Source organism: Paenibacillus thalictri, assembly GCF_004307995.1.
Classification (GTDB): Bacteria; Bacillota; Bacilli; order Paenibacillales; family NBRC-103111; genus Paenibacillus_AF; species Paenibacillus_AF thalictri.
In genome coordinates this window covers 173,015-230,685 of record NZ_SIRE01000017.1, presented here as the reverse complement: position 1 = coordinate 230,685, position 57,671 = coordinate 173,015, and the positions used below count along the sequence as shown (strand labels likewise).

Genomic DNA, 57,671 nt, shown 5'->3' with positions numbered 1-57,671 from the left:
TCAAGGCTTTTGAAACAGCTGCAGCAGGCAATAGTGTGGAATCCGCTAAAGAAGCTCTCATTGCTGCAAGCAAAAAGCTTGATAAAGCAGTAACGAAAGGATTAATCCATAAAAATGCCGCCAGCCGCAAAAAGTCCCGTTTAGCGAAAAGACTGAACGAACTGAGCGCAAAGGCTTAATCGTACTTACTGCAAAAAAAACCATGAGCTCCGGCGAGCATCATGGTTTTTGCCTTATATCGGGGCGGTTAGCCCGCCAGTTTCAACATAAATAACTCAAGCCCCATCACTTTATCAATCCGTCCGCTTTTCATCTGAAAATCGAGATCGGCCAGCTCCCCCAGTATGCCCGCCAGCTTCTTGATGTCGTATTTGGCCGCTTGACCGGCGGCAATTTTGACGGCATAAGGATGAACCCCGATTTGCGAACCAATCTGCTGCTGCGAATAACCCTGCTGCGTCAAATCTTTGACCTGGTACATGATCCGGAATTGACGGGCAATCAACATAAGCAGCTTGATCGGTTCCTCTTTCATTTTGATCAGCTCGTGAAGTATCGTAAATGCGCGGTCCAGCTTCAGCTGTACAATATCCTCGATTAAAATAAACACGTTTTGCTCGGTTGTACGTGTCACCAGCTGTTCTACATGCGCGGCGGTCAAAGTACCGCCTCTGCCGACGTATAACGCGCATTTTTCAAGCTCTTGGGAAAGCGCCTGCAGGTGTGTACCCGCATACAAAATAAATTGCTCCGCCGCCCCCCGTTCGAATGTAAATCCAAGCCGCTCCGCTTGTTTGGCCACCCATGACGTCAGCTCGTCCGCAGAAGGCGCGGCGCAGGCCACCAGGCAATTTGCGTCCTTCAGCGCTTTAACCAGCTTTTTGCGCTCATCCAGCTTGTCCGCATTGACGGTAAACACAATGACCGAATAGTCTACCGGCGACGCGATGTATTCCAGCAGCCGTTCCGTCCGGTGCTCGATCTTGCCGTTATCCTTCGCTCCGGTGAAAAAGACGGCGTTGGATGCGATGACCAGCTTGTGAGGCACCATAAAGGGCAGCGTTTCCGCTTCCTCCAGCACAAGCTCAAGCGGCGTTTCGGCCAGATCGTATTTGGTGACGGCAAACGTGCGCTGGTCGGGCTCGACCAGACGGTCTGTCAAACGGCGTATAAAGTCGTCGGTTAAATAACTTTCCGGGCCGTAACACACATATACCGGGTTGATTTTTCCTTTGCTCAGCTCTTTTACAGCCGATTTGTAATCCATAAACCTCACCTTTCCGCCTTACCTTGCTCATTCCATCTTAAAACAACAAAGGGATTACGTCAAAACCGTTGTCGGTTTGGCATAATCCCTTTGCCCCAAATCGCATCATCTATAATGAACACCCGGTGGAAGGCTCTAGAAACCTTCCTCCGAGCGGTTGTGCGATTGTGTTTAATCCATCTCTTTGCTATCAATATACGCAATGCCGGCAAAAATGTGCTACGGAGAAGTTGTTTTTTCTGCTTCCGCACGGGTTTTCATATTCACTGTGTAGGTTTTGACGCTGCCCGCCGCAGCGACCTGATAAGTAAAGGTAACTTCGTCCGTCCACCCGACAAGCGTCACTTGATCGCTTTCGCTCCACTGCTTTTTCGAAGTGAAAAGCAGTTTCCCGTCGCTGCCCGCGATGACGATGCGGCGATCCTCCACTTTGGCCAGCATCGATCCGTCCTTGCTGGCCATAACAGCTTGATTAGGCGCAGCGGCAATCCCCATCGGAGCGGCTGCTTGCGAATCGCCGATTCCCTTGGCCTTCGGGACGGCGGCAAAGCTATGCGCTTCCGCACCCGCTTGATCCTGCACGGAATCCGCGCTCATCTGCTGAGCGACTTTATCGGACGCAGCCGGCGCTTCGGAAGCCGAAGCGGCAGGCGTTTCCTGAGGCGGAGCCGCCGGTGCGCCAGCCGGTGAAGGTTCGACGGACGGCGCGGCGCCTCCTCCCGATCCTGCGGCGTAAGGCGAGGCTTCCGCGATTTTTGGCGCTTCCGCCTCTTTAAATGCAGCGGGCGGCGAAGCAACCGGGCCGCTTGCACGCTCGCCGATCGCCGGAGGTGCAGCCTGCTGCGCAGCATTGTTCTGGACGGGCGAAGCGGCATTGTTAGATGCGTTCGCAGCCGGGCCGGCTTTCATGTCCTTCTTAGGCTCTGCGGCTGAAGCGGGAGGCGCGCTTGCCGGCGCTTTATCGGCCGCTTTCATGTCCGAGTCTGCTCCTGCGGCCGGGGCGGCTTGCGGTTCAGCGGCTCGTTTGGCGTTTGCCCCGTCATCGCTGCGCATTTTTTGCTCCGCTGCCGCAGAAGATGCCGAGCCGGCTGCCGACCCTGCGGCGGTTGAACTTTTCTGATGATTGGCCGTAGGAAGCATTTCATCTGCATTAAAACGCGTGCTCTGCGGATTGTTGAATATAAACAGCCCAAGGGCTAATCCGGCCGCCACGACACCGCCGATCCAGCCAAGCGATATGCGGTCGCGCAAGCGGCGCGGTTTCGCTTCGCGGCGGCCGATGCTTAATTCCTCGCTTGAAGCTGGAGCCGGAACGGCGGCTCCCCGCTCCGAGCGTTCGAGATCCAGCTCGGCAAGGCGCGGGATAATCGCATCCACAAGGCTAAAAGACGGAGTAACTTTCGGCAAATTTTCCAATTCGGATGAAAGGTGTTTCAGCCGGGCGAACAATTCGGCGCATTCCTCGCACTGCTGAATATGGCTCATCAGCGCTAGGTGCTCACCTTCTTCGAGATCCTTATCCAGGTATCTCTGCATTAGCTCCATCACCTCTTGACAGTTCATCCCCGAACACTACCTTTCTGGTAATCCTGAAGTAACGTTTGCAGCTGCTGCCTTGCCCGAAACAAATACGATTTGACCGTATTCAGAGGCAAGTCCAGCGATTCCGCGATTTCATTGTATGAGAAGTCCTGTAAATATCGAAGCACCACTACCGTTCGGTGATGCTCCGGCAGCTTATCAATCGCCTCTCTTATATCTTGGGCAATATACGTCGATATAACCTCGTCTTCCACACTATTATCTGAAACAAACGTCATGTCGTGTTGTTCAATCGAAACGGTAGGCTTCGAACGACGAAATTTATCAATACACAAGTTGGTTACGATACGTTGGACCCATGTTTTGAATAATGCCTTCTCTTCATATGAATTGATTTTTGTATAAATGCGGATGAGCGCTTCCTGAGCGGCATCCATTGCATCCTGTTCATTTCCGAGAAGATAATAAGCCGTACGGTACACATGGGTTTCAATTTCTCGCAATAGGGTAATTAGAGCGTCGCGATCGCCCGCTTGGGCAGCCTTGATCAATTCCGGTGCTACCACTGGGATCCCCCTCTCTTGCAACCTTATTAACGACGATACTTTCTCAAATGTTGCAAAAAATAATTGATAATAGCAGAAAAGCAGTTTTTCATAAACGGCCGGCAACACCAGCCTTGTACCAGAATATCAAATTTTCATGTCCAGGTATACACCTCCGCCATCGGATACATCTGGTTTTATTGACAGGTCCGTCTATGTTTTGAGTTAATTCGACAAACATTATTGTACGGTCTTCTAATGTAACGCTTGACTATTTGAAGTACAATGGGGTACATATACATCGCTTATTTACATGGAGGTCTTTCTATGAATCCAGGCCAACTGGACCGTTTGTATTGGATTGATGCACTTAGCCGTATTGCTCAACCGGTACTGTATCATTTAGCTAATAGACAATTAAAAAAACAGATGCCGGTTGAATCGGCCGGCACGGACCGCGAGCAATTCACCCATCTGGAAGCGCTCGGAAGACTGCTTTGCGGTATGGCGCCATGGCTGGAGCACGGCAGCCGCGCAGCGGAAGAAGGACGGCTGCGCGAGCGTTATGCGCTGCTGGCGCGTCAAGCGATCGATGCGGCGACAGATCCTGAATCCCCCGATTTTTTCAACTTTTCGGAAGGCTTGCAGCCGCTGGTCGACGCAGCGTTTTTATCCCATGCCTTATTGCGCGCGCCGACCGAATTGTGGGACAAGCTGGATAGCAGAGTCAAAAACAATGTCATTGCTGCCCTGAAATCAACAAGAACACGCAAGCCCGGCTTTAGCAACTGGCTGTTGTTCGCAGCTATGACGGAAGCGGCTTTATACAAAGCCGGTGCCGACTTCGATCCGATGCGGGTCGATTATGCGATCCGCCAGCACGAGCAATGGTACAAAGGGGACGGCATTTACGGCGACGGACCGGACTATCATGCCGATTATTACAACAGCTTTGTGATCCAGCCAATGCTGGTTGATGTCGTTGAAGTGTTCGGCGACTTGGAGCCTGCTTGGGGTGAGCTGCGGGACAGCATTATCGCCCGCGCCAGCAGATTTGCCGCTCAGCTGGAGAGAATGATTTCGCCGGAGGGCACTTTCCCTCCGCTTGGCCGTTCGCTTGCCTACCGCTTCGGAGCTTTCCAGTTGTTGTCCCAGATGGCGCTGCAGCACAGGCTCGACAAGCAGCTGGTTCCGGCTCAAGTGCGGTGCGCGCTGACCGCGGTCATCCGCAAAGTGATTGAGGCGCCTGACACCTTTGATGCCGACGGCTGGCTGCGTATCGGCTTTTACGGCCACCAACCGGAAATCGGCGAGCATTACATTTCGACTGGCAGCTTGTATTTGTGCGCGGCTGTATTTTTACCGCTCGGTCTTGGCGCGGACGATCCGTTCTGGCAAGGCGAAGCCCCATGGACGCAAGTCAAAGCCTGGAGCGGCAAACCTTTTCCAATTGACAAAGCCTTATACCACTAAAAACATTCAAAGACCTGCAGCTTCGCTTTTCAGCCGCAGGTCTTTTTTCAACGACACAAGTCATTATAGGTATGAACTATCAAACTCATTCATCTTATATATTTCCGAATTGATTTGCTTTATTTTACAATTAAAGCAGATCATATGTGAGCAATAAGAGGAGGAACGTAATATGCACGCATCGGTTAAAATGCAGTTTGACGCTATTGCCAACGACTATGACAGGCAAAGAAAACAGCTCATTCCATGCTTTGACGAATTCTACGGGATGGCGGTATCGCTAGTGGAATGCGAGCCTTCATCCAAGGTGCTTGATTTGGGATCGGGAACGGGATTGTTTGCAGGGCTTGTGATGCAAAAATATCCAGATATTCACTTGACGCTGATGGATTTAAGCGATAGTATGCTAGACGGAGCCCGCGCGCGGTTCTCCCGCACGGACAGGGTTCAATATATCGTTGGCGATTATTCGGAGTATGCGTTTTCCGGCCAATACGACGCCGTCATATCGTCTTTATCGATCCACCACCTGACTCATCCGGACAAGCAGCGGTTGTTCCACACCGTATACAGGCTGCTGCGGAGCGGCGGCATCTTCGTTAATGCCGACCAGGTACAGGGCCATACGCCCGCGGCCGACGCCTATTATCGAAAGCAGTGGCTGGAAGCGATTCATCGCAGCGGCCTGACGCAAGAAGCGATCGACTCGTCGATAGAAAGAAGAAAACTCGACATCAACGCCACATTGTCGGATCAGATCGGCTGGCTGGAAGCGGCCGGGTTCACCGACGTGGACTGTATGTACAAGTATTTGGATTTCGCCGTGTTTTACGGGAAGAAAGCGTAAGATCCCGTGCCCAGCCATATACAGCAGCGCCTTCCATGAGCCAAGCGCATCATAGAAAGCCGCCTATCAGGTGAGCCATACATAACTCACATAATAAGCGGCTAGCTGGAAAACCATATAATTGCCCAAGTCTCGCGCAACAACCGCTACACATCACTAGTCAATTGGAGCTTATACGAATGATCTTTGCATCAAACAGCAATAAATTCAAATATAAGCCGAATCCGCCGCAAGTGCTCGCACTCGGCTTTGTCGCTATGATCCTGATCGGCTCCGTGCTTTTGTCGTTGTCTGCCGCGTTTACGGGCGGCGAAAGCCTGCGGTATCTCGACGCCTTGTTTATGGCCGCTTCGGCCGTATGTGTAACGGGCCTTTCCGTTATTAATCCGGGAACTCATCTCTCGACGTTCGGCCAGATCGTCCTGATTGTGCTTGTGCAAATCGGCGGCCTCGGGTTTATGAGCATGACCACCTTCGCCGCGCTTGTTTTGCGCAAGCGCATTTCTTTCAGCGAACGTCTGATTTTGCAGGAAGCGATCAATTACAGTTCGAATGACGGACTGATCCGGCTGATCCGCAAAGTCATTTTATATGCACTGGCTATCGAAGCGGCCGGCGCCTTCATGCTTGCGCTTTATTTGATGAATGAAATGCCGCTCGGACAAGCCGTTTATTTCGGGGTGTTCCACAGCATCTCCATCTTCAACAACGCCGGCTTCGACCTTTTCGGGGTATTTCCGGGCAGGGCGAGCAGCCTGATTCCTTATGTGGATGATCCTTTTGTTAATATCGTCTCCATCCTGCTTATTTTTTTCGGCGGTATCGGATTCACCGTCATTTCCGAGCTGCTGACCTATCCGCAAACGAAAAAGCTGAGCTTGAACAGCAAGGTGGTGCTGTACGTCTCCGGCCTGCTGATTGTAGTCGGCACCGTGGTTATATTCATTATGGAATTTACGAATCCGCTCACTTTGCAGCCGCTCTCGCCTACAGGCAAAATATTCGGAGCGCTGTTTCAATCCGTTTCTTCCCGTTCGGCCGGAGTGAATACGCTTGATCCGAGCACGCTCCGTCAATCGACGCAATTTTTCATTATTTTGCTGATGTTTATCGGCGCAGCCCCGGGCTCCACCGGAGGCGGCATTAAAGTAACCACCTTTGCCGTACTGGTAGGCGCGATGGTCGCTATGCTCCGGGGCAGACAAGATATCGTGATGTTCCGTTCCCGGATCCCGGAGAAAACGGTTTATCATGCCGTTACGTTTACCATCATCGCTTTTGTCGTTGTCGTTGGCGCCGCTATGGCGTTGTCCATCACGGAACGCGCTCCGTTTCTGACGATTTTGTTCGAAGCGACGTCGGCGTTCGGAACAACCGGCATGTCTTTGGGGATTACCCCCAATCTCACCCCCGTCGGCAAAATACTGCTCATATTCCTCATGTTTCTCGGGCGGCTTGGTCCCGTGACCTTTGCATTTGCCCTAAACGGAAGAAAAGATAAGCAGCCTTACCGTTATCCCGAAGGCAAAATCACTCTTGGTTAGCACGCTCCAGCTTATTTTTTAAAATCTGCGCCTGCGCATCGGTAGGTAGGCGCTCCCCATACCGGGCATGTTCGTACCATTCGACCAGCTCACTGTCTCCGCCGGTCTGATGGCCGGCGGTATGTCTGCGCGGATTATCCAGCTCGTTTCCGGTTTCCTGCGGGGTTAAAAACGGTTTGTACGCATAACCCCGCGCAATATGGCGCTGCAGCCAACGTTTGTATAAAAAACGCACCCGTTCCCCGTTATCCTCCAGGTCTTCCCAGCGGATTTTTTTCCGCGCCAAAGCCGTACGCCAATTTTTCAATCGCTCGGCAAACTTGCCGCCCAGCCCGTTCCAGTCGACCAGCGATTCCACATTGTCTTCGTACCCTTCGCGGGACTCCAACTTCTCCCCCATACGTAAGGCGGCAATACACCATAAGTAAATGCGTTTAACTAATGGCGGCAGCTTGCGCAGCAGTTTGTACAATCCATAAACAATCAGCAGCACGGCCGCCGCTTCCGCCAGCACTATAGCAGCTTGTTCCAGCCATACAAGCCATGCCGCAGGCTGGGCGGGAACGCCTTGATCCATTGGCGGCTTGGGCTGCGCAGCGCCTTCCGGTGTCTGCTTGGTATCGGGAAGCAAGCTGAGCAGCCATAAGATCGCCGCGATGACGGCATCTCTGAGCTGCAAGAAAACATCGCGCAGCTCGCGGAACAAAGCAACGACGGCGATGACGATAAGCAGCAGCCCGATCATCATGCGGTTTTGCCACAAGACGGACGAAGCGACGGAAGGGGCTTTTTTCCCCGACAATGTCTCTTGACGGATATGAGCCTGGTTGGCGATAAACAAAGCCACCGCCAGCGCAATCACCCCGCATCCAGTCAGCACAGGAACGTAAGGCTGAAACGATTCCACAAAACGCACCATTACCGAGACGATAAAATAGATCAGAATCCCGATTGCATTTAACCCTACGGGAAAACTCGCCTCCCACGACATGTCAGCCGAGCGGATACCGCGGAAAGCGGCAAGAAGTGCAAACGGCCCCGTGACGTACCAAGCCAGCCCCAGAAAATAAAAAATCAGGGTATGGACAGCCGCAGTTGCCGCGGCAAGCAGCAATAGCGCATACAGCTTGCGCAGGTTGATCGCGCTCTGAGCGGCATACCCTACGACATAAGCGACCGGCAGCAGAACAAGCCATAGCCAGCGCAAGGAGCCGTCCAGCAAATAGACCGCAGCAAGCAGGAACGGCGGCAGGAACAGCAGCAGTTCCACCGCGCCCCGCAGCAGCGCTTTGGCCAAACTCCGTGAAGTCATATATTCGCTCATGCGCTTTCACCCGCCTCCGCTGATGCTGCTTCCGGGACAGCCGCTGCGTCTTGCCTCTTGCGCAGCGGAATCACCGTGACCGAATTGCCGATTTGACGCAGCCGCTCCATCGGCGGTTTCATCTTGTCGCTGACGTAAGCCGAGACGATGAGAATGTCCAGGTTGGACGCATGCCGCGCCGCCTCTTCCTCCAGAAACGTGTCAAACGGAATGCTGCGGGCAACGACCAGACGGGCCAACGTATCAAGCAAATAAGTCGTATGCGCTTCCCCTCTTTGCGGTTCGATGCGCACCGGCTCTTTTGGGGCATCGACGGTGTAGGCATTGGTGCCAAAGCCGGTTTCAAGTCCCTGCGCAACGGCATATTGGATAAGCGCGGCGGCATAAGCAATACCTTCTTCAATCAGCTCTTCGTCGTTGACCTGATCCCACATCAGCGCATGATCCTCCGAGTTAACATAGATCATAACGCGATGATCGGCGGTAAAATCACGCTGATGAACCTGCAGCCGTCCGGTTCTGGCCGTCGCCTTCCAATTGATCCCGTTCAGCGGATCGCCGAACCGGTAATCCCGCGTTCCCGCAGTTACAAAAGGATCGTCGACAATCCAGCGCCTTACCGTAAAATCGCCCTGCCAACTGTGCGATGGCAACTCGATATCTTCCAATGGGATGGGACGCGGATATACAAGCAGCTCCGTATCCAACGTCAGCCTTGTTGAGGCGGTAAACAGGCCCAGCGGGTCCCCGCAGGTCAGCGTCGCCGAACTCAGCCGGTAGCAGCCCCGTTTCTCGCAAACCACCTTATGCCGCCTTGTAATTTGCGTATAAGGCATCAGCGAGAAAAAGCTTTTATGATATTGAAAATAAGTGCCGTCCACAACCTCCAGTTGAAACGGGCTGTAAAATCTCAGCCCGGCGTGAATCAGCGATTCCAAGCGAAGCCATGGTACCGGCAGCGGTTTGCGGTTGGACAGCCGTTCGACCATCTCCGCTTCTTCCCCGACATAACAAGCCCTGACGTTAAAATATCTTTCGTATTCAAGCCGCTTCTGCCCGAACATGCGGAACATGCGGCCCTGCAGAAAAACAATCACTCCAGCGATAAAAATAAACCAATGAATGCTCATGACAACACATCCTTAACGGAGCAGCAGGTCGTTTTCGGCCGGCACCGGTATTTCCCGCAAAACTTGCTCGATCACCGTTTCAGCCGCATCGCTGCGCGCCCGGAAAGAGCTTTTGAGAATCAGCCGGTGGGCAAGCACCGGTTTGGCCATCGCCTTAATATCATCGGGCAGCACATAATCCCGGCCTTCCAAGATGGCGCGAACCTGCACCGCCTTCAGCAGCGCCTGACTGCCGCGCGGGCTGACGCCGGCTGCGACGTCGCCGTGGCTGCGCGTTTTTTCCACGATGCGCAGCAAATAAGCCAGCATATCGTCGTGCACCTTGACCTGGGCAAAGCTGTTTTGCGCCGCGACGATGTCGCTAACCTCGGCCACCGGCCCGATATGGTCGAGCGGACTGCCCGCGATAAATCGTTTTAATATGCCAAGACCTTCCTCCGTTGTTGGATATCCCATGTTCACCTTAAATAAAAACCGGTCCAACTGCGCTTCCGGCAGCGGGAATGTGCCTTGATTTTCCACCGGATTTTGCGTAGCGATCACCATAAAAGGACGCTCAAGCACCCTTGTTTCTCCATCAATCGAAACCTGCCGCTCCTCCATGCACTCCAGCAAACTCGACTGCGTGCGCGGGGTCGCGCGGTTAATTTCGTCTGCCAGCAAAATATTCGTAAATAGCGGTCCCGGCCTGAATTCAAATTCGCCTTGCTTTTGATTGTAAAAATTAATTCCGCTGACATCGGACGGCAGCAGGTCGGGTGTAAACTGGATGCGCTTAAAGCCGCAGTTCAGCGATTTTGCCAGCGATTTAGCGAGCAGCGTTTTGCCTGTACCCGGCACATCTTCCAGCAGCACATGCCCCGATGCAATGAGCGCAATAAGCAGCTTGTCGATGACATCTTCTTTCCCGACGACGACTTGATTGACCTGGCTTCTGATCGTCAGAGCCAGCTCCCTGATTTGTTCAAGCTGCATGAAAGCATCTCCTTTATACGATATGCCCTAACATTACCATAGATGGGGAAGCGCTCTCAATACTTTGGCGGGCATTGCCGAGATAACGTCGGATTATCACCCGTTATTCGAATCCCTCGCTCACATGGAAAACTTATCAATATCGGCCTGAGTGATGTCAATCTCCCAGTTATTATATCTGGCTATTTTAGTAAACATCTTTACTTCTTCACTTCCGTCCACAGTATAGGAGAGCGCAGCAGGAACTTGAATCCGAACGATATACTTTCCAGGGGTAATAGGCTCTCCGCTTGGGTCTCGTAAATTCCATTCAGGCAAATATGCTTTAAACCATGATTTAGCCTGAATCCTGCCCTCCAGCGCAGGAATTTTGTAATGAAACATTATCTCTTCTTGATCTCCATCGACTTTTACGATTTGATACTCCATGTTTAAAGGCTCAATCCATATATCATGAGAGCTATCATTTTTAAAATCCACCCCGTGATGTGCCAGACTTTTTCTATCATTGCTGAAATCTGGCGGTCCAAAAATAACACCCGCAAAGTCAGATAGCACTCCGGGTCCATTGACAAACTCGGAACTTAACGGCTCCCAGCCGTCTACCACTTTAACTTGGTACGATTCAACGTTACCTTTCAAGTCGATCGGAGCCGCAAACGGCATCACATCGCCCTCGTTTTTCCGACCGAGCATTTCGGTAAATATATAACCTGTTGAACCGACAATATGATTACTCGAATCTAAAGCATCAATTTGCACGGATTTCCCAGTCATTTTTTTGTTGATTCTCATCAAACCCGTCAAATTGCTGCGGCCCGGGTACGAAGGTTCCTCGCTGATTTGGAATTGTCCTACAGTAACGTATCCTTCGGGATCGGGCATATGGAACAAAGTTGTTACATCCGCCGTGTAAATATCGATTTGATGGGTTCCCGGCACGTTGGAAGCTTCCTGAAAATTCACTCTGGCCCCGATGGACTCGGCAAATAACCGTAGAGGGACGTACGCTTGGTTGTTGTGATTGATGACAGGACTTTTACTGACGTCAACATTATTGGTTAATTCACCCAGATGGAATATCACCTTGCTTGGAAAAAGAAACGCTTCAATGTTACTTGCGGCAAACGTTACCGAACACGCCGACAATCCGATCCCAATAAGAAGTCCTGTTAAAAAATTGAATTTTTTCATACCAACATTCCTTCCATCCGTTATACAACTTATACTCGATGGAACAGGAATGGTTTTCTTATTATGTAAAAATAATTGTTACAGTAAAAACGGCAGACCGGGACATTGCTTTAAAGTCCTGGTCCGCCGTTTACTCTATTTAGCACGGGTATTACCCTATGTTTCGATTTGAAACTGCAATACACTTTTAATACGTCTTCACCGTCATCTGATCCAGGCTTTTGAACTCGTAGCCTTGCTTGCGGGCCTCGTCGATCATTCTTGGGAGCGCTTCGGCGTTGTCTTGCGACACCGAATGCAGCAAAATGACCGCGCCGGGGTGCATCTGACCCATCACCTGCTGGTAAGCGTAATCCGCCCCTTTCTGCTTATTGGTTTCCCAGTCTCTATAAGCGATCGACCAGAACACGCTTGTGTAGCCAAGCTTACGGCTTTCGGCCAGCACCCTGTTGCTGAATACGCCGCGCGGCGGGCGCAAATAATGCATCTCCTGCTGCCCGGTAATCCGGGTCACTTCCGATTTCACCTTATCGAGTTCTTCCTTCAGCCGCCCGTTAGTCACTTGGCTCATGTCCGGATGACTCCATGAATGGTTGCCGATCAGATGCCCTTCGTTAACCATTCGCTGCATCAGATCCGGTTTGTCCTTAATATATTGGCCGGTCACGAAAAAAATCGCCGGAACCTGCTTTTCTTTTAAAATATCAAGTATTTTCGCGGTAAAGCCGTTTTCGTATCCGTTGTCGAACGTAAGGTACAGCTCTTTTTTCGCCGTATCTCCCAGAAAGATCGCTTCGTTTTTTTTCATAATTTCTTTGAATCCTTCTTGGTCGATCGACGGGAGCTGGCCGTTTTTGCTTTTTTTAAAACCGTAATTGTATGGGGTATCCGCATGGGCCGGCGCGTACTGAGCGGGCAGCAGCATGACCGCAGCGGTTAAGGCTGCCGTTATGGCGAAACGTCTCATGGTGTCAATGTCTCCTTTGCAGATGGAAATTCCTTATTCTGTTGCCAGAAATAATATTCCACGCCGCCTGCCGGTTTATGTACCGGATGGCGTCTTACTGCAATTGGAATTCCCATGGCCCGCGTACGACGGTATGCGTCTCCTGCACGTAAAACTTGTACTCGCGCGCGCCTGCAGGCACCTCCAGCACCATAAACTCCATTGCTCCCGTCTCTTCATTCAGCTTAAAGCTGCAGCCCGACAACTCCGGGTATTTCGTATAGTCGGGAATCATATAGAGCGGCGACTCCGCCGCGCCGGCATCGTAATGCATATCAAAATCGATGCGTATCGAATCGCGTTGTCCGGTCTGCGCATTGGCCGGCATTCGCTCGACTTTCAGCAAATCAATGGGAAAACCTTCTACAAACACCGTTTTGTTCAACACAAGTTCTCCTGCCGCCGGAATCGGCACGGTAAACAGCGTCTGCTGATCCGGGAATTCCGGCTTCCGGATGGCGGCGATTTCGGGAACTTCCAACGTGTAACCCAGCGATGCGTCTGCCGCGGTCTTGCGGTAATACAATTCGTTTTTATTCGGAAAAACGGCGTCTTGCTCCATCTTGACCGTTTCGCCTCCTGCCGACTTCAATTCCGGTTTCTTAATGATGTCATATGAGGCCAGGCCGTACGATTCGATTCGCAGCTTTTTTGGCGTTTGCGGTACCAGCGTCAGCTTGGTTTGACCGTCGGCTGCCGGCTTGGTGACAGCGGTCAGACTGATGCCGTGATGCGTGTCCGTGACCCCGAAATCCTCAATTCGTTCCGCTTGTTCCGCTCGTTCCAGATGAAGCGTTACTTTTACATCCTCCATCTCAAAATACAATTCCATAGAACCCGCAGCCTCGACTTTGCCCTGGTAATAGAACAGACCGGTCCATTCTCCTCCCGAACCGCTGGTCATCGCCGATTTCAGCATATATTGTTGACCCTGGCCATTGCTTAACACAAACGATTTAATCCAGGGTATACCGTTGCCTACCAGCGTCGCGCTGGCCCATTTGTCGCTTATCGAAAAACCCCGGATTTCCAGCTGTCCGCCGCCGATCTTCTTCACAATCGGATTGGGCAGCACGTACTGCACCATTTGCTCCTGCGTGTTTTGAACCGCAGCAAAACCGGGCAAAAACTGAATCGCTTTGCGGATTTGCGCCCTCACCTCAGGTGAACCTGAGCCAAGGGAAACAACGATGATCACAACCGTTAATGCCGCCGCCAAAATGCCATATCTTTTGCCGCGGCCGGAAAGCCGGCTCCACCGCCGCCGTCTGCTCGTCAATGCCTCATGTACAGTTGGCGCATCCATCACGGGCACATGCGCAGCTGCCGTCCTTGAGGCGGCTGTGCTAGCGCTGTCTGCCCCAAGGAGGCCGCTTGTCTCCCTCCGCTGCGGAACGTCGTCGCTTTGCGTGTCAGCGTGACTCCCCACTGATGTGCCTGCAGCGTTCCCCTGCGTCTCCTTTGTGTGCTCTCCGTAGGAATCTTCCTCCGGCATTTCCCCACGCACCGCCATATCGCCCAACGCTAATCCCAGCTTCGCAAACGTGCTTCTGCGTATACGTTCGGCGGTTTCCGGGGCAACGGGTTCCTCTTCGGTAAGCTCCACCGATTCCAGCACTTCCAAAACACGTGAACGGTCAAGCCGGTCCATAATTGCATATAGGGTCTCTTCCTTGTCCTTATTCATATAAACCCTCCCGCAAGTTAGTATGCAGCCGCCGTTTAACTGCCATTCTGGCCCGTCTAAGCCGGTTTTCCACCGCCTTGCTCGTTAAGCCGAGCGCTCTGGCGATACTCTCCGACGATTCGTACAAAACATACTTTTTATAAAAAATGCTGCGGTCCACACTGCTAAGCGTATCCACGATACGCAATATTTCTTCGGCCTCGACCTTCAGCATCGCCTCATATTCGGTATTTCCGCGATCTTTCAGATCTGCACCGACTTCACTCGTTTCCGCACGTCCCGCCAGCTTTCGCCGATAATCCAGCGCCTTATATTTAGCCAATATAAGCAGCCAAGTTCTAAGCGATGCCCGCCCGGCATCATATTCATCCGCACGATGCCACGCCGCGACAAACACGTCGCTCACACATTCCTCGATATCCTCTTTACGGCCGCAAATATGCAAAATGCGGCGCACAAGCTGGTATATGCTTGAGGTGTAAGCTTCCATCAGCATTTCCAGCGCAACGGGATCTTTGTTCTGCAGCCGCTGCGCCAAACGCTCCTCCGATACATCCATTCCAGCACCTCGCCGCCGTTGTTTGACTATCGTCCATTGTATACTGATTACTACGTCCGCGCAGCGAAAAATCCCTCACACCAAATACGAAAAACCTGGCCGATGGCCAGGTCCCTTCTGTGCGGTGAGCTACTTTGGTGCGTTTGTTGGGGATGAGCAGGGGATTCCGCGACACATCCGGCCTCATCGGCGGCCGGCGCTCCAAATATGCATTAATGTGTCCAACGTCTGCATCAAATCTTTGGCCTGCGTATCTCCGGAGTAAGGCTGCATAAGAAGCGTTCCCGCCTCCTGGCTTCTGATAAACATCATCAACAGCTCCCATTTTCCTCTCACTCCCGATTGCAGCGCCGGAAGATGGCGGGCAAGTTCATGTGTAGCCGGGTAGCGGTTCAAGATTTCTTGATACAACCTGACGATAAAAGCTTCCCCGTCCATTTGGAGCATGTCTCTGATCACTTCCAGCGCCGTGCCCCCTGAACCATCCTCCCCCAGAGGATGGGCTGCGATTTCGCCGGAGACCGTCAGTTTCCTGCATTCGGCGCTTTCAAGAAAACTGTAAAACAGCCGGATCTTGTTGTCGTTATACGCCGAATGCAAATGAATCCTCACTTCGGCAAAAGCCGGAATCCGGTTTAAAATCTGCAAATAGAGCTGCAAAATCAGCGGAATTCCTTCCAGTCGAAGCACGCTTTGGAATTTATGAATCAGTTTCACCGTTCTCCCCCTTTTCGGACAGCATGGTCTGGATGCATTCTCCGTATTGTCCGGCCATCGCATCCCAGCTGAGCTGACCGTTCACCAATGCAAAGGCATGTTCTCCCAACCGATAACGTAAATCCGGATCGCCGATGAGGCGGCTTATTTGACGTTCAAATTGGTCGACCGGACATACGACAGCATGGACGCCATCTTCGATGGGGTATCCTCTTGCCCCAAATGGTGTCGTCACCGTAGGTATTTTTTTGCCGAAATAGTCCAGCAGCTTGACATTAGCCCCTGATCCTTTGAGGACCGGATTCAAGGCCACGTCGGCTACTCTCATGATTGCATTTTTGGTTGCTTCGTCCAATGAATGGAACAAATGAACGTTACTTGCCGTCGGCATCTGGAGCTCTCCGCAAGCCGAACCGATCACCGCAAAAAACAGATGCGGCAAACGGGGGGCTAGCTGCGTATTGATGTAGCGAAGCGCCTCCACATTCGGCGGATGACCGCTGCCGAGAAACAAGGCAACCGGCGCTCCCCCGAACGCTTCCTTCAGCTTTTTCCTTTCGGCTTCTGAAACTTTCACCGTCTCTGCCGTCTCATTCCCGTTATAGATAACAGCCGACTTTTTGTTTGGCTGCGACATCCCCAAAAGCGCCATACGGTCATCATCCGATACCGTGACGATCAATTTGCTTTTGCTGCAAACACTTCTCTCCAAAGCACCTACGTATTCGGTGAGCCGTGTATGGAGGGGATGACCGGCCAGCAGCATCCGCTTCAGTTCGCTTTCGCAGTTGAGGCTGTCATACACAAGCGGTTTCCCTTCCAATCCTTGCACCAGCCAATACATATAAGGATGGGACAACACGACCGCGTCGGCGGAGGCGTAGAACATACGTACGAGCTGCTTGAACAATGTGTTTCTCGGTGCCATATACGAATTTACGATATCCGATGTTCCGGCAGGTACGTATGTGCTTAATACATACTGCTCGGAAAGATGCTCCTGCGTTTTCGGTATGGTGATCTGTACAAAATCAGGAGCAATTTGTTCCCTGATTAAGGTATCGCCCGCACTGAAACAGAGCAGCACAAGTCGATAAGTCCGCGCCAAACGTTTGCCCAGCTGGAATATCCGTTCCGCCCCGCCGGCCGTCGGATTGGAAACCGGAAAATCGTTTAGCACAAGCAAGGTCCGGTTCTCATGACGCTTTTGGCGTGTAAGCAGCCCGGTTATGACTTGTACGGCGGTTTCGGCAAACGGACCGGTTTCGTCGTCACCCGGCGATAACACCAGGTCCGACTTGGAGATCAGCGTTTCTTCCAGTTTTTGCAGATAGTCGGCAAAGTTTCCGGTTTCAGGGCGATGCCCCTGCAGACGAAACCGTTCCGTTCGGAGGCCATCTCTCCAATACACCCTCGGCTTGTCATCCAGTCCGAAAAAAAGATCGTACCCTAATATGCCGGGATGATCGTACATAATGATGTCGCTTTGTTCATACAAATCGTTAAAATAACGCTGAAACTGCGAAGGGTAATGCGCGGCCAGAGCCCATACAAGCTCCGGGTGGTCGATGCCCGCTTTCGCTCTCAGTTCGGCGGCGATCCGCCAATGAATCGCTTCGCCCGGCACACGTATTTCCCTGTAAGTATCCGAAAATGCAGCGTACTGCACCTCTTGTCCCGAAGTAGCGGGTATCAACAGCGTAATATCAACATAACGGCTCAGCTCCTCATAAAAGCGATTCCGCCTCGGTTCATCTTCCGAATTAAGCGGACCAGGGTCTGATTGAAAGCTCATGACAACCATCTTGTACATCTTCATCCCTCGCAGCTTCTTGTGTAGAATCCGGTTGCTTTACCATATGGATTTAATAGAGCGAAGGTTTGTACAAATTGGCACAATTGAACGATCTGCTGCCCTTCCCGTTAGTCCGGTTTCTCCCGCTTCACACGGTACCGGATATTCCCCGCTTCCACTTTCATTTGAATTTCTCCATTCCGATCGGTGCGGTATACGGCGATGCCGCGGTTCTCTAGCCTTTCGACGACTTGCGCGTGAGGATGGCCATAAACATTGCGTTCTCCGGCAGATATGACCGCAGATTTTGGTTTCCAGGCGTCAAGCCAAGCTTCGGTTGTCGACGTTTTGCTGCCGTGATGAGCCACTTTTAATACATCGATCGCAGGAAAATCGGCGGCGGGAGACCCCCCTGCCGGACTTGCAGACAGCGTTTCGGCAGGTTTGCCCCCATTGTTTATCGCTTCGGCTCCCGAGGCAAGCAGCTCCTGTTCGGCTGTTTTTTCCATATCGCCTGTGAACAGCCACTGCGTGCCGTCCATTTCCATCCGGAAAACGACGGACTTGTCGTTTTGGTTTTTTTCGATGCCAATGGATGGATCCGGCCGTCCTTGTGGATACAAAAAATGCAGCGTGGTCCGGTTGTCGAGCGGAAGCTGCTGACCGGCGTGAACGGCAATCAGCTTCACGTCTTTTTGCAGCGCAGTTTCGAACAGCTTTTCAACCATTTTGCCCGGCTTCAGCGTCCCGTTAAACAGCAGCGCCGTCACCGGAATCTCTTCCAGCACGGCCTGAAGTCCCCCGCAATGGTCGGCATCTTCATGGGTCATAATGACATAATCCAGCCGCTGCACGCCGCGTTGTTTAAGCAGCGGAACAAGCAGCTTGCGGCCCACCTCGTACGGATCGCTGCGCTCTTTCCACTCATCTCCCGGTTTACGGAACGTTACCGTACCGCCGCCGTCCACCAACACGCGCGCACTCGTAACCGGCGTGCGAATCAGAATACTGTCCCCTTGTCCGACATTAATAAATTGCACGTCGCCTCCTTGCCTCCAACGTTCCTGATCGTATTCGCCCCACAGCAGCATGATAAACGAAACGGCGGCAATGACCGGCACGGCCCATTGCAAGATCGGGTTACGGGCGCCCAGAACCGGTATAACATCGTTTTGCGATAAGGCCAAACTCCGCAGCAATCCCGACATGAGCAGCGTAAAAACGGTATAATAAAGCACAATCCACAGCAGGCTTGGCGTAGGCCATATCGTTTGCAGCCCATCCCATCCGCTGAGCCAGCCAACCACGATAAAGATGCCGTCGTTCAGCTTTCCCACCGCCCATCCGATCCAGCCTCCCCCCTGCTCCCAAACCGTTCCTATGAGCAGCGCCACCGTACCGGCAGGCATCACCGCCATGCTGAATACCGGAACAAGAAGCAGGTTGGCAAGCAGCGAAGCGAGCGACAACTGGTTAAAATAAAGGATCGACAGCGGAAAAGATACAAGCTGCGACATCACGGTGATAGATAACGCATCGCGCAGCGACGTCCGCCGAATCGGCAGCAGCCGGTTTAAAGCGGGAACTCCCAAAATCAGGCCGATGGTGACCAGAAAAGACAGCTGAAAGCTGACATCAAACAAATAATAAGGGTCCCACAGCAGCATCAGCAGCGCCGCCAGCATCACGGAATGAAGCCCGTCTTTTAACAAATGGCGATAGGCTGCGTAAAGTGCGATCATCCCCATAATACCGGCTCTCACGATGGAAGGCGAAGCCCCGGTCGCGAGAATGTACAAGGGCAGCAGCGCCATGCAAAAAAGCAGGCTTTTCTCCCGGGTCAAGCCGATTCTTCGCATGATCCATAAGCAGCAAGCTACATAAATCGCTACGTTTAGCCCGGAAATCGCCAGAATATGGGACAATCCCAATTTGGAAAACTGCCGGAATTGCTCGGGATCCATATCGTCGGTCAACCCGATCAGCATGCTTTTCATAAAACCGGATTGCGAGGCAGGGAACACCTTTTCCGCGGCTGAAGCAAGGTATGAACGAAAAGCGTCGTTCCAGCGCAGCACATGGATAAGACTCCATCCGCCCGGAGGCGTCACCTCCGCTTGGCCGCTTCCTTTTACCTGCAGCAGCCAATGAATCCGCTGTTTACGCAAATAATCGCGGTAGTCGAAGCCGCCGAAATTGGCGGCCTGCGGCGGCTTGCGCAGCGTACCCTGCAGTTGTATGGTATCGCCCCTCTGCCAGGAACCGGCAACCGCTTGTTCCGTTTTTTCAAGCAATTTCACGTTGACCTGATAACGTTCCTCACCGGCTTCCTCATCTGCGACCTGCCCGTCGCTGCGAATAAAACCTTTGAAAGTAAACGATGCTTTGTCCCCGTCTACTTCAACGGGGGAAATTATCGTGCCCTCAGCGGTTATTTCCCGTTCCGCCCATTCCGCAGGAACGCTAGTTATATTATGAAGTTCCGTCTCATGGAAGTAACCGGCCGCCGCCAATACCAAAAGGAGTGAACAAACGTAATAGACAAGCGGGTGCCGCAAACTCCACAATACGGTGATCAACAGTCCGCAGCCCAAGCTGACATATAAGTTCAGCCACGAAGCCGGAAACCAATATGCCGCCGCGTATCCGCATGTCCACAGCAAGCCGGCGGCGACAAGAGGTCTGTTCTGTAACATCGGACTCCCCCTTTGGTTGAATTAAGCAAGACAGCAAAAAACCTCAGCTAGCTTGCCGTCGGCAAACTGATGCTGAGGTTCTTCCTCTGCTTTATTTCATATTCCGTTTAGTTAGTCACTTCGGACAGCACTCCTGCCGGGGGCTCATAATCTGCCAAACAGCGGAATGTGATGTTTCTTTGATTCATTAACAAGCTCACTTTTTCGCTGTCCTTCGGATAAACCCGATGGTACACGATCTCCGTAATGCCGCTGTTGGCAAGCATATTGGCGCACGTCCAGCACGGCTGGTCGGTGACGTATACGGTAGAGCCTTCGCGGTCCTCGCGGTCGGTAAACAGCAGTAGGTTTTGCTCTGCATGAATGGTGCGGATGCAGCGCTGTTTTTTGACGACTTCTTCCTTGTCTTCCACTTGGACCAACTCGTATTCTTCCACGAGCATACAGCCCGCTTCGGAACAGTCGGGCACGCCCATCGGAGCTCCGTTATAAGCGGTTCCGAGCAACTTTTTACCCTGTACAAGAACCGCGCCAACGTGTCTGCGGCCGCATTGGGAGCGGGTAGACGCCATATATGCCATATCCAGAAAATACGTGTCCCAGTCTTTACGTGCAGTCATCGGACCGATTCCTTACTGTTGGCTGGCGCGAATCGCCTGATCCAGATCATAAATAATGTCGTCAATGCTTTCCGTTCCGACAGACAAACGAATCATCCCCGGAGTGACGCCTGTGGAAGCCAGTTCTTCGCCTTCCAATTGGCTGTGCGTCGTGCTTGCCGGATGAATAATCAGCGACTTGGAGTCGCCGACATTAGCCAGGTGAGAGAACAATTTCACATTGTTGATCACCTTTTTGCCTGCCTCGATGCCGCCTTTGATGCCAAATGTCAAAATAGCGCCTTGACCTTTCGGCATATATTTTTTCGACAGCTCGTAGGAGGGATGGCTTGGCAGACCAGGATAGCTGACCCACTCCACGGCTTCGTTGCGCTCCAAATATTCGGCAACCGCCTGCGTGTTGGAGCAGTGGCGCTCCATCCGCAAATGCAGCGTCTCCAGACCTTGCAGCAGCATAAACGAGTTGAACGGCGAAATTACCGCGCCCATGTCGCGCATTAATTGAACGCGCGCTTTAATGATATAAGCGATCGGTCCTACCGCATCGGTGTAGACGACGCCATGGTAGCTCGGATCCGGTTCGGTAAGGCCCGGGAACTTGCCGCTTGCTTTCCAGTCGAAAGTACCGCCGTCCACGATAACGCCGCCGATCGACGTGCCGTGGCCGCCGATAAATTTGGTGGCGGAGTGTACGACGATATCCGCGCCGTGCTCGATTGGGCGGCACAGGTACGGGCTTGGCAAGGTGTTGTCGATAATAAGCGGAATGCCGTTTTCATGGGCGATATCCGCAACGGCGCGAATGTCGAGCATGTCGCCTTTCGGATTGCCGACCGTTTCGGCGTATACGGCTTTTGTTTTTTCGTTAATCGCTTTGCGGAAGTTTTCCGGATCGCTTGGGTCAACGAATTTCACGTTGATGCCCAGCTTCGGCAGAGTCGTGCCAAGCAGGTTATATGTACCGCCGTACAGACTGGTGGACGAAACGATCTCGTCGCCGGCTCCGGCGATGTTCATAATAGCAAATGTGATTGCTGCTTGACCGGAAGCGGTTGCAAGCGCAGCAGGCGCACCTTCAAGAGCGGCGACTCTTTTCTCGAACACGTCTGAAGTCGGGTTCATCAGGCGCGTATAAATGTTGCCGAATTCTTTAAGCGCAAACAAATTAGCGGCATGATCCGAATCGCGGAAGCCGTAGGACGTAGTTTGATACAGCGGTACGGCGCGTGAGAATGTAGTAGGGTCGATTTCTTGCCCGGCATGTACAGCCAGTGTTTCAAAAGACAACTTGCGTTCTTCAGACATGTATGATTCCTCCAATAGGATAAATTAGTAGATTCCTGCTCCTATTCTCGCATATTTTGCCGGAAAACAAAAGATTCAAGGATCATTTTTACCGATTGTGATGCGTTCCTGCAGTTTTTCGTACATTTTCGGGCCGATTCCTTTCACTTTCGTAATCTCCTCCGCCGTTTGAAACGGTCCGTGCTGTTCCCGGTATGCGATGATTGCCTTGGCTTTGCTTGCCCCAATGCCCGGCAGCTCTTCCAATAACTTTTCCCCCGCCGTATTGATATCGATTTTTTTGGCGGCAACCGCTTCTTTTGCAGGTACGGTTTGTGCTGTCTTTGGCTCTGACCCCGCCTGACTCCCCTCCGCTTTCTGCTGGTTGTCCGGTTTCGCTTGTGGTATAGGGGCGCTTGCGGTCCCTTGGCGTTCCAGCATCGCCTTCATCTCCCCATTCAGCGTCCGCCAGCCGTCTTCCGCATCCCGAGCTGCAAAAAAAGCAGGGTAAAAGGTGACGGCTAAAACTGCGAGAAACAGCAGTACCGCGGCGGCGGCCCATTTGGTTTTACTCAAACTGAAAGTCATCGATTCCCTCCTCGCAAGCATGATAAAGCCCGAATATTTTAATAAGGCGAAACATATATATGAAAAAGCATTCCGCATAGCCAGTTTACGAACAGCTTTCCTGCGGAAAGCTCGGTATCGCTTACGAAGTCAGCTTTCCTACGGAAAGCTCTAGGAGGGATCGCTCTTGAAAGTAGGTTTCATAGGTACAGGCAGCATGGGGAGCATTCTAGTTGAGGCTTTTATTCAATCAGGGGCGCTCGATCCGGAACAGATTCTTGTCGTCAACAGAACGGTTAGCAAGGCCAAATGTCTTGCTGAAAGCTACCCGGGGATGACCGTCGCCCTCTCGCCCGCCGACATTATGAAAGAATGCGGCATTGTGTTTATATGCGTCAGACCGGGCGAATACAAAAATGTGCTCGATGAAGCCGGCTGCTATGCGACAGCGTCGCAAATCGTCGTTTCCATCACAAGCCCTGTGCTGATTCGTCATCTGGAATCGCAATTAGACTGCAAAATCGCCAAAATCATTCCAAGCATTACCAACTATGTATTAAGCGGCGCGGCGCTGTGCATGTACAGCGACCGTATGACGGCGGAAGACAAAGAAATGCTTGAAAACCTGCTTTCCCATATCAGCGCGCCCATCCGGGTGTCCGAAAAGTTCACGCGCATCAGCTCCGATATATCCAGCTGCGGACCGGCGTTTTTGGCTTTTTTTGTTGAATGTTTCATTCAAGCGGCCGCTGAAGAAACCGGCATTTCCGAAGAGGAAGCTACCGCGTTGGCAAGTGAAATGGTGCTGGGCACAGGCAAACTTCTGACAACCGGCGGACTCACCCCAAGCACGCTGAGAAAACGCGTAACCGTTCCCGGGGGAATCACCGAGGCTGCTTTGAATTTGCTTTCCACGGAGCTTAAGGGCGTGTTTAACAAGCTTATTCAGGCCACTCACGCCAAATACGCAGAGGACCTGGAAAAGGTGGAAGCCAAATTTGCGGCCCCTGAAACAGAATAATGTGCGGCCTGAGACTATTCTCGGTTGCCGCACATTTTCCTGATCTGTGTTATGAAATTATCCTACAACGATATTAACCAGCTTGCCTTTGACGGCAATCACTTTGCGGACTTGCCGGCCGGCAATCGTTTCTTTTACTTTATCCAGAGCCAAAGCCAATTCCTGCAGCGCCGCTTCATCGGCATCAGCCGCCACCGTTGCCCGGTCGGCGATCTTGCCGTTAACTTGAACTACGATTTCGACCTCGTTATCCACCGTCCAAGCTTCGTCATAAACCGGCCAAGCCTCGTAAGAAACAGTGCCTGTATGGCCTAACTTCTCCCACAACTCTTCTGCGATATGCGGAGCGATCGGCGACAGCATTTGCACGAAATGCTCCATCGCTTGTTTCGGCAATTTCTCCGTTTTATAAGCCTCATTGACAAAAATCATCAGTTGGCTGATCGCCGTGTTAAAGCGCAATGCTTCGTAATCCTCGGTAATTTTTTTGACCGAGCGGTGCCATGTCCGTTTGAACGTCTCGCTGCCAAACTGCTCGTCTGCGCTGATTCGATCGCTTAAACCGCCGTTCTCGCCAACAAACAATCTCCATATCCGGGCCAAAAAGCGGAATGTGCCTTCCACCCCGTTTACGTTCCAAGGTTTCGTCGCCTCCAGCGGGCCCATAAACATCTCATACATCCGCAATGTATCTGCGCCAAATTCACCTACGATATCGTCGGGGTTAATGACGTTGCCGCGCGATTTGCTCATTTTTTCATTGTTTTCGCCGAGAATCATACCTTGGTTAACCAGCTTTTGGAACGGCTCTTTGGTCGCTACGACGCCCAAGTCGTACAATACCTTGTGCCAGAAACGAGCGTACAGCAGATGCAGCACAGCATGCTCCGCGCCCCCGATGTACAAATCAACCGGCAGCCATTGCTGCTGCAGCTCGTGCGAGCACAGCTGCTCGTTGTTACGCGGGTCGATGAAGCGCAGGTAATACCAGCAGCTTCCCGCCCATTGCGGCATCGTGTTAGTTTCCCGGCGCGCTTTCATACCCGTTTCCGGATCGATTGTATTGACCCATTCCGTAACGTTGGCCAGCGGCGATTCGCCGGTGCCGGAAGGCTTGATTTCATCTACGTCCGGCAGCAGCAGCGGCAGCTGATCTTCCGGAACGGTTTTCATCGTGCCGTCTTCCAAGTGGAGAATCGGAATCGGCTCGCCCCAATAACGCTGGCGGCTGAACAGCCAGTCACGCAGGCGGTAGGTGACCTTGCCCTTGCCTTTGCCGTTTTCCTCCAGCCATTCAATCATGCGGGCGATCGCCTTCTCATTGGTTAATCCGTCGATCAGTCCGGAGTTTACGTGTTCTCCGTCCCCGGCATAAGCTTCCTTGGTGACATCCCCGCCGCGGACAACCTCGATAATCGGCAGATCGAACTGCTTAGCGAATTCCCAGTCGCGTTGGTCGTGTCCAGGTACCGCCATAATCGCCCCTGTGCCGTAACCGCCGAGCACATAATCGGCAATCCACACCGGGACCTTCGCGCCGTTCACCGGATTGATCGCATAAGCGCCAGTAAACACGCCGGTTTTATCTTTGGCCAGATCCGTGCGCTCCAAATCGCTCTTGCGCTCGGCTTTCTCTTGGTAATCCTTCACAGCCGCCTTTTGGCCTTCTGTTGCAATGCGCTCCACCAATTCATGCTCCGGCGCAAGCACGCAATACGTCGCGCCAAACAGCGTATCCGGACGAGTTGTAAACACCGTCAGCGACTCCGTATGTCCGTCAAGCGCAAATTGCACCTCGGCGCCCTTGGATTTGCCAATCCAGTTGCGCTGCATATCCTTGATGCTCTCCGACCAGTCCAGCTCCTCCAAATCCTCAAGCAAACGTTCGGCGTATTCGGTAATTTTCAGAATCCACTGCCGCATCGGCTTGCGGATGACCGGATGGTTGCCGCGTTCGCTTTTGCCGTCGATGACTTCTTCGTTCGCCAGCACCGTGCCCAAAGCAGGACACCAGTTCACCGGCACTTCGTCAACATAAGCCAGCCCTTTTTTATACAACTGGATAAAAATCCACTGCGTCCATTTGTAATACTCCGGATCGGTCGTGCTGATTTCCCGGTCCCAATCGTAAGAGAATCCTAACGATTTGATTTGCCGGCGGAAATTGTCGATGTTCTTGAACGTAATGTCTCGCGGATGCTCGCCGGTTTGCAGCGCATATTGCTCCGCAGGAAGGCCAAATGCATCCCAGCCCATCGGATGAAGCACGTTAAAACCTCTCAGCCGCTTATAGCGGGAAACGATATCCGTAGCCGTATATCCTTCCGGATGGCCTACATGAAGCCCTGCCCCCGAAGGATATGGAAACATATCCAGCGCGTAAAATTTCGGTTTCACTTTGTCGTCAAGCGTTTTGAACGTCTTATTCTCATCCCAATACTTCTGCCATTTCGGTTCTACGACCAGAGGGTTGTAGGTTTGCTGATCTTTGACTTCTTGTGCCATGTTCATTCACGTCCTTCATCATGTTTACAACTAAAAAACCTCCCGTCTCTAGCGTAATCGCTAGGGACGAGAGGTTTGGATTCCCGTGGTACCACCCTAGTTAACAAGAGCAGAGCATGCTTTGCTCCTGTTCACTCTAACCCCTTAACGCGGGGCAGCGAATCGGCTGTTCCGCACGACTGACGGCCGTAACCGTCGCGGAATTAACCTCTTGGCTCCAAGGCGAGTTCGCTTTTCGCATGACCGGCTTGCACCAACCGCCGACTCTCTGAACCATGCTTACGAGCTACTGTTCCTTCTCACAGCCTCTAACATATGTACTTTGAATTATATGCAAAAAAAACAACCTCTGTCAAGTAACCGCACAGAACTTGAGGTTACGGACCCGGCCGCAGATTAAACGGATGCCTCCCTGACCATACTGTGAATAAGAATCGGGAAAGGATCGGTGGCTCAACATGGCCGGAATTTTGAACGGCATTGCCCTGTCACTGCCGCTATGGGGAATCCTGTTGGCTGTGGTCAAACTTGTTTTAAAACTAATCTGAAGGCGAACTTAAGCTATCGCTTCACGGCGGCAAAAAACGCTCGCTGCGATTCATCATTGGGCGATGAAAACGTAAAGTCCGCGTACACATCCACCTCGGAAAAACCTGCGCCTTGCAGCGTTTGCTTCAGCCAATGCAGCGGATATGCCCGCTGTACGTGCTGCTCTTCAATACGCCGGAACTTGTCGCCGCCGGCGATTTCGTCCGCCCGGCCCGCTTGCGGCTCTTGAATAAATATCGTTAAGGCATGTTCGATCTCGCAGCGTGAAGCGTCGAAATCGCATGTCCAAATGTAAGCAATATCGTCATCGTTCAGCATAAAAGGCTGATTCTCAGCGTATGCGATCAGTTGCCCCGGCGTATGGACATCAAACAGAAACACGCCGCCCGGCTTTAGCGCGTCGTATGCCCGATGAATCGCAGCTTCCACTTCCTCTTCTTCCAGCAAATAGTTCAGACAATCGCAAAACGAGATGACCGCATCCACCTGCTCCGGAATCTCCCATTCCCGCATGTCCTGCTGCAGCCAAAATAACGAAGATTCGGCCGGCAAAACTTTCTCCGAACGAAGCAAATCGGCTTTTTGGGCGGCAATGGACAACATCTCTTCCGATAGATCGATACCGGTTACTTTCATGCCCAGCTCCGCCAGCCGCAATGAAATGGTGCCTGTCCCGCAACCCAAGTCGACAACCGTCGCGGGACGTCCGTATTTGCTCCAGCACTTTTGCGCGAACTCGACCCATTCCGGGTAAGGCATATCCTCCATCAGCCGGTCGTAATGAAATGCGAATTGTTCGTAGGCCACGTTGGAAGTTACCTCCACATATTTGATACCCAACACTATATCATCAAAGCGATTCGCTTCGCAAACTCATCGGATCAAACAAACGGATAAACAAACGGACGTAGTCCTTGTCAAATTGGGTGCCGGCGTTTTGGGTTAATTGCTCCATCGCCTCATTTACCGACAGCCCCTTATGATAGGGGCGTTTGGAAACCATGCTGTCAAAGGAGTCGATAATGGCGCAAATCCTTGCAAAAATGGGAATGGAATCCCCCCTTAAGCCGTAAGGATACCCTTTGCCATCCCACCGTTCATGATGATAGGTCACAATGCCGATGATGACCTCGTCAACAAATGACTTTTGATGAAGCAGCTTCGCCCCGATAATCGGATGCAGCCGCATTAGATCCCATTCGTGCGGCTCCAAAGCGCTAGGTTTTTGCAAAATTTCCAAAGGAACCCTTAGCTTTCCGACATCATGCAGCAAACAGCCGTTGACTAGCTGAAACGTTTCCCGCTGATTTAACTTGAGCTCGGCGGCGACCAATTTGGCCATTGAAGATACTCTGACGCTGTGGTCATAAGTATCGGAATCTTTTTCCATCAGCTGATACATTTCCTTTGTCGTTAAAACAAGCTGCATCAAAACATTCGGGGCCTCCCTCCGCAAATAAAAAATTACAAGTCTTGCCATCGTGTCGTACAATAACTGTTGTGCGACAAATGACGACCCAAATAAAGGAGGAAGCGCCTTGAGTACGCAAGAGCTGATTTCCGTCAGAATGGAAACACACCAAGAATCCTACACCGATGACCAAATCATAGAGATGTTTTTATCCATATGCAGCCGTTCCCAATATACTATCCGCAACTACAAACTTGCCATTGACCGGTTTCGCAAGTTTATCTCCTTCAAACCGCTGACAGCGGTAACATGGCAAGAAATCGAAGTCTATAAGATCGGATTGATGCGGGGGTTTTGCAGCCCTCAAAAAAAACCGCTGTCTTCGGCAACGGTTGCTAGTTTTATCGCTCCGCTGCGATCTTTGTACAGATGGGGCAGCGATCCGAATATCGGGCTTTTCTCATTAAACCCGACTTCATGCGTACGTCTGCCGGCCATTGCGATCAACAGCAAACATCACTATTTGACCAAAGAAGAAGTCGGCCGCCTATTAAACCACTTAAGAACTCAAAATTTACGCGATTATTTGATCGCCCTTACTTTTGTGCTGACCGGACTGCGAGTATCGGAGCTGGCCCGGATTGAATGGGATCACTTCATCAAAGATGCTTCGGGCAGTTCAATTTTGCTGCTCGTGCCGGACGGCAAAGGCGGAAAGCAGCGGACCATCAAGCTGCCTCAGCTGCTTTGGGAGCACTATCAAAAATACGCGCAAATGCAAAAATACAAAGGGGAAAATCAACGGTTGTTCGACTTGTCCGCGCGGCAAATCGAACGAATTATTCAAAAAGCGAGCATCCAGTGCAATCTGGGAAAAAACCTTACTCCCCATTGGCTTCGCCATACCAACGCCACACTCGCTTTATTAAATGGCGCCACGCTGCAGCAAGTTCAAGAGAACCTGGGCCACTCTCACATTAATACGACCCAAAGATATTTGCATACGGTGGAACAAATGAAAAAAGCGGCTCCCGACTTTGTACACGAGGGATTAAATGAGTATTTGTAACCACGGGGGAAAGCCAAAACACGCTGACTCCGTCATCGTGCTCATCATAAATTTTGTTGATTTAATAGTTCCTATGGACTATACTTTATTAAACAAGTTTGGTTAAATTACGCAGTAAAATTACGGAATTTGTCGCACAACAGTTATTGTGCGACATTTTTTATTTGTTTATACACATAAAAAAACAAGGGAATTTATACCACTTTGCTGGCACTAAAAAGAAAAAGCAGAGACAAAGCTGCCCCTGCTTACTGCTTTTGCTTCATATGCGTCCAACTGCCTTCTTGATAAACCAAATCTTCTTTCATCAGCTTGCCAAGCGCCCGCTTGAAAGCGGACTTGCTCATCTGGAAACGCTGCAGCACAACATCTGCCGGCGTTTCATCGGAATAAGGCATCGCCCCGTTCGGCCGCTCCTTTAAAAAGGCAAGCAGCTTTTCGGCGTCTTCGTCGCGTCCGATTTCCTTAGGCGGCCGCATCGATACATTGGCGCGTCCATCTTCGCGGATATGGACAATTCTAACTTTGACGCGTTCTCCGGCCCTGAGCAGCCGCATACGTTCCGACGAATGAAGAAATCCGATGACGCCAAAGCCGACCACTCCGCCGTCGATCAGAACAAAGGTCCCCATCTGCAGCGGCTTGTATACGGTCGCTTCAAACCATTTGTTTTTCCAGGTGACCGGAGCTTCAAAACATAAAGGCTGCAGCTCCTCTTCACCGGCCAATTTGGCGACCAGGCGCCCTTGACGGTCGTGGGCCAACACTGCAAATACACGATCGCCCACCTGCGGGCGAAGCTCCTTCAGCTCCGGCTGTTCGCGGAACGGCAGCAGCAGCTGCCGGCCAAGCCCCATCTCCAAAAAGGCGCCAAAACGCGGATGGATATCGGCAACCTCCAACAGCGCAATCTCGCCCAGCCGGATCAACGGCATTTTCATCGTTGCGGCCAAGCGGTCCTCCGTGTCGTAATACAAGTATACTTCAATATCGTCGCCAGGCTTAATCGTGCCGACGATTTCGCTGTAATGCAGCAGCACATCGCGCACGCCGTCCGTTAAGAAAAAGCCGTACGGCGATTTCTCCCGCGCCACCTTCAGTTTCATAACGGTGCCGGCAGGCAAATGCGCCGTTATGTCGTCCGCACGGCGGTCTCCTCCGCCTCCGCCGCTGTCATTTTGCCGGCGGTAGCTTCCGGACGAGCCAAAGTTTGATTCCCGTGATCCCCGCCGTTTATCGTCCCCGCCCTGATTACGCGCGTACGGCCTTTTATTGTCCGCAGCACCTCCGCGGTACGAGTCTCGGCTGTTTCTGCTTCTATCGGAAGCGTTTGACCTTCCCCCGCCATTTTGTCCGCCGCGGCCTTCCCCTGATCTGCCGCCATCATGTCTCATACCCGTTCAACCACTTTCGCATCGGACCAAAGCCGCTCAATATTGTAATATTCCCGATCGTCGCGATGGAACACGTGGGCAACCACATCGCCCAAATCAACCAGCACCCATCTGGCCGTATCCATGCCTTCCATTCCACGGACGCGAACTCCACGTTCCTCGGCTTTTTTATGGATTTCGGTGGCGATTGCCTGCACCTGGGTTTCCGAGTTGCCGTGACAAATCACAAAGTAATCGGCTATCAGCGAAATACCTTTTAAATTTAGCGTAACGATGTTCAGCGCTTTTTTATCGTCTGCGGATTCCACCGCAAGGTTCATAAGTTCATCCGGATTCAAGCTCATTGAATTCCTCCTAAGAGTTTTTGCGAAGCGAAAACTCGCTTCGTAAGCGTTACTGAGTTTTTGCGAAGCAAAACTTGCTTCGTAAGCGTTACTGAGTTTGTGCGAAGCGAAAACTCGCTTCGTAAACGTCAACTATCTGTGTTTGGTCAGTTCCTCAATTAAACGGTTGCGGCTCAGAACGGTAAGCGGATATATTTTTTTGCCTTGCATCAGCAAAAATTGAATCGTCGAATCGAAACCGGCAACCAGCGCCTTCTCAACACTATGTTCAGCGATTTCCCGTATATTATGCACAGCCGGAAAATCCCGGCCCGGTTCAATGTAATCCGCCAGACAAACCACTTTGTCCAGCAGGGTCATGTGCTCCCGGCCCGAAGTATGATACCGGATCGCATCCAGCACTTCTTGATCACCGACACCCAGCCGGTGCTCGGCCACCCAAGCTCCCGCATGCGCATGCCATAACTCTTTATCGTAGTCCAGCAAATCGGCGGGAAGCCCGTTCTCGCGGATCACTGCAGCCTGCTTGTCAACCGGCCATGCCTTGCAGTAATCGTGCAGCAGAGCGGCCAAATACGCCTTCTCCGGGTCTGCTCCGAACCGCTGCGCAAGCTTCACGGCGGTATCCATAACCCCTAACGTATGCGTCCAGCGTTTGCCGGGCAATTCCTTTTCGGTCGCGGCAATCAATTGTTCAAGCTTCATACAGGCGATTCACCTCAATATATTCAAATACCCGGTCCGGAACAAAATAACGCGCCGATTTCCCCGTCGTCGCCCGTTCGCGAATCAGTGTTGATGAAATATCAATAAGCGGCATCGGCACGATAACAACCGCTTGGCGAATATGTTCGGGCAGACGGCTCAAATCAAGGGCGGTACCCGGTCTTTGCAGCCCGATAAAGCCGATTCGCTTGACAATCTCATCGATTTGAAACCACTTCGACAAAAATTGTACCATATCGGCGCCGATAATATAGTGCATTTGATGAGACGGATACAGCTCGCAAAGCCTTTTTACGGTTTCCACACTATAAGACACGCCGCCCATTTGCAGCTCCACATCCGCAGGCTTGAACTTCGGATGATCTTCCACCGCCCGGCACACCATATCCCATCTTTGCGCAGCCGACGCCTTCGGCGCGCGGTCTTTGTGCGGCGGAATGTGACTTGGCATAAACCACGCCTCGTCGAGACCGGCCGCTTCCACTGCGCTGCTTGCAGCGATCAGATGCCCGATATGAATCGGATCAAAGGTGCCTCCCATGATTCCAACCTTCATCCCTGTACCTCTCAAGAATCGTTATTCGTAACATTGCTGCGGATTACACCGGCAGTTCAATGGTTTTGTTCTCGCGGGATTGCTTATATAACACGATAATTTTACCGATGACCTGCACCAGCTCGGCATCGGTTTCGTCAGCCAGCTGTCTGGCGATGTTTTCTTTGTCCTCCAGACAATTGTTCAGCACGGAAACCTTGATGAGTTCCCTTACCTCAAGCGCTTCTTCGATGCTTTTGACCATATGTTCGTTAACGCCGCCTTTGCCCACTTGAAAAATCGGATTCAAATGATGCGCCTCGGAGCGTAAAAATCTTTTTTGTTTACCTGTCAACATGATGTACCCTCTATTCGTTAAATGATTGTTCCACAACTTCGCGCATGGCTTGAATCGGCGCCGGCAATCCGGTCCAATATTCAAAAGCATACGCGCCTTGATAAATAAACATGCCAAGCCCGCTATGAATCGCCGCGCCCCGCTGCTGCGCTTCCCGCAGAAACTTCGTAACCAGCGGGTTGTATACCAAATCGCTGACCACTATTCCCTCGCGGATAAGCGCTGTATCCATCGGTACTTCGTCCACGTTCGGGTGCATGCCAACCGATGTATTGTTGACGATCAGGTCCGCTTCCGACGCAGCTTGCGCGACTTGTTCGAGCCCGATGCCTTCCGCTTCGGTAAAGCGTGCCATATATTCCGCAAGCTCCTCGGCCCGTTCCTTGGTACGGTTCGCGATGGTAATACGGGCGGCGCCTTCCTTCGCCAGCGCATAACCAACTCCGCGCGCCGCGCCGCCTGCACCTAACATCAGCACCCGTTTGCCCGCTAAATCGATGCCCGTTTCTTCCTTCAGCGAACGCACATAACCGATCCCGTCAGTGTTATATCCGATCAGGCGGCCCTTTTCGTTGACAATCGTGTTTACGGCTCCGATCTGGCGTGCGCCTTCGTCAATCTCGTCCAAATACTCCATCAGCTCGACCTTGTGCGGAATCGTTACGTTCACCCCGCGGAAGCCAAGCGCACGAATGCCGTTTACCGCTTCTTTAAGCGTGCCCGGCAATATGTGAAACGCGCCGTACGCAGCGTTAAGCCCGACCTCGCGGAATGCCCGGTTCAGCATAATCGGCGATTTGGAATGCCGGATCGGATCTCCGAATACGCCGTACAGAATGGTATGACTGTCTAACGACCAATTGCTATCCATCGACTTTCCCCCATGTCCTCGCCTTAAAGTGCGGGTTCAAACAACCTCTTAAATCAACGAATTACGGATAGATACTTTGACGCCCTTAGGCGCGTGAATGATCAGCTCGGCACCGGAGCTGCTATTGACCTTCACCCAACCCAGCCCGGAAATGAACACATCTTTAGCGCTGCCGCGCGGAATGCGGATGGCATGTTTCGTCCATTTGGGCAGCTTATCCAAATCCTCCTTGGATGGAGGCGAGAGCAGCTCCCCTTTGTGTTCCTCATACAGGCTGTCCGCCCGCTCCAGCTTCGTCCGGTGAAGACTGATGGCATTGGAATTGAAGAAAGTAAACGACTGGCGTTCCCCTCTGACAAAATCAAACCGCGCATAAGCGTCCCAAAAAACCGTCTGCTGCTCGTTTAACTGAAACACCGTCGGTTTCATTTCCCCTTGGGGCAGTAGCGTCTGCAAATCTTTTTTGGCGGCCAATTCCGAAATACGGTGCTCGTACACGATCCCCGGCGTATCGATAATGCTGCTTCCGTCGTCAAGCGGTATGTTGACCAAATCCAGTGTCGTTCCCGGATACTGCGAAACCGTCAGCTCGTTATCAAGGTCGCTGTAGTCGCGGATCAGCCGGTTAATCAGCGTCGATTTACCGACATTGGTTGCACCTACCACATAAATATCACGTCCGTCGCGATGCCGTTCCAGCGATTCGATGACACGTTCAAACCCTGTATTTTTTTTCGCCGAACAGACGACTACATCCACCGCCCGTAGTCCCAATTCTTTGGCTTGCGCTTGCACCCAGTTGACAATTTTGTTCGGATTGACCAATTTGGGCAGCAAATCCAGCTTGTTGACCACCAATATAATCGGGTTGCCGCCGACAAAACGGGACAGCCCGCCAATCAAGCTGCCCTCGAAATCAAAAATATCAACGATATGGACGACAAGCGATTTGGTTTCGCCGACTTGATTCAGCAGCTTCAAAAATTCATTCTGGTCCAGCGTTACCGATGAAGCTTCGTTATAGTTTTTGATCCGAAAACAGCGCTGGCAAATAACCGGCTCCCGGTTCAACGCCCCGGCCGGCACGTAACCCCGGTCCTGCTGTCTTTCCGTCTGCAATTTAGCGCCACACCCGGCGCATTTGGCCGGAATTGTCGTTAATTCACTCATATTTCGTCCTGCCTTTTCATGAAGAGTCTTGCTGCTTTTTCCAGCCGGCGGTTCACCATTCTCGTAAAAAAACCTTCGTCCGCCAAAGAAATCGGCTGTACAAGAATCGTAAACAAGCCCATCCGATTGCCTCCAAGCACGTCGGTCAGCATCTGATCGCCGATGACCGCCGTTTGCTCCGCTTTCAGGTTCATTTGCGAAAGCGCCTTGCGAAAAGCGGCAAGCGTCGGTTTCTTGGCCCTGTAAATAAAAGGGATAAACAGCGGTTCGCAAAATTTGGTGACCCGCATTTTGTTATTATTGGATACTACGACAACCTGAAATCCGGACTTGCGCAGCTTCTGCAGCCAAGCCTGCAATTCGGGTGTCGCCGCCGGAGATTTCGCTCCGACCAGCGTGTTGTCCAAGTCGGTCACAATGCCGCGAATTCCGCTTTTTTTCAGCTGCTCCAGATCGATATCGTAAATTGTATTTACATACAGCCGCGGTATTAACTTGCTTATCAAAAAAAGGTCACCTCAAAATTTTCCTGATTTATATACGACACACTATACCACAATGGAAGGTCCCCCTCAATCCCCCAGGCGGACACACGTGATGTCAGCTTTGCTATGCGCTGCTTTCCCGGGATTCCCAAGCGCCAACTTCTTGCTCCGCCCAGCACGGGTAAAACGGCCGCGCAACACGCAGCCCAATGAAAAAAAAGCCGGCGCAAGGATGCGTGCACACTTCCTTCCTTGCGCGGCTTCATGATGTTTTTTTAGCCCGTTACAGCTGAGATCGCAGGTGCTGCACGGATTTGACCGTATTTTGCCAATCCTGCTCGGTCACTTCCGCTTTGCTGTACTTTGCCTTCTCAAATGTAGAGAGCACATATTCCAAATCGTTTTTCATCCATTTGCTTTGCTTCGACCAACGCTGCATCGCTTCACGCATCGTTTCGTGCTCCATGCGGTTATATCCTTTGCGGCGGCATATCCGCAGCAGCTTTTCGCATTCGACGATGACTTTCTGCTTCAGCAGCAGCGCCCTGCGTTGTTTCAGCTTTTCTTGGAGCAGTTGAAGCCATTCGAAGCGCAAGCCGATATACAGCAAAGCGGCAATCACAACCGCGATAATCCCGTAAGAGACAAAATGTCCCGTATCGGGCATCATGCTCACTTCTTCAGCGGCAGGCAGGGCCGGAAGCGTAGAAAGATCAAGCGCTTCGGATGAAGTCGGAACCGCCCGGGGCATAACAAAACCGGATGTCGGTTCGAACGGAATCCAGCCCCAACCGCTGAAATAAACCTCGACCCAAGAGTGGGCGTCGCTGTTGCGTACCGTGTACACCCCGCCGGCATCCGGATCGATCATCCCCGGATCGTATCCGCTCATCATATCCGTTTGGTCCGGAGGCAGCATGCCCGAAGCATAACCCTTCACCCATCTGGCCGGAATCCCCAATGAACGCAGCATGATGGCCATCGAGGTGGAATAATAATCGCAATATCCTTCTTTGATCTCGAATAAAAAACGGTCCACGAAATCCCGGCTGCGGCCTTTGCTGAGATCCGGTTTATTCGTATACGGGTAAGTGTAGCGCAAATATTCCTCAATTTTCTTCGCTTTGTCGTACGGGTTATCCGCGTCTTTCGTAATTTCGGCGGCAAGCGTCTTCACCCGCTCGGGCAGCCGCTCCGGCAGCTGCAAGTATTCGCTTAATTCGTTGCGATTCGGAGTATCCATCGGCACTTTGCGGAGTCCTTCTTCGTCAACGATCGGCATTTCGGAAATCAGCGTGTACGTTTTGGGGTAGGGCTGCTTCGACTGCTCGTTAAAACGAAGCTCGCCATTTGCCGCCGTCCACAAAAACCGGTCCATACCGTTTTTGCTTCCGTCCACATCCTGAAGCTTCAGAATGGACAGCGAACCAAACAACACCGGATACACTTGATCCGTCTGTAAAGTAACCAACTGCTTCAGCTCAATGGTTTTGAGCTGGCTTCCCGCTTGTTTCGGATCGCCCGGCAGCGCCGTATCGGCCCGGACTCCTTGAACGGCGGCACGTTTCTCCGCATCGCTCGCTTCCCAGCCCTTGCCGTTATACTGCGATCTTGTTTCTCCCCGCCAATAGCTGCGATGATCCGTCTCTACCGTCATCACCGGCGTATAATCGTATGAAAATCCGCCGCCCAAGCTTTGGTCGTTGCGCGAATAACCGGAACTTGAATCGCCCGTCTGCATGACAACTTCAATTCCTTTGCCGGTCGTGAAGCTGGCCGGCTGGCCGCGCATATTTCGCCACGCCGTATAAGGATCCGTCAATAACGGGTTGATTTCCGGCATCAGCGACCCGATCAGCACCGTAAAGCTGACCAGCAATATAACCGGCAAAGCGATGGAGCCCGGATATTCGGACAAGTAGTCGTATGCGCTTGGGTCTTTGCGCTTTAATTGCCGGAAGTGGCAAATAATCAGCATGAACAATCCGCAGAACAAGATCACAGCCGCTTCCGGCCATAAAAAGATCGTCGAGAAGGAGTCGCGGATGGCTATAGCCAGTATGCTGGCCACAAGCAAAGTATAGATGCGCCATTTGGCTTCAATCCACCATAACGTGACCAAATAAACGACCCAGGTGCCAAGAGCAAACCACAAATAAGGTGTCAGCTGGACCAAATTGTCCAGCCATTCGGATGAAAAATAAGCAGATAAGGGCAAGTGGGGGTTGATCCCCTTGGTTTCCAGCACGTAATGAGTAACAGCCATGACGGACAGCAGCTGCAGCAATCCGCGCAGCGTCCAATGAAGACGCGGGATGATTTCAATGATAAAAACCGCTAATATCGTGAATTTGACCGCAAGCACCGTCTCGGGCAGCCACACGTTTTTTTCCTTCGCCAGCCAATCCACCAATTGCAGCAAAAATATCCCAGCAAACATAACCATCAAGCAGCGCTGCCAGTCCGAGATAAGAAAAGCGAAAGCTTTCTTCATTCAGCTTCGACCTCCCAGCATCACCGGGAGTTCAGCCAGAGAGCTGACCGCATAGCCGACAAAACCGGCTGATTTGAGCGATTTAAGCCAGTGCTCTTTACGCTGCGGGTCGGCGGATACGAAAATATGGCACGGATTTAGCTGCAGTTGCTTCAGCCAATGAAGCACCGCAAGCATCGACTCGCCGTGTTCAGGACTGATGACGGTAACAAAACTGCCCGGCGCCACATTTTGCACGTATTCCTTAAGTATTCTCCTGAGCGGGTAAGTGCCGTCCGCTTCCACGCCGATCAAATGCTGGGTCACCGCCTTGAGGTGCTGCTGGCCGTGTTTCGGTTCAAAAAATTGCGACGCGGCACCGCCGGACACAAGACCCAGCGCAAAGCTGCGGCTGGCTCCGTAATGAAACAGCGAAGCGCAAACGGAAACAGCCAGCTCAAACTGCTCGTCTTCGGTATAACCTTGGCTGTGACGGTCTAGAACAACAAACGTTTTCGGCAGCGATTCGCGTTCGAATTCCTTTGACTTCCACGTCCCCGTCTTGGCCGTCGCATTCCAATGAATTCGCGACAACCGGTCTCCGTAGATATATTCGCGCACGCCGTTGATTTGCGTCGTTTCCCTGACGGCACGGGTTGTTGTGGAATGATGGTTCGTCCCTTTCATCATTTGATGAAATTGGTGCCACTCCCGAATCGGCACAATTTGCGGCAGCACGGCAACCTGCTGCGGCAGCTCGATATAACCGGTATGCTCGAAGAGGCCAAAGATATCTTCCGTCACGCATTCGGTTTTGCCAAAGGTGTAAAATCCGCGGCGGAGCGGGTGCGTTTTATACTCAAAGATGCCGCGGCGCTTCCAGTCCGGCACCAATGTAACTTCGTACGTATATTCGGTATTGTTTTTATGAAACAGCCTTTCCTTAACAAACACATACGGTATCGGCCAAATGCCGGGTATTTGCAAGTGCATGCTTACGTTCAGCGAAGACCCTGCCTCAATTGTCGTCTCGTGTTCGGCATTCATCAACTGCCTGGAACCTGCCGTTTTCCGGATGCCGCTCCACTTGCCCAGCAGTAAATAAATGCTCAGTATGGAGACGATGACAAACAACATCAAGGCCAGCTTCCCGCCCTGAAACAGGACAAAACATAAGCTCCCGAAAAAACTGCCGGCGACCGCCCACACCTTCAGCGTGAGACGGTGCGGCTGCATCGCCTTACGAATGGCGTATCCCCTCATCGCAATCACTTCTCCAATCGGACGGGAACTCTCACTTGCTCGAAAATAGCTTGAATGACGGAAGGCACGGACGCTCCGTCCATACGGGCTTCTGAATGAAGAATAAGCCGGTGTCCTAATACATATGGGGCTAAAAACTTGATATCGTCAGGGATCACATATTCGCGTTCATGCAGCAGCGCATACGCTTTGGCTGCCTGGACAAGCGCCAGTGTGGCGCGGGGGCTCGCTCCAAGGAACAAGGACGGATGCTCGCGGGTCAAACGCACGATAGCCACCAAATAAGAAGCAACCGCATCGTCCATATGGATTTCGCGCACCTTCTGCTGAAGGGCGATCAACTGTGCGATTTCCGCAACCGGCTGCAGCGTATCCAGCGGATGGGCCACGCTTTGTGAAATAATCATCTGCTTCTCGACCGATTCCTCCGGATACCCGAGGCTGAACTTCATCATAAACCGGTCGAGCTGGGCTTCCGGCAGCACGTAAGTGCCTTCAAAATCGATCGGATTTTGCGTAGCCAGCAGCAGGAATGGTTTGGGCAGGTCGTGGCTTTCGCCATCGACGGTAATATGCCGCTCCTCCATCGCTTCCAAAAGAGCGGATTGCGTTTTGGTCGTTGCGCGGTTAATTTCATCCGCTAGTAAAATATTAGTCATCACCGGACCGGGTCTGAACATAAAGACTTCATCCTTCGGATGATAAATGGCTACACCCGTAATATCCGTTGGGAGCAAGTCAGGATTACATTGAATCCGCCGGAATTGGCCGTGGATCGATTTTGCGAGCGCTTTAATCAATACCGTCTTGCCTGTTCCGGGAACGTCTTCCAGAAGAACATGTCCGCCTGCAAGCAGAGCGGTAAGCAGCAGCATAATTTCCTTCTGTTTTCCAAGAATGCAGGATTCCAAATTAGCTTGAATCAATTGCAGCGCGTGTACATCGTTTTTTGTAACTGTTTCCATGTCTCCTGTCCTCCTTGAGAAGTAATTGCGGGACAAAATCGGTGTCATATGTGTTGCTGAAACAGGTGTTATACAAATGTTAACGACATGATGAGAAAAATAGTTTCTTGAATCTTATATTACAGGATGGAAAAAAAGGCGTATAGCTGTATTTACTCTAAAAATGTTTGTAAAAATCCACATTTCCTCCATATTTCCGACGATTACAGCAAAAAAGAGCCCCTCGTCCCCCGGAGCTCTTGTTTTTGCTTGCTTTATATCGATTGCTGCAGCGGCAAACGGGCCGCCGATTTCAGATTGGCCTCTTCCGATTGAATCAGCTGCTCGCGCTGCAGCACCTTCAACATCGCTTCGGCGATGGCCGGATCAAATTGGCTGCCGCTATGGCGTTCCAGCTCGGCTGCAGCCGTTTCCACCGACAGCTTCTGCCGGTAAGAGCGATTGGTTGTCATCGCGTCGAAAGCGTCGCTTACGGCCAAAATTCGCGCTCCCAGCGGGATATCTTCGCCTTTCAGTCCGGACGGATATCCTTTGCCGTCGTACCGTTCGTGATGGTGGCGCACCATCTCGGTGACTTTCATCTCCCGCAGCCTTTTGATGTCTTTAATGATCTGGTAACCGTCTTCGGCATGCTGCTTCATCTTGTCGTATTCTTCTTCAGTCAGCCGGGCTTCCTTATGCAAAATATGCTCCGGAGTGCCGATTTTCCCGATATCGTGGATCAGCCCCGCCATATACACCGTTTCCGTCATCTCTTCGCCGATATCGAGCTGAATGGCGATTTTACGGGCATATTGGGCGACATTTTTGGAATGGAACGCCGTATACGGATCACGGGCGTCGATGCTGCGCGAGAAAGCGATAATCGTGCTCATAAACATCTCTTCATTTTCCAATCTCTGGCGGTTGTTGCCTTGGGATATCATGACAAGCCGGCGAATCAGAAATACGACGCCGATAAAACCTAGCACGGAAAACAGCATCTCCGCTCTCAGCGTGTTCAAATACATCGAAAGCAATATAACGGCAACCGTCAGACCAAGCGACGGAATGATGTTATTGGTCAGCGTGGCAAGCAAAATGATCGGCACAATGTAAAGAACATGCATCAAAGTGGAAGGAAACGCGATATTCAGCGCGGCGGCTAGCAGCAGCGTAACCGCAAAGCCGATCCAGATGCCTTTCTTGCTGCCGCTTTGCCCGCCTACCGCACAATACGCCGATAATTTTTTTTCCATACAATCCTTGCAATATAAACTGCCGAATTCCAGTCTTGCGCGAGCGCATTGTTCGCAATATCCGCCATTTGTCTTGTCCATTACCGCCACACCGCCTTCAGAAAGTTACGTCGCTCCGTATTTTGTGGTTTTCATTTCCAGTATATACTAAGCAGGCGTTGTCCGTAAAAGCTTTTTGCGGCAAAAAAGGCCAGCCTGCGCGGCTAGGCCACTGAAAAAGTAGCGTAATGAGCGAAATCATTCTGGAGAAGCGCCAGCGTTCGCTTTTGTCCCCGAATTTCACCTGCCAAATGCAGGTACAATTCAAAGAAATTCGGGGACAATTGGCGATCGTAAGAATGATTTGTTCATGCAGCGTTCACTTTTTCAGTGGCCTCCTGCGCGGCTAGCCCCTTGCTATGCGTTATCCCCTCGGTTTTGCAACCAATGCGGCCAGAAATGAAAAGATGATCGCCGCGGAGATACCGGCGCTTGTCACCTCGAATATGCCGGTAATGATGCCGATCCAGCCGTGCAGTTTCAATTCCTGCAACGCGCCGTGCACCAGCGCATTGCCAAAACTTGTGATCGGCACCGTCGCGCCGGCACCGGCGAATTTGATCAGCGGTTCGTACCACCCGATGCCGTCCACAACAGCTCCGGCCACCACCAGCGCGCTCATCGTATGCGCCGGCGTCATTTTGCCCACATCCATCATCAGTTGGCCGATCACGCAAATTGCGCCGCCAATCACAAAGGCCCATACAAATTGCATGAAATCCATCTTATTCCTCCCCGCTTTCAATCGCTACGGCGTGCGCAATACACGGAATACTTTCGCCTTGCTGGAACGAGAGCGGAGAATGGAGCGCGCCGGTGGCGACGACCAGCACCCGCTTCAACTCGCCTTTCCGCAGCTTCTTCATAATATGGCCGTATGTCACGGTTGCGGAGCAGCCGCAGCCGCTGCCGCCGGCTTGAACTTGCACCGATTGTTTGTCGTAGTCGTAAATCATCATGCCGCAATCTTTATAGGTCGTCTGATGCATCGGAATCTTATGTTTCTCCAGCAGCTCCGACGCAATGTCGTATCCGACCTTGGCCAAGTCGCCGGTAACGATCAAGTCATAATAACCCGGTTCGCGCTGAAAATCGCGAAAATGCGCCGTAATGGTGTCTACAGCGGCCGGAGCCATAGCCGCTCCCATATTAAACGGATCCTTGATGCCCATGTCGACGACTCTGCCAATGGTCGCTCCGGTGACAACCGGCCCTTTTCCATGTCTGGATACGACGGCTGCGCCTGCACCCGTAACGGTATATTGAGCGGTGGGCGGTTTTTGCGAGCCGTATTCGGTCGGGTAACGAAACTGCTTTTCCGCTGTGCAGTTATGGCTGCACGTTCCCGCCATCGCATATTTCGCCGAACCCGAATTAACGATCATTGAGGAAATGGCGAGTCCTTCCATGGAAGTAGAGCAGGCGCCAAAAATGCCGATATACGGGATCGACAGTGTCCGCGCCGCAAACCCGTTGCTGATGATTTGGTTCATCAGGTCGCCGCCGACATAAAACTGCACATCTTCTTTGGTAATTCCGGCGTTTTCGATGGCCAGCTTGGCCGCTTCCTCCATCAGCATTTTCTCCGCTTTTTCCCAGCTGTCCTGCTTTAAACTGAGATCACCGTGCACAATGTCGAAATCGTCGACTAGCGGCCCCATCGCTTCATCGGGCCCGACAACGGTTGCGGTAGCTTTGATAACCGGACGGTTCTCAAACTTCCAGCTCTGATGACCTTGCAGCATTTATTTAACCCCCGTTCCGAGCAGCCAATGAACGATGCCTACGACAAAAGCCGCTACCGTTCCGAAGACGATCACCGATCCTGCAAGCTTGAACATATTCCCTCCCACGCCAAGGACAAAACCTTCGCTTTTATGCTCCAGCGCCGCGGAGCATAACGAGTTGGCAAAACCGGTGACCGGCACAGCCGAACCCGCTCCGGCCCATTGTGCGATTTTGTCGTAGACGCCGATGCTTGTCAAAATGACGGAAATCAAGATCAGCACGGCCACTGTCGGATTGCCCGCCGTTTTCTCCGTGAAATTAAACCAATGGATAAACATTTCCATTAAAAATTGACCGATCAGGCAAATGAAACCTCCGGCGATAAACGCTCTGATGCAATTGCGGAACACCGGGCGGGCGGGTTCTTTTTTCTTGGCAAAAGCCTGATACTCCTGTTGTGTCCATGTCATTTTTTGCTTTGCTTTAGTTGCCATAACAATTCCCTTCCTCTCCGCGAAGTATGCAGCCCATCGGCAAACGGTCTAACGTTTTAGCAGCGGGGTCATCTGACGGACAAGCTGATCCATGTCGTTAGCGCACTGTTCATACATGTCACGCGCTTCTTGATTTTGTGTGGACAGTCCGAACAATACGAGATCCGCCTGGCATTTCTTTAAAGTAGCCATCAGCAGTTTTTTCTCTTGGGGGGCAGGCACTTTTAACATATCGTCATACAAATCGACAGTTAGCTGCCCGTATGAATCGACTTGGCCGAGGAATACGTTGTCCTTGGTGACCCCTATTTTCCCCAGTTCCGTCTTCAGCCATTCAACGCTGAACCCCAGCGTCGCCAGCGGCTCCAGCATGATTTCTCCATCCATGATAACCGCTTGGGACTCCTGCTCCGGCGCAACGGTGATGCCAAGATGTTTTGGCGTGAGCGGCTGGTTTTCCTTTTTCAGCAAAACGCTTAAATCACCGCTGGCCTCCAGCATCGCAAATTCAACATCGGCCAAATTAAACACGTTTTTGGTCCGCAACTGCTCCAGCAGCTCATCGGACGTGTAGCGCTCCTTTTTGAGATTATCTTCGAGTACCTTACCTTCTTTAATCACAACGGTGCCTTTGCCTTCAAACCAATCACGCAGCCGCTTGCTTTTTAAGGTCAGCAGCTCCACACCGAGCGGAACGAGGAACCATACAAGCATTGCGGTTACGCCTAACATATAGTGGGCTTCCATATCCGTCGACATAAAGCCAGCCAGTTCTCCCAACGTAATACCTGTGACATATTCGAAGAAGGTCAGCTGCGAAATTTGTTTCTTCCCTAAAATCCGTGTCAGCAAAAACAGCATGCCCAGGGCTCCAAGAGATTTAAATACAATCTCAATCCAATTCAATTCGATCTTCCCCTTTAATCAAGCATAGTTGGTAATATGATTCGCATTTACAGCTTTTTGTATCAGCGTTTCGTTTGCGATATTTTACCATCAATGGCTCAACACCATTTGGGTCATATTAATTGAGTCAACACCATTGCCTTTTGGAAAGGAGGGATTCGCAATGACCGTAGCTTCCCAAGTCAAAACGACGCTGGCCTCGCTGAAAAGCGCTCAAGCAAGCCTTGAGACATTTGCCTTAAGCACGCAAAACCAAGAAGCAAAGCAAATGTTCGACCAAGCGGCAAAAGCGACTCAGCAAATTGTGGACCAGGTTAACACCCGTGTACAACAGCTTGAAAACGAGGAACCGCAATATAAAGGCTTCTAAAAAGAATTAAAAAAAGCCACCGCGTCACCGGAACGATTCCGGAACGCGATGGCTTTTTCTGTTGTTTAACCCGAGAATAACATCAACAATATAACAAGCAGTACAAACAGCAGCAAAATAAGCAAATGGACCGAATATCTGTTGATCGTCATGCGCATGACTCCCGTCTGTTGGATAAATGCCTACTTTATCCTATGTGCGGAAGCCCTGCGGCGAACTGGTGATTCGCCCAAGTTTCAGAAGCTTATGGATTTAAAGCTTCGGCTTTTTTTACAGCCTCCTGATCGACTTCCAATGTTCCGCCGCCGTTCACTTTGAGAATACGCTCAATGATGGTGATGGCTTGAGCTCGGGTCGTCGGTTCATCCGGGCCTAACGAGCCCTGTTCCAAGCCTTGAAGCAGTCCCTTTTGGACGGCGATCAGAATGGATTTATTCGTTTCCAGCTTTGTATCCGGCTTTTGCAAAAGCGTATCCGTCGCGCGTACGGCTATTTGCGCAAGTTCCTTGCGTGTAATAAGCCCGTTCCATTCCGACTGTGCTTCGGATTGTCCGTACAGATTGGCTGCAAGCAGCGCATTGGCATATGGAGTATACCATGCATCGCCTTGCTGAGCCGCGGCAGGTTTTACGCCAAGCGCCGCGGACACCATTTTGGCAAATTCTGCGCGTGTAATCGGGTTGTTCGGACGAAACGTGCCGTCCTCATAACCGTCCACGTATCCTTTGGCAATCGCATTAGCGATAGCGGAAGCCGCCCAATGCCCGGTGACATCGGACAATTGCGCCGCCGCAAAACCGCTGACTACCGCCGGAACCGAACGGTTGGTCAGCGATCCGTCACCCAATTGCCCCGAGTAGTTGGCACCCCATGACCAAACCGTGCCATTGGACCCGAGTGCCAAAGAATGGCTACTGCCGGCCGCAATTTCGGAAATTTGGCTTAACTGGCTGATCTTGACCGGTGACGAAGAGTCGCTGTTCGTACCATTGCCAAGCTGACCGAAGAAGTTAAAGCCCCACGAATACACCGTACCGTCGGAGAGCAATGCCAAGCTGTGGCTACCGCCGGCCGCAACGGCCTTCACGTTCTCCAAGCCGGCGACTTTGACGGGCAGCGTCCGGTTGACTGTTGTTCCGTCCCCTAACTGACCATTAATATTAAGTCCCCATGCCCAGAGCGATCCATCCTTTTTCACTGCAAGCGAATGCGATCTGCCCGCTTTCATCGCCACCACATCGGAAATACCCACGACCGGAGCCGGGAACTTGCGGCTGGCCGTCGAGCTGTCGCCTAGCTGGCCGTTAGCGTTATCGCCCCAAGCATATAAGGTGCCGTCTTCTGCCAGTGCCAGCACATAACTGTAACCAGCCTCCAGCTCAATGATTTTGGGCAATTCGGTAATTTGCGTGAAGGAGGTGCTGCCTGTGCCGCTGCCGACGCCCAGTTGGCCATACGTATTGTCGCCTGTTGTCCAGACTGTACCGTCTTTTTTCAACACAGCCGTAAACGAATTTCCGCTGACCGCTTGAACGGCATCGTTCATACCGGTCAGTTCTGCAGGCGAATATTGATTGGTATTTGTTCCGTTGCCCAATTGGCCAAAAGCGTTAAGCCCCCAAGCCGATACATGGCCTCCGGGATTGACCGCCATGGAATGACCCGTACCTGCGGCGACAGACGCCGGCCCCGGCAGATCCATTACCGACACCGGTTTGTTTTTGGAAGAATGAGACCCGTCCCCTAATTGCCCAAACACGTTATCGCCCCAGCTCCAAAGCTTGCCATTGTTGATAAACATTGAATACCCTTCGCCCGCGGCGATTGTATTCGTTTTGCCGGTTACCGGATTAGCCGTGCTGCCTCCCGCATCCGTTCCGGTTGCTGACGAAGGTGCTGCAGGTGCGGATTTCACCATATTAAATCTTGCCAAAAGCGCAGGGGATATGCGGTTGGTTGTCGTGCCGTCCCCCAACTGGCCTGTCAGGTTGTTGCCCCACACCCACAAGCTGCCGTCGCCTTTTACCGCCATCGTGTGAAAAAATCCAGAGCCGATGATGGCGATATCGTTAAAGCCGTTTTGAATTTGCCGGCCTTCCGTCGCTCGGTCCAAATCTCCAGACCCTAGCTGGCCAAAGCTGTTGGAACCCCAAGCAACAATCGTCCCGTCCGCTTTCAAAGCGACGGCATGCTGGCTGCCGGCGGCAATTTGAATGACATCCCGGCCGCCGACAACCATACTCGGTCTGTAGTCGTCGTACGTATTGCCGTTAGCCAACTGGCCGCGCAAGTTGCTGCCCCAAGACCAGACGCTTCCGTAGTTATCGAGCGCCAGCGAAAAACTGCTGCCCGCGGCGATCGCTTTAACCGCTGTTGCCGCATTAGTTACAGAAGGTGTCGATATCGTATCGCCGTACCCTCCGTTGCCGATCTGACGAAATGAATTATCGCCCCAGCCGACAACTGAATCCCATTTGGAAATCGCAATGACATGCGCAGCGCCGGCGGCAATCGCCTTTACGCTGTCCAGTTTCGGCACTTTATTCGGCTTTAATCTTTCCGTTGTCGTGCCGTCGCCCAGCTGATTTTTGCTGTTGTTTCCCCATGCGTACACATCGCCGAAATCATCAAGCGCAACCGAGAAATCATTGCCTGCAGCAATCGATACGATATGGTACAAACCTTCCACTTGAGCCGGAAGACTGGCGTCTTTTTTGTCGCCGGTGCCAAGCTGGCCGTTCGTATTATACCCCCACGACCAGACGGTTCCGTCGTTCTTCAGCGCCAACGTATGATACATGCCGGCGGCTACCGCTTTCACGTCGCTTAACCCTTTGACTTGTCCGGGAGAATAGCGGTTTAACATCTGAACGTCGCCGTAGCCAAGCTTGCCTCTGGCGTTGTCGCCCCATGTCCAGACGGTGCCGTCGGCCTTCAGCGCAACGGTAAAACCGAGCCCGCCAGTAATTTGCACAGTTCCCGAAAGCTTGGGCGCGGTTTTTTCAGCTGCAGCCGGATTGTCGGCGGCGGCGTCCTGAGCGAACGCCTCCCCGCCGAAGCCGATGGCCGGACTTACGATTTGAACCAGCATCGCAAGTGCGATTGCGCCATATTTAAGTGAAGATTTCCATTTCATCTGCCTATCTCCTCCATAAATGTTTTCATTTTGACCCGCATGCTACGAAATGATCGTGCCATCCGCGTCGTTAAGGCTAGATGGAGGTGTATTCTTTTTAAATTTACTGCGGATGATGTCAAGCATGCCGTCAAATAACGTATATACGACAGGAACAAGCACCAGCGTAACCATCGTTGATATCGCAAGTCCAAATGCTACGACCGTAGCCATGGAAGCCTGAGCCTCCGCGCCTTCGCCGAAGCCGATAACAAGCGGCAGCATCGCCAGCACGGTGGTGGCGGTTGTCATCAGAATCGGCCTTAACCGAATTTGACCCGCTTGCAGCAGCGCTTCCCGCAAATTAAGGCCGCGGCCGCGCAGCTGATTCGTATAATCAATAAGCACGATCGCGTTATTCACGACGATACCGACTAGCATGATCATCCCCATAACGGAGTTCATATTGATCGTCCGGTTCGTCAAATACAATCCGAGGATCGCTCCGATCAGCGTCGGAGGCAGCGAGAACATGATAATAAACGGACCGTACAGCGATTCGAACTGGCTGGCCATAACCATGTACACCAGCAATACGGAAATAATCATCATCATATACAAGCTCTTAAACGAGCTGTTCATGTCGTTTTGCGCGCCGCCCATCGTGATCGAATATCCGTCAGGTGGCGGGATATCCTTCAACAGCGCTTGGACTTGCGCCGAAAGATCGCCGACCGCGTAACCTGGAGCTGCGGATGCCTGCACCGTCGTCAGACGCTGCTGGTTTTCGTGCCGGATCTGCGACGGGCTGGAGCCCGGAGCTACTTTGGCCACTGCGCTCAGCGGCACTTGACCGCCGCTTGAAGTCATCAGCACAATCTGATTCAAATTCTCCAGATTGTTGGTAAATTCGGTCGGATAACGCACCATAACGGAAATTTGCGTATCACCCGCTTTATAGTTGGTTGCCACGCTGCCTTGGTAAGCCGAGCGCAGCGACGTCATAATTTCACGGGTCGAAATGCCGTAGTGGGCCGCCGCATCGCGGTCGATCGTAAGGTCAAACGCAGGGATGTTGCGGTCAAACGTGTTCTGAACGTTACGCACGCCTTCCATGCCGCGCATGCCGTCGGCTACCATCTCGGCCAGCTTGCTTAACACGGCAAGGTCGGGACCGTTTAAGTTAACGACGACATCCGCGCCGCCGCCGCTGCTTAAGCCCGGCAGACGGATCGAAGACCGGCTGTTGACGTTAATCGATGCGCCCGCATACCCTTGCGTCATATTGCGGATCTGCTCGACGACCTGTTCGGTCTTCATTTTACGTTCCGCCAGCGGCTTCAAAGTGACGGTCATGTTGCCGGAGTTGGTTGCTGCCGATTGGAAAGCGCCGCCGCCAAAACCGCCCACCGTCGTAAACATCGTTTCCACATCGGGAATCGCTTTGATTTTATTTTCAATTTCGGTAACCAGCGCATTGGTGATTTCGAACTTCGTTCCTTGCGCCAAGCTGATGTTGACGTTTAAGCTGCCTTCATCGGTCTTAGGCATTAATTCGTTGCCGACAAATTTGGAGAGAAATACGCTGCCGCCAAGCAAACCCACGGTCACAACAATAATGACCCAGCGGTGATTCAGCGACCAGCGCAACAGCGCTGCGTAACCTCTTGTGAAACGCTGCACCCCGCGTCCAAACCAAACGGCCGGATTGTAAGATCGCCCTTCCGGCAGCGTCTCGTCGTGATGCTCTTTCAGCAGCTTGGAAGCCAGCATGGGCACAAGCGTAATTGCGGCAAACAGCGCCGCGATATGGGAAAAGCTGACCGTTAACGCCATCGGGGCGAAAAAGTTTTTGACAAGTCCGTTAATAAACACCGTCGGCGCAAACACCGCCAGCTGGGCGAGCGCGGAAGCAAGCACGGCCGTACCGACTTCGGCCGCCCCTTGTTTGGCCGCCTCCAGCGGGCCAAACCCCTCTTCTTTCTTACGGAAGATGCTCTCCAGCACAACGACCGCAAAGTCGACGAGCGATCCAAGACCTAACGCCAGACCTCCCAGCGTAATCGTGTTGATCGTCTGATGGCTGAAATACATCATGCTGAACGTACTGATAACGGCGATTGGAATAACGACGCCGATAATTAATGTAGCGCGGATACTGTTGAGGAACAGCATCAGAATGATGATGGAGAAAATACCGCCGAGCAACGTATGCTCGATAACGGTGTTGATCGAGTTTTTGATATAAAGAGAAGTATCGTTGATGGTGCCGATCTTGACGCCTTCCGGCAGCTGTGCCTGAATGTCCTTCATCGCTTTGCGGACTCCATCCGCAACGGCTACCGTATTTCCGTCGGACTGCTTCAGAATCGAGATGCCAACGCTGGGCTCGCCGTCTTTGCGCGATTCGAAAGTGACATCCTGATACGTATCGACAATTTTGCCGAGTTCTCCAAGGTCAACGGTTTGGCCGCGTCCGATGGACACCTGCACCTTCTCGATTTCGGCGGAAGATTTAAATTCACTGTCGATCCGCAGCGGTACAAGCTGATCGCCCTTGTAGATCAAACCGGCGTCGGTCGATTGGTTATCGTTGCCAAGCGCCGTGGTGACAGCGCTAAATGCAATGCCGTATTGCAGCAGCTTGTTGGGATCGAGCAAAACTTGAATTTGGCGTGTCCGACCGCCGCTGACACCCACCGAAGCCACTCCATCCACCCGCTGTACGGCCGGGCTGACGGTGTTGTCGGCAATGTCGCGAAGCGTAATCAAATCTACTCCTTTGCCGTAAACGGCAAGGTTCATGATCGGCTGGCTGTTCGGATCCACCTTGGAGACGACGGGAGCATCCGCATCCGTAGGCAGCTGGCGGCGCACCCGGTCCATCCGGTCGCGCATCGTCAGTGTAGCCTCCTGGATATCGGTTCCATAGTTAAACGTAACCGTAACGTTACTGCTTCCCGTCCTGGAATTGGACGTTACGGATTGAACATTCGGGAGCGTAGCCATGGAAGACTCGATCCGCTTGGTTACCTGATTTTCAACTTGGGTCGGCGAAGCGCCGGACCAGCTGACGGAAACCGAAGCGGTAGGAATGTCCATGCTCGGATACAGATCGACCGGAAGCAGAGGTGCTGCGATGCCGCCCACAAGAAGCAAGGCGATCATCATCATGAGGATAGTGACTGGCCGGTTGACCGAGAAATTAGCTAAATTCACTGACCTCCACCTGCTCTCTGAGTCTGGTTGCCTGCGCCGCTAGCCCCAGCTGGACGCTGCCCTCCCTCACCGCCTTGCCCGCTTTGTTGTCCTTGACCCTGACCTTGCTGTCTGTTTCCTTGACCACCCTGTTCGCCTTGCTGTCCTTGGCCTTGACCTTGAGGCCTGTTGCCTTGCCCTTGTTGACCTTGGCCTTGAGCGCCTTGTTGACCCTGACCTTGGCCTTGCGGTCTGTTGCCTTGGCCACCCTGCCCGCCTTGCTGGCCTTCTTGGCCCGGTTTGACAACTTGCACCGCCGCCTTGTCGGAAAGCAGCTCTTGTCCTTTTACGACAAGTTCGTCGCCTTCCTTCAAACCGCTGACGATCTCAAACTTGGAGCTGGTGAGCGTTCCGACCTTCACAGCAACCTTCGAAGCTTTTCCATCCTTGACGATAAATACCGCGTTGCCGCTTGGCTGGCTCAGCACGGCGTCGGCTGGAATCATAATCGCTTTCCGGCCTTCGCTTTTCATGCTGGATGCGGCAAACATCCCCGGCAGCAGCTCATGATTCGTATCGTTAATTTTGATATCGATGCCGTACGACTTCGTTGTGGCGTCCAGCGTCGGACGGATCCCGCTGATGACACCGTCGAAAGACTTGTTCAAAGTAGGTACGTCCACTTTCATTTCCATACCGACTTTCATTTTGCCGATATTGGCTTCGGACACGTTAACCGTTGCCTGTACCGGATCAACGGAAGCGACAGTTAATATGGAAGCGGCGTTGCCCGCATTTTGCCCGACCGGCGTATTAATCACGGTCACAATACCGTCGACCGGCGAAATCAAAGTACCGTCCTGCAGCTGGTCCATCAAATTTTTCAGCTTAACCTGGGACTGTTGGTTCTGAGCTTTGCTTACATTGACGCTATCCAGCGATTGAGCATTTTTCAGCGTTTGCTCGGAAGCGGCGAGCTGAGCTTTGTTGACGTTCAGGTTCGTATCCAGTCCCGTTTGAGCGACCGAAAGCGCGAGCTGGTCTTTTTGCAGCGACTGCTGATTTTGCTCGATGATCGACGCCAGCGAATTTTGCGCATTGGTCAGCGCAATTAAACTTTGATTCAACGTTTCTTGGCTCGTCTGCACAGTTTGCGAGTTCTGTGCCGTAGCCAGCGCGTTCTGTGCGCTAACCAAGCTGTTCACTGCGGTTGTAATCGTTGAAGGCGTGGAAGTCTGCGCCTGGTCGAGATTCATTTGCGCGGTTTGCAGCTTTTGCAGCGCCGAATCGATGTCGGTTTGCTTGCCGGAGATCGACGCGTTGTTGTAATTGATAACCGCTTGCTGCACAGCCAACTGCAGCGAAGCCAGATTGTTGCTGGTGCTGACCTGCGACGTTTGAGCGCTGTCCTGCTGAGCGTTGAGTGAATTTTGCGCATTCGCCAAATTCGTGTTGTAGGTCGCCAGCGCGCTGTTTAAGTTTTGCTGGGCAACGACGACGCCTTGCTTTGCCGTAGCAATGGCGTTTTGCTGATCGCTGAGCGCTTTATTGTAATTGGCTTGAGAAACAGCGAGCTGCTGCTTGAGCGTTGCAATGCTGTTCTGCTGATCCTGCACCGCTTTTTCATAGGTGGCTTGCTGCTGGGCTAACGTTTTTTCCGATGAGGCGACGGTGTTTGCTTGATCGTTAATCGCCTTTTGAAGAGAAGCTTCGCTTAAAGCATAATCCGCTTGGGCCGAAACGACCGATTGCTCCAGCGTGCTCGTATCGATCTTGGCAAGCGGCTGTCCCGCTTTGATCCGGTCGCCTACTTTAACCATCATTTCGGTTACCCGTCCGGTTACTTTGGCGGATAAATTTGTGGTAAATACAGGCGTAACGGACCCGGAAAACACTTGTCCGCCTGTCACGTCATCCATCTTCACCGTTTGCGTTTCCACCGGGAATTGGCGCGCTCCGCCTCGCTGTTGCTGCTGCCCTGCTGCAGGCTGTTTTGACTTGGGCGCAAGCCATCCCGAATAACCGGCGCCGGCTACTGCCGCCACGACTACGACGGCAACTGCTGTGTACACCCATTTTTTCGGACTTCTTATCCACCGTACCATGTGCATTCCTCCATCTACTCTCACAACAAGGTTATTCTGAGGGGTAAACGCTTGCTTCACAACAAAAGCTCGAAAGCCATTGTGCAAAAAAGCGTCAAAAGGCCTATCTTATCCCAACATACCGTACGTTGATGATGAAACTATGATGTAAATGTAAAAAAAATGTGAAATGAGGGTTTAGGGCTCCGCAAAAAAAATAGACGCCTCAAGGCGCCTATTCTCTAATGATAACGACCGTCCCCTTCGGGATATGCCGGAACAGCCATTCCACATCGCGGTTATACATTCGGACACAGCCTGAGCTGGCATGGCTGCCGATTGAATAAGGATTATTCGTGCCGTGAATGCCGTACGTATACCCGCCGGTGCCTGGAACGCTTAGTCCGAGCCAACGTGTGCCAAGCGGATTCCGCGGACTGCCGCCAGCGATGTTTTTGCGGATGTACCACGGATTTTTGATCTGCGCGACAATTTTAAACCTCCCCGCCGGGGTCAATCGCTTGCTCCTGCCGGTTGCCACCCGAAATACTCTGACAGGATGATTGTTTAAATACACCGTCAAAAGGTTGGAGCTCTTGTCAATGACGATATGTACACCTTCCTCCAAATCGTCATTGACGCCCGGCGCAGCTCCCTTCGCGGGAGCCGCATCCACCGGAGAAGCCAATATCATAAAGGCAATTCCGGCAGCGACAACTTTCCGCCATAAGCCGGAACGATGATTCCATCGCAACCAACCACCAGCTTTCTGTTCATCCTTGAAGATTAGCTGTGGTTAGTGTTAAGCCGACGGGGGCAATTTATTCTAAAATTACAAAAAACATCTCGTTTTAAACTCCAAACTGAATATAAATGCCTGTCTTGTCGTCGGATATTTTAAACCTAGGGTAACGGAGGCAGTCCTTATCGGCATGTTCCAAATCGACCAGCCACTCCGCATACCCGGCAAGCGTTTTTTCCTTGACGTGCATAAACAGCTCTTCCATCGACGGGTACATGCCCGCTCCGCTTTCCTTAGGCATAAAGAGCCCGTCGCTGACCAACAGCAGCGCTTTCATCCGCATCCTGTTAATGGCCCCGTATTCAATCCAATCGGCGGCCTCCGGCTCTCCGCTGATCACGGAATATCCTTCGGAGGTGTTCATTTTGGACTTATTTTGCAAGATGACAGGTTTAACCAGCTCCCACAGCCGCTCCCGCGAATCAACACCGCTCCTTATTGCGTTTTCCCAAACTTTTTTGGAGTGATGATCGATATGGGCGACCTGATCGCGGGTAACGGTTCGAATCGAACCGTCTTCATATTCGGCGGCGATCATACAATCCCCAACCTGGGCATATTCGATCGTCGTCTCGCCAATGCGCACCAATGCCAAACCGCTGGTCCATAAAGACGCTTTGTCGGTGACATCGATACCCGCCTCAATCATTTTGTCGCGCAATCGAGTGTTGGCCTGGACAACTATCTGCTTTAATCCGGCGGCGTCCAGTTCCTCCGGACTCAGCGATTCCATGTATTGCTGAATGATGCGGGTTGCGAGATACCCGCCGGTTTCGCCGCCTGCTCCCCGATAGGGCTTAAGCGAAGTCGCGCCGTCGAGCACGCCGAATAAACGTTGCCCCTCGTTGACCACAAGAGCGTCTTCATTCCATTCCGTAGTTCCTTGCACCGTAATATAATCTATTTTCATCGCATTTTACCTCCCAAGACATAACCCTTCCATTCCGTTCGGATGGCCTTTCTTTCGCGGCCGCCTCTTAACCGCCGGTGCCGGAAACGCTCTCCCCCGCTTGCAGCTCCGCTTTTTCAAGCTTTTCGCTTGTCTGCGTCCATACTTCCAGATCGGACACGGATGACGAATGCGGGACAAGCCAGCGGACCGAATCCAAAATCATTTTTTGCCGGAATGATGCCGAGTTTTCTTCTTGAAGACGTTCTGCAACGTCCGCCCGGGCGGGAATAAGTCCCATGCTGCGCCATACCGCTATTTGCGACTGCTCTAATGTTAAAAAAGACAGAAAATTCGCCGCCGCTTTTTGTTTAACCGGCGATGCCTGCAGCAGAGCCACCCCGTTGACCGCGGGAATCATGCCAACTGCTTCGGCCCCGGGGAAAGCGGAGAGCGCAAATATAAATTTCCCTCCGACAAAACGCTCAATCGTCGGCAATTTATCGGAAGAGCTGATAAATACACCGGTTTTCCCGTTGATAAAATCGCTCGCAGCCGCCTTATGGGTAAGCGGAGCCATAATGCTAAGCCCGTCAACCCAGCCCTTCCACATCGCTAGCGCCTGATCGTAACCGGACAGGCGGGCGATATTTTCCAAATACCAGGGCAGTTCATTATCTACGGCAAGCCCCCAATGAAGTCCAGAAGCGGATTGGTTCAGGCTTGGTACCGGCAAAGCCGCCGCCTTCTCAATTTCGTTCCAGTTGTCGAGCTTGTTCTTCTGTTCAGCGGTCCGTTTCATCAACTCATCCCTGTAAAAAACGACGGGCAGGCTCCCGCCGGTGGGGATGGCCCATAACTTTCCGCTGTATCGGAACGGCTCCGACAAAGCGGAGATCCATTCCAAGTTTTCTCCTGCCCCGATATCATCTACCGGTACGGCCGCGCCGGACGAAACCAGCCCCGATATCCCGTAAAAGCTGCGGATTTCCGCCAGCTGCGGAGCCGCATTCGCAGAAATGGAAGCCAGCAACTCCGTATACAGCTGTTCGGAGGAACGGAACCCTCTCACATCTACGACAACGTCCGGGTACTGCTTCTGAAACTCGGACACCAAATTGTCCCAGCCTTTGCTGAAAACCCAAATGGAGATGGTTGTCGTCCGCTCCGTTTGCTTCGGAGAAGGAAGCGGAACGGAACTTGCAGGTATATAAGTCATTAATGCGGCGGCAATGATCATCACCGCCGCAATTAGGCCGTACATCTGTTTTCGCTTGCTCATAGCAGCCTTTTCAGCCTCCCCGGTACTTGATGCGGCTTGCGCCGCAGATCAATCCGGTTTCATTGTAGCATGGCCGCTATGGAACGGACATGTTTTTTTAGACGCTTAAGTTACTTATAACTGCAGTCCTTTTTTACTCAGCTTATTGGCGATCAGCAGCGAAACCAGCGTCGAAATCGATAAAATCGAAGCCAGCGCAGCTCCTGTGCCGTAGTTGGCAGTGAATACCTCACTGTAAATCGTAACCGAGATGGTAGCCGTAGCGCCGTAATACAATACGATCGTCGAGCTGAGCTCATTAATTGTCGTGATCCAGCTGAGAATCGCGCCGGATAACACACCGGGCGCCATCAAACGACCCGTCGTTTTGAAAAATGTTTTCATCGGCGGCACGCCAAGGCTGATCGATGCTTCTTCCACGCTCCGGTCAAGCTGGTGCAAAATCGCCGTGCTGGAACGTATTGTGTACGGCAGCTTGCGGACGACGTAAGCAATAACAAGGATGACCCACGTTCCCGTCAAAATCACCGGAGGTTTGTTAAAGGCGATAATCATACTGATCCCCAACACCGTACCCGGCATGACGTAAGGAATCATCAGCAGCGCATCCAGCGCAGCGGTCAGCTTCGACTTGCGGCGAACCAGCACATATGCGACCAGCATCCCCATGACGACCATAATGACGATCGAAATCAGCGAGAAGCTGTACGTGTTGACAATCGCTTTCGGAACGCGGAACAATATTTCCTTGTAGCTGTTCAAGCTGAAGCCCGGATGGAATACGGGCCCTTTTGTTTTGATAAACGAAGTAACGACCACCGTTGCCTGCGGTATCATCGATACGCACGCGACCAGCAGAGCGCCTGCGGTCAGCAGCACCTTGGGCAGCGTCCGCAGCTCTTGAACCTTCGGCGTGCGCATCCCGGTCATCGTGTAATTTTTGCGCGAAACGAAATAACGTTGTAAAAACAAGATGCTCGTCGAGCATAAAATCAAGATGACGCTGAGCGTGCTGGCCATCGCCGGATTGCCGCCCATTTCGCTGATAAACTGCTCGTACGCAAGAATCGGCAGCACTTTAAAACCTTGGCCCAGCAGCATCGGCGTGCCGAAATCGGCAAATGAGGCCATAAATACCATTAACGCCCCGGCCGACAAGGTCGGGAAAATGAGCGGCAGCGTGACCGTCATCAGCCTTTGAAAAGCGTTGCGTCCCAGGCTCTCCGCCGCTTCCTCCAGCGAGGTGTCGATCGTGCGCAGCGCGCCGGACACATAAAGGAAGATGTGCGGGTAAAACTGCAGCGTAAAAACAAAAACAATACCTTTCCAGCCGTAAACCGAGGTAAACGGAATACCGATGTCATGCATAAAACGCGTCAGGAAACCGTTGTTGCCGAGCATCAAAATCCACGAATACGCGCCGATAAACGGCGGCGACAGCAGCGACATGATGACCAAAATTTGAATAAGCGCCTTGCATTTGACGTTGTACCTTGTCATCACATAAGCCAGCGGAACGCCGACAAGAATCGCAAACACCGTGCTTAATGCCGATACCTTAAAGCTGTTCCATAATGCAGTATAGTAATATTTCAGCTTCAGGAAGTTAGCGTAG

50 protein-coding genes and 1 other annotated feature (2 of these 51 running past the window's edge) are annotated in these 57,671 nt (G+C 52.2%); of the genes, 7 read left to right on the top strand and 43 right to left on the bottom strand.

Annotation, left to right across the window (positions count from 1 at the left end; translation table 11 throughout):
• Positions 1-179: the 3' portion of a 30S ribosomal protein S20 gene (gene rpsT / locus EYB31_RS23655; protein ID WP_131015884.1), read on the top strand. It extends 94 nt beyond the left edge of the window; 179 of the gene's 273 nt are visible here — the last part of the coding sequence; the start codon falls outside the window, past its left edge; it ends in the stop codon at positions 177-179.
• A 68-nt stretch (positions 180-247) separates the two neighbouring features.
• Here the strand turns inward: rpsT and holA are convergent, their stop codons facing one another.
• From holA to EYB31_RS23640, 3 genes are all read right to left on the bottom strand, one after another.
• On the bottom strand, positions 248-1,267 hold the full coding sequence (gene holA / locus EYB31_RS23650; protein ID WP_131015883.1) for a DNA polymerase III subunit delta: 1,020 nt from the start codon (positions 1,265-1,267) through the stop codon (positions 248-250).
• Between the two features lie 219 nt (positions 1,268-1,486).
• Positions 1,487-2,812 carry an anti-sigma factor family protein gene (locus EYB31_RS23645; RefSeq protein WP_276322086.1) on the bottom strand — a complete coding sequence of 442 codons (1,326 nt, stop codon included), beginning with the start codon at positions 2,810-2,812 and terminating at the stop codon, positions 1,487-1,489.
• Between the two features lie 14 nt (positions 2,813-2,826).
• Entirely contained in the window at positions 2,827-3,375 is a 549-nt protein-coding gene (locus tag EYB31_RS23640; protein WP_131015881.1) for an RNA polymerase sigma factor, read from the bottom strand.
• 306 nt (positions 3,376-3,681) lie between these two features.
• On the opposite strand from EYB31_RS23640, the gene EYB31_RS23635 reads away from it, so the two are divergent.
• From EYB31_RS23635 to EYB31_RS23625, 3 genes are all read left to right on the top strand, one after another.
• Positions 3,682-4,827 (top strand): DUF2264 domain-containing protein, encoded by a 1,146-nt coding sequence (locus tag EYB31_RS23635; protein WP_131015880.1) that lies wholly within the window; start codon positions 3,682-3,684, stop codon positions 4,825-4,827.
• 172 nt (positions 4,828-4,999) lie between these two features.
• Positions 5,000-5,674, top strand: coding sequence for a class I SAM-dependent methyltransferase (locus EYB31_RS23630; RefSeq protein ID WP_131015879.1), 675 nt, complete (start codon positions 5,000-5,002; stop codon positions 5,672-5,674).
• Between the two features lie 179 nt (positions 5,675-5,853).
• Positions 5,854-7,218: a TrkH family potassium uptake protein gene (locus EYB31_RS23625; protein ID WP_131015878.1), complete on the top strand. Its 1,365-nt coding sequence runs from the start codon at positions 5,854-5,856 to the stop codon at positions 7,216-7,218.
• Here the strand turns inward: EYB31_RS23625 and EYB31_RS23620 are convergent.
• From EYB31_RS23620 to EYB31_RS23560, 13 genes are all read right to left on the bottom strand, one after another.
• The gene (locus EYB31_RS23620; protein WP_131015877.1) at positions 7,205-8,542 is read right to left on the bottom strand and encodes a DUF4129 domain-containing protein; all 1,338 of its coding nucleotides are present in this window, start codon (positions 8,540-8,542) and stop codon (positions 7,205-7,207) included. The two genes, EYB31_RS23625 and EYB31_RS23620, sit on opposite strands and share 14 nt — an antisense overlap.
• Positions 8,539-9,672: a DUF58 domain-containing protein gene (locus EYB31_RS23615; protein WP_131015876.1), complete on the bottom strand. Its 1,134-nt coding sequence runs from the start codon at positions 9,670-9,672 to the stop codon at positions 8,539-8,541. The genes EYB31_RS23620 and EYB31_RS23615 overlap by 4 nt, the downstream gene beginning before the upstream one ends.
• 12 nt (positions 9,673-9,684) lie before the next feature.
• A complete protein-coding gene (locus tag EYB31_RS23610; protein WP_131015875.1) occupies positions 9,685-10,647 on the bottom strand; it encodes an AAA family ATPase in 963 nt (320 codons plus the stop codon).
• 120 nt (positions 10,648-10,767) lie between these two features.
• A complete protein-coding gene (locus tag EYB31_RS23605; RefSeq protein WP_131015874.1) occupies positions 10,768-11,841 on the bottom strand; it encodes a hypothetical protein in 1,074 nt (357 codons plus the stop codon).
• A 187-nt stretch (positions 11,842-12,028) separates the two neighbouring features.
• On the bottom strand, positions 12,029-12,808 hold the full coding sequence (gene pdaA, locus EYB31_RS23600) for a delta-lactam-biosynthetic de-N-acetylase (RefSeq protein WP_131015873.1): 780 nt from the start codon (positions 12,806-12,808) through the stop codon (positions 12,029-12,031).
• A gap of 94 nt (positions 12,809-12,902) precedes the next feature.
• Positions 12,903-14,534: a hypothetical protein gene (locus EYB31_RS23595; RefSeq protein WP_131015872.1), complete on the bottom strand. Its 1,632-nt coding sequence runs from the start codon at positions 14,532-14,534 to the stop codon at positions 12,903-12,905.
• Positions 14,527-15,093, bottom strand: coding sequence for a sigma-70 family RNA polymerase sigma factor (locus tag EYB31_RS23590; protein WP_131015871.1), 567 nt, complete (start codon positions 15,091-15,093; stop codon positions 14,527-14,529). The genes EYB31_RS23595 and EYB31_RS23590 overlap by 8 nt, the downstream gene beginning before the upstream one ends.
• 183 nt (positions 15,094-15,276) lie before the next feature.
• The gene (locus tag EYB31_RS23585; RefSeq protein ID WP_165452573.1) at positions 15,277-15,810 is read right to left on the bottom strand and encodes a DUF4214 domain-containing protein; all 534 of its coding nucleotides are present in this window, start codon (positions 15,808-15,810) and stop codon (positions 15,277-15,279) included.
• Entirely contained in the window at positions 15,794-17,605 is a 1,812-nt protein-coding gene (locus EYB31_RS23580) for a glycosyltransferase (RefSeq protein ID WP_165452572.1), read from the bottom strand. Before EYB31_RS23580 ends, EYB31_RS23585 begins: the two co-directional genes overlap by 17 nt.
• A gap of 128 nt (positions 17,606-17,733) precedes the next feature.
• On the bottom strand, positions 17,734-20,301 hold the full coding sequence (locus tag EYB31_RS23575) for a DNA internalization-related competence protein ComEC/Rec2 (protein ID WP_131015868.1): 2,568 nt from the start codon (positions 20,299-20,301) through the stop codon (positions 17,734-17,736).
• 107 nt (positions 20,302-20,408) lie between these two features.
• On the bottom strand, positions 20,409-20,921 hold the full coding sequence (locus EYB31_RS23570; RefSeq protein WP_131015867.1) for a deoxycytidylate deaminase: 513 nt from the start codon (positions 20,919-20,921) through the stop codon (positions 20,409-20,411).
• Positions 20,922-20,933: 12 nt separating this feature from the next.
• Positions 20,934-22,226: a homocysteine synthase gene (locus tag EYB31_RS23565; protein WP_131015866.1), complete on the bottom strand. Its 1,293-nt coding sequence runs from the start codon at positions 22,224-22,226 to the stop codon at positions 20,934-20,936.
• 75 nt (positions 22,227-22,301) lie between these two features.
• Positions 22,302-22,793 (bottom strand): ComEA family DNA-binding protein, encoded by a 492-nt coding sequence (locus EYB31_RS23560; protein ID WP_206105489.1) that lies wholly within the window; start codon positions 22,791-22,793, stop codon positions 22,302-22,304.
• A 166-nt stretch (positions 22,794-22,959) separates the two neighbouring features.
• Here EYB31_RS23560 and comER point away from each other — a divergent pair, with 166 nt between their 5' ends.
• Entirely contained in the window at positions 22,960-23,793 is an 834-nt protein-coding gene (gene comER, locus EYB31_RS23555; protein ID WP_131015864.1) for a late competence protein ComER, read from the top strand.
• 57 nt (positions 23,794-23,850) lie between these two features.
• Here comER and leuS read toward each other — a convergent pair whose 3' ends face one another.
• The 3 genes from leuS to EYB31_RS23540 all read right to left on the bottom strand — a co-directional run bounded on the left by leuS (position 23,851) and on the right by EYB31_RS23540 (position 28,276).
• Positions 23,851-26,298 carry a leucine--tRNA ligase gene (leuS, locus tag EYB31_RS23550; protein ID WP_131015863.1) on the bottom strand — a complete coding sequence of 816 codons (2,448 nt, stop codon included), beginning with the start codon at positions 26,296-26,298 and terminating at the stop codon, positions 23,851-23,853.
• A 59-nt stretch (positions 26,299-26,357) separates the two neighbouring features.
• Positions 26,358-26,610: a binding site (T-box leader), on the bottom strand.
• A gap of 249 nt (positions 26,611-26,859) precedes the next feature.
• Entirely contained in the window at positions 26,860-27,654 is a 795-nt protein-coding gene (locus tag EYB31_RS23545; protein ID WP_131015862.1) for a class I SAM-dependent DNA methyltransferase, read from the bottom strand.
• Positions 27,655-27,697: 43 nt separating this feature from the next.
• Entirely contained in the window at positions 27,698-28,276 is a 579-nt protein-coding gene (locus EYB31_RS23540; RefSeq protein WP_240762774.1) for an HD-GYP domain-containing protein, read from the bottom strand.
• 109 nt (positions 28,277-28,385) lie between these two features.
• On the opposite strand from EYB31_RS23540, the gene EYB31_RS23535 reads away from it, so the two are divergent.
• Positions 28,386-29,327, top strand: a complete 942-nt coding sequence (locus EYB31_RS23535; RefSeq protein ID WP_420819466.1) for a tyrosine-type recombinase/integrase — start codon at positions 28,386-28,388, stop codon at positions 29,325-29,327.
• A 248-nt stretch (positions 29,328-29,575) separates the two neighbouring features.
• Here EYB31_RS23535 and EYB31_RS23530 read toward each other — a convergent pair whose 3' ends face one another.
• The 17 genes from EYB31_RS23530 to EYB31_RS23450 all read right to left on the bottom strand — a co-directional run bounded on the left by EYB31_RS23530 (position 29,576) and on the right by EYB31_RS23450 (position 44,271).
• On the bottom strand, positions 29,576-30,433 hold the full coding sequence (locus EYB31_RS23530) for a CvfB family protein (RefSeq protein ID WP_131015861.1): 858 nt from the start codon (positions 30,431-30,433) through the stop codon (positions 29,576-29,578).
• A gap of 26 nt (positions 30,434-30,459) precedes the next feature.
• Entirely contained in the window at positions 30,460-30,714 is a 255-nt protein-coding gene (locus EYB31_RS23525) for a hypothetical protein (RefSeq protein ID WP_131015860.1), read from the bottom strand.
• 3 nt (positions 30,715-30,717) lie between these two features.
• The gene (gene rsfS, locus EYB31_RS23520) at positions 30,718-31,065 is read right to left on the bottom strand and encodes a ribosome silencing factor (RefSeq protein ID WP_131015859.1); all 348 of its coding nucleotides are present in this window, start codon (positions 31,063-31,065) and stop codon (positions 30,718-30,720) included.
• A gap of 132 nt (positions 31,066-31,197) precedes the next feature.
• Positions 31,198-31,770 (bottom strand): bis(5'-nucleosyl)-tetraphosphatase (symmetrical) YqeK, encoded by a 573-nt coding sequence (gene yqeK, locus EYB31_RS23515; RefSeq protein WP_131015858.1) that lies wholly within the window; start codon positions 31,768-31,770, stop codon positions 31,198-31,200.
• The gene (locus EYB31_RS23510) at positions 31,760-32,347 is read right to left on the bottom strand and encodes a nicotinate-nucleotide adenylyltransferase (protein WP_131015857.1); all 588 of its coding nucleotides are present in this window, start codon (positions 32,345-32,347) and stop codon (positions 31,760-31,762) included. The genes yqeK and EYB31_RS23510 overlap by 11 nt, the downstream gene beginning before the upstream one ends.
• A 43-nt stretch (positions 32,348-32,390) precedes the next feature.
• Entirely contained in the window at positions 32,391-32,684 is a 294-nt protein-coding gene (gene yhbY, locus EYB31_RS23505; RefSeq protein WP_131015856.1) for a ribosome assembly RNA-binding protein YhbY, read from the bottom strand.
• 10 nt (positions 32,685-32,694) lie between these two features.
• Positions 32,695-33,555 (bottom strand): shikimate dehydrogenase, encoded by an 861-nt coding sequence (gene aroE, locus EYB31_RS23500; protein WP_131015855.1) that lies wholly within the window; start codon positions 33,553-33,555, stop codon positions 32,695-32,697.
• Positions 33,556-33,603: 48 nt separating this feature from the next.
• Complete coding sequence (gene yqeH, locus EYB31_RS23495; RefSeq protein ID WP_131015854.1) at positions 33,604-34,725, bottom strand: ribosome biogenesis GTPase YqeH; 1,122 nt, start codon at positions 34,723-34,725, stop codon at positions 33,604-33,606.
• Positions 34,722-35,231, bottom strand: a complete 510-nt coding sequence (locus tag EYB31_RS23490; protein ID WP_170318260.1) for a YqeG family HAD IIIA-type phosphatase — start codon at positions 35,229-35,231, stop codon at positions 34,722-34,724. Before EYB31_RS23490 ends, yqeH begins: the two co-directional genes overlap by 4 nt.
• Positions 35,232-35,493: 262 nt before the next feature.
• A complete protein-coding gene (locus EYB31_RS23485) occupies positions 35,494-37,704 on the bottom strand; it encodes a transglutaminase TgpA family protein (protein ID WP_131015853.1) in 2,211 nt (736 codons plus the stop codon).
• Complete coding sequence (locus EYB31_RS23480) at positions 37,705-38,946, bottom strand: DUF58 domain-containing protein (RefSeq protein WP_131015852.1); 1,242 nt, start codon at positions 38,944-38,946, stop codon at positions 37,705-37,707.
• Between the two features lie 5 nt (positions 38,947-38,951).
• Positions 38,952-39,911 carry an AAA family ATPase gene (locus EYB31_RS23475; RefSeq protein ID WP_131015851.1) on the bottom strand — a complete coding sequence of 320 codons (960 nt, stop codon included), beginning with the start codon at positions 39,909-39,911 and terminating at the stop codon, positions 38,952-38,954.
• Between the two features lie 254 nt (positions 39,912-40,165).
• A complete protein-coding gene (locus EYB31_RS23470) occupies positions 40,166-41,149 on the bottom strand; it encodes an HD-GYP domain-containing protein (protein ID WP_165452571.1) in 984 nt (327 codons plus the stop codon).
• Between the two features lie 403 nt (positions 41,150-41,552).
• Positions 41,553-41,903 carry a stage V sporulation protein AE gene (gene spoVAE / locus EYB31_RS23465; RefSeq protein WP_131015902.1) on the bottom strand — a complete coding sequence of 117 codons (351 nt, stop codon included), beginning with the start codon at positions 41,901-41,903 and terminating at the stop codon, positions 41,553-41,555.
• Between the two features lie 10 nt (positions 41,904-41,913).
• Positions 41,914-42,933, bottom strand: a complete 1,020-nt coding sequence (spoVAD, locus tag EYB31_RS23460; RefSeq protein ID WP_131015849.1) for a stage V sporulation protein AD — start codon at positions 42,931-42,933, stop codon at positions 41,914-41,916.
• A complete protein-coding gene (gene spoVAC, locus EYB31_RS23455; protein ID WP_131015848.1) occupies positions 42,934-43,410 on the bottom strand; it encodes a stage V sporulation protein AC in 477 nt (158 codons plus the stop codon). It abuts the gene before it with no gap.
• Positions 43,411-43,458: 48 nt separating this feature from the next.
• Entirely contained in the window at positions 43,459-44,271 is an 813-nt protein-coding gene (locus tag EYB31_RS23450) for a DUF421 domain-containing protein (protein ID WP_131015901.1), read from the bottom strand.
• A gap of 208 nt (positions 44,272-44,479) precedes the next feature.
• Between EYB31_RS23450 and EYB31_RS23445 the strand changes: the two genes are divergently transcribed.
• A complete protein-coding gene (locus EYB31_RS23445) occupies positions 44,480-44,686 on the top strand; it encodes a DUF1657 domain-containing protein (protein WP_131015847.1) in 207 nt (68 codons plus the stop codon).
• A gap of 244 nt (positions 44,687-44,930) precedes the next feature.
• On the opposite strand, the gene EYB31_RS23440 is transcribed toward EYB31_RS23445, so the two are convergent.
• The 7 genes from EYB31_RS23440 to EYB31_RS23410 form a co-directional block, all read right to left on the bottom strand.
• Positions 44,931-47,822: an RCC1 domain-containing protein gene (locus EYB31_RS23440; RefSeq protein WP_131015846.1), complete on the bottom strand. Its 2,892-nt coding sequence runs from the start codon at positions 47,820-47,822 to the stop codon at positions 44,931-44,933.
• A 42-nt stretch (positions 47,823-47,864) separates the two neighbouring features.
• Entirely contained in the window at positions 47,865-51,020 is a 3,156-nt protein-coding gene (locus EYB31_RS23435) for an efflux RND transporter permease subunit (RefSeq protein WP_131015845.1), read from the bottom strand.
• Entirely contained in the window at positions 51,017-53,104 is a 2,088-nt protein-coding gene (locus tag EYB31_RS23430; RefSeq protein ID WP_165452570.1) for an efflux RND transporter periplasmic adaptor subunit, read from the bottom strand. The genes EYB31_RS23435 and EYB31_RS23430 overlap by 4 nt, the downstream gene beginning before the upstream one ends.
• Positions 53,105-53,318: 214 nt before the next feature.
• Positions 53,319-53,837, bottom strand: a complete 519-nt coding sequence (locus tag EYB31_RS23425; protein WP_240762770.1) for a L,D-transpeptidase — start codon at positions 53,835-53,837, stop codon at positions 53,319-53,321.
• A gap of 97 nt (positions 53,838-53,934) precedes the next feature.
• Positions 53,935-54,795: a protein phosphatase 2C domain-containing protein gene (locus tag EYB31_RS23420; RefSeq protein ID WP_131015843.1), complete on the bottom strand. Its 861-nt coding sequence runs from the start codon at positions 54,793-54,795 to the stop codon at positions 53,935-53,937.
• A 67-nt stretch (positions 54,796-54,862) separates the two neighbouring features.
• Positions 54,863-56,056, bottom strand: coding sequence for an extracellular solute-binding protein (locus EYB31_RS23415; RefSeq protein ID WP_131015842.1), 1,194 nt, complete (start codon positions 56,054-56,056; stop codon positions 54,863-54,865).
• A gap of 114 nt (positions 56,057-56,170) precedes the next feature.
• Positions 56,171-57,671: the 3' portion of an ABC transporter permease gene (locus tag EYB31_RS23410; protein WP_240762768.1), read on the bottom strand. It continues 221 nt past the right edge of the window; 1,501 of the gene's 1,722 nt are visible here — the last part of the coding sequence; its start codon lies beyond the right edge, outside the window — the gene reads right to left on this strand; its stop codon occupies positions 56,171-56,173.

What these genes read in the sequence shown, in the direction of transcription:
- EYB31_RS23570 (WP_131015867.1), bottom strand. Translation starts at nt 20,921, where the DNA reads ATGACTGCACGTAAAGACTGGGACACGTATTTTCTGGATATGGCATAT.
- EYB31_RS23445 (WP_131015847.1), top strand. Translation starts at nt 44,480, where the DNA reads ATGACCGTAGCTTCCCAAGTCAAAACGACGCTGGCCTCGCTGAAAAGC.
- EYB31_RS23620 (WP_131015877.1), bottom strand. Translation starts at nt 8,542, where the DNA reads ATGAGCGAATATATGACTTCACGGAGTTTGGCCAAAGCGCTGCTGCGG.
- leuS (WP_131015863.1), bottom strand. Translation starts at nt 26,298, where the DNA reads ATGGCACAAGAAGTCAAAGATCAGCAAACCTACAACCCTCTGGTCGTA.
- EYB31_RS23525 (WP_131015860.1), bottom strand. Translation starts at nt 30,714, where the DNA reads ATGATGGCGGCAGATCAGGGGAAGGCCGCGGCGGACAAAATGGCGGGG.
- EYB31_RS23510 (WP_131015857.1), bottom strand. Translation starts at nt 32,347, where the DNA reads ATGAAGGTTGGAATCATGGGAGGCACCTTTGATCCGATTCATATCGGG.
- EYB31_RS23440 (WP_131015846.1), bottom strand. Translation starts at nt 47,822, where the DNA reads ATGAAATGGAAATCTTCACTTAAATATGGCGCAATCGCACTTGCGATG.
- EYB31_RS23595 (WP_131015872.1), bottom strand. Translation starts at nt 14,534, where the DNA reads ATGAATAAGGACAAGGAAGAGACCCTATATGCAATTATGGACCGGCTT.
- EYB31_RS23565 (WP_131015866.1), bottom strand. Translation starts at nt 22,226, where the DNA reads ATGTCTGAAGAACGCAAGTTGTCTTTTGAAACACTGGCTGTACATGCC.
- spoVAC (WP_131015848.1), bottom strand. Translation starts at nt 43,410, where the DNA reads ATGGCAACTAAAGCAAAGCAAAAAATGACATGGACACAACAGGAGTAT.
- yqeK (WP_131015858.1), bottom strand. Translation starts at nt 31,770, where the DNA reads ATGAAGCTTGAACAATTGATTGCCGCGACCGAAAAGGAATTGCCCGGC.
- EYB31_RS23645 (WP_276322086.1), bottom strand. Translation starts at nt 2,812, where the DNA reads ATGGAGCTAATGCAGAGATACCTGGATAAGGATCTCGAAGAAGGTGAG.
- EYB31_RS23430 (WP_165452570.1), bottom strand. Translation starts at nt 53,104, where the DNA reads ATGGTACGGTGGATAAGAAGTCCGAAAAAATGGGTGTACACAGCAGTT.
- holA (WP_131015883.1), bottom strand. Translation starts at nt 1,267, where the DNA reads ATGGATTACAAATCGGCTGTAAAAGAGCTGAGCAAAGGAAAAATCAAC.
- EYB31_RS23610 (WP_131015875.1), bottom strand. Translation starts at nt 10,647, where the DNA reads ATGCAGCTTGAACAAATCAGGGAGCTGGCTCTGACGATCAGAAGCCAG.
- EYB31_RS23530 (WP_131015861.1), bottom strand. Translation starts at nt 30,433, where the DNA reads ATGAAACTGAAGGTGGCGCGGGAGAAATCGCCGTACGGCTTTTTCTTA.
- yqeH (WP_131015854.1), bottom strand. Translation starts at nt 34,725, where the DNA reads ATGAGTGAATTAACGACAATTCCGGCCAAATGCGCCGGGTGTGGCGCT.
- pdaA (WP_131015873.1), bottom strand. Translation starts at nt 12,808, where the DNA reads ATGAGACGTTTCGCCATAACGGCAGCCTTAACCGCTGCGGTCATGCTG.
- EYB31_RS23635 (WP_131015880.1), top strand. Translation starts at nt 3,682, where the DNA reads ATGAATCCAGGCCAACTGGACCGTTTGTATTGGATTGATGCACTTAGC.
- yhbY (WP_131015856.1), bottom strand. Translation starts at nt 32,684, where the DNA reads ATGTTGACAGGTAAACAAAAAAGATTTTTACGCTCCGAGGCGCATCAT.
- spoVAD (WP_131015849.1), bottom strand. Translation starts at nt 42,933, where the DNA reads ATGCTGCAAGGTCATCAGAGCTGGAAGTTTGAGAACCGTCCGGTTATC.
- EYB31_RS23480 (WP_131015852.1), bottom strand. Translation starts at nt 38,946, where the DNA reads ATGAGGGGATACGCCATTCGTAAGGCGATGCAGCCGCACCGTCTCACG.
- EYB31_RS23605 (WP_131015874.1), bottom strand. Translation starts at nt 11,841, where the DNA reads ATGAAAAAATTCAATTTTTTAACAGGACTTCTTATTGGGATCGGATTG.
- EYB31_RS23415 (WP_131015842.1), bottom strand. Translation starts at nt 56,056, where the DNA reads ATGAGCAAGCGAAAACAGATGTACGGCCTAATTGCGGCGGTGATGATC.
- spoVAE (WP_131015902.1), bottom strand. Translation starts at nt 41,903, where the DNA reads ATGCAATTTGTATGGGCCTTTGTGATTGGCGGCGCAATTTGCGTGATC.
- EYB31_RS23470 (WP_165452571.1), bottom strand. Translation starts at nt 41,149, where the DNA reads ATGGAAAAAAAATTATCGGCGTATTGTGCGGTAGGCGGGCAAAGCGGC.
- EYB31_RS23540 (WP_240762774.1), bottom strand. Translation starts at nt 28,276, where the DNA reads ATGCAGCTTGTTTTAACGACAAAGGAAATGTATCAGCTGATGGAAAAA.
- EYB31_RS23615 (WP_131015876.1), bottom strand. Translation starts at nt 9,672, where the DNA reads ATGAGCATTCATTGGTTTATTTTTATCGCTGGAGTGATTGTTTTTCTG.
- EYB31_RS23450 (WP_131015901.1), bottom strand. Translation starts at nt 44,271, where the DNA reads ATGCTGTTTTTGCTGACACGGATTTTAGGGAAGAAACAAATTTCGCAG.
- rsfS (WP_131015859.1), bottom strand. Translation starts at nt 31,065, where the DNA reads ATGAGCTTGAATCCGGATGAACTTATGAACCTTGCGGTGGAATCCGCA.
- EYB31_RS23575 (WP_131015868.1), bottom strand. Translation starts at nt 20,301, where the DNA reads ATGTTACAGAACAGACCTCTTGTCGCCGCCGGCTTGCTGTGGACATGC.
- EYB31_RS23625 (WP_131015878.1), top strand. Translation starts at nt 5,854, where the DNA reads ATGATCTTTGCATCAAACAGCAATAAATTCAAATATAAGCCGAATCCG.
- EYB31_RS23485 (WP_131015853.1), bottom strand. Translation starts at nt 37,704, where the DNA reads ATGAAGAAAGCTTTCGCTTTTCTTATCTCGGACTGGCAGCGCTGCTTG.
- EYB31_RS23590 (WP_131015871.1), bottom strand. Translation starts at nt 15,093, where the DNA reads ATGGATGTATCGGAGGAGCGTTTGGCGCAGCGGCTGCAGAACAAAGAT.
- EYB31_RS23630 (WP_131015879.1), top strand. Translation starts at nt 5,000, where the DNA reads ATGCACGCATCGGTTAAAATGCAGTTTGACGCTATTGCCAACGACTAT.
- EYB31_RS23420 (WP_131015843.1), bottom strand. Translation starts at nt 54,795, where the DNA reads ATGAAAATAGATTATATTACGGTGCAAGGAACTACGGAATGGAATGAA.
- EYB31_RS23475 (WP_131015851.1), bottom strand. Translation starts at nt 39,911, where the DNA reads ATGGAAACAGTTACAAAAAACGATGTACACGCGCTGCAATTGATTCAA.
- aroE (WP_131015855.1), bottom strand. Translation starts at nt 33,555, where the DNA reads ATGGATAGCAATTGGTCGTTAGACAGTCATACCATTCTGTACGGCGTA.
- EYB31_RS23580 (WP_165452572.1), bottom strand. Translation starts at nt 17,605, where the DNA reads ATGAGCTTTCAATCAGACCCTGGTCCGCTTAATTCGGAAGATGAACCG.
- EYB31_RS23560 (WP_206105489.1), bottom strand. Translation starts at nt 22,793, where the DNA reads ATGACTTTCAGTTTGAGTAAAACCAAATGGGCCGCCGCCGCGGTACTG.